Source organism: Klebsiella sp. Q11, from assembly GCF_964241505.1.
GTDB lineage: Bacteria > Pseudomonadota > Gammaproteobacteria > Enterobacterales > Enterobacteriaceae > Klebsiella > Klebsiella michiganensis.
Genome location: NZ_CAXSXW010000008.1, coordinates 233314 through 290984 on the forward strand (window position 1 = coordinate 233314; position 57671 = coordinate 290984).

Annotated in this window: 46 protein-coding genes, 1 pseudogene and 1 riboswitch (2 of these 48 only partly in view); of the genes and pseudogenes, 28 read left to right on the plus strand and 19 right to left on the minus strand. The window is 59.4% G+C overall.

From position 1 onward, the window contains the following. Positions 1-1194 carry the 5' portion of a D-lactate dehydrogenase gene (dld, locus tag ACESQ2_RS15460; protein ID WP_373170822.1) on the minus strand. Its footprint begins 549 nt before the window's first position, so the window shows 1194 of its 1743 coding nt (coding positions 1-1194); its start codon is at positions 1192-1194; the stop codon falls past the left edge of the window. A 194-nt stretch (positions 1195-1388) separates the two neighbouring features. On the opposite strand from dld, the gene bglX reads away from it, so the two are divergent. From bglX to ACESQ2_RS15485, 5 genes are all read left to right on the plus strand, one after another. Further along, positions 1389-3686: a beta-glucosidase BglX gene (bglX, locus tag ACESQ2_RS15465; protein WP_143439918.1), complete on the plus strand. Its 2298-nt coding sequence runs from the start codon at positions 1389-1391 to the stop codon at positions 3684-3686. 166 nt (positions 3687-3852) lie between these two features. After that, positions 3853-4770 carry an ABC transporter substrate-binding protein gene (locus ACESQ2_RS15470; protein ID WP_049102896.1) on the plus strand — a complete coding sequence of 306 codons (918 nt, stop codon included), beginning with the start codon at positions 3853-3855 and terminating at the stop codon, positions 4768-4770. A 7-nt stretch (positions 4771-4777) separates the two neighbouring features. Beyond that, positions 4778-5935 (plus strand): ABC transporter permease, encoded by a 1158-nt coding sequence (locus tag ACESQ2_RS15475; RefSeq protein WP_025106765.1) that lies wholly within the window; start codon positions 4778-4780, stop codon positions 5933-5935. After that, a complete protein-coding gene (locus ACESQ2_RS15480; RefSeq protein ID WP_025106766.1) occupies positions 5928-6875 on the plus strand; it encodes an ABC transporter ATP-binding protein in 948 nt (315 codons plus the stop codon). Before ACESQ2_RS15475 ends, ACESQ2_RS15480 begins: the two co-directional genes overlap by 8 nt. Next, the gene (locus tag ACESQ2_RS15485) at positions 6859-7596 is read left to right on the plus strand and encodes an ABC transporter permease (RefSeq protein WP_014230132.1); all 738 of its coding nucleotides are present in this window, start codon (positions 6859-6861) and stop codon (positions 7594-7596) included. The genes ACESQ2_RS15480 and ACESQ2_RS15485 overlap by 17 nt, the downstream gene beginning before the upstream one ends. Here ACESQ2_RS15485 and ACESQ2_RS15490 read toward each other — a convergent pair. Both ACESQ2_RS15490 and ACESQ2_RS15495 read right to left on the minus strand, forming a co-directional pair. Next, positions 7571-7684: a protein YohO gene (locus tag ACESQ2_RS15490; RefSeq protein ID WP_004103838.1), complete on the minus strand. Its 114-nt coding sequence runs from the start codon at positions 7682-7684 to the stop codon at positions 7571-7573. The genes ACESQ2_RS15485 and ACESQ2_RS15490 overlap by 26 nt on opposite strands. 528 nt (positions 7685-8212) lie before the next feature. Continuing rightward, positions 8213-8971 (minus strand): MerR family transcriptional regulator, encoded by a 759-nt coding sequence (locus ACESQ2_RS15495; RefSeq protein WP_373170826.1) that lies wholly within the window; start codon positions 8969-8971, stop codon positions 8213-8215. A 210-nt stretch (positions 8972-9181) separates the two neighbouring features. Here ACESQ2_RS15495 and ACESQ2_RS15500 point away from each other — a divergent pair, with 210 nt between their 5' ends. Genes ACESQ2_RS15500 through ACESQ2_RS15510 form a run of 3 tightly spaced genes read left to right on the plus strand, consistent with a single transcriptional unit; the run spans position 9182 to position 12104 of the window. After that, the gene (locus ACESQ2_RS15500; RefSeq protein ID WP_004852614.1) at positions 9182-10870 is read left to right on the plus strand and encodes a sensor histidine kinase; all 1689 of its coding nucleotides are present in this window, start codon (positions 9182-9184) and stop codon (positions 10868-10870) included. Continuing rightward, the gene (gene btsR / locus ACESQ2_RS15505) at positions 10864-11583 is read left to right on the plus strand and encodes a two-component system response regulator BtsR (protein WP_046877547.1); all 720 of its coding nucleotides are present in this window, start codon (positions 10864-10866) and stop codon (positions 11581-11583) included. The genes ACESQ2_RS15500 and btsR overlap by 7 nt, the downstream gene beginning before the upstream one ends. Positions 11584-11636: 53 nt before the next feature. Then, positions 11637-12104, plus strand: coding sequence for a DUF1456 family protein (locus ACESQ2_RS15510; protein WP_373170828.1), 468 nt, complete (start codon positions 11637-11639; stop codon positions 12102-12104). A 103-nt stretch (positions 12105-12207) separates the two neighbouring features. Here the strand turns inward: ACESQ2_RS15510 and ACESQ2_RS15515 are convergent, their stop codons facing one another. Then, on the minus strand, positions 12208-12675 hold the full coding sequence (locus ACESQ2_RS15515; protein ID WP_014230129.1) for a YehR family lipoprotein: 468 nt from the start codon (positions 12673-12675) through the stop codon (positions 12208-12210). A gap of 201 nt (positions 12676-12876) precedes the next feature. Continuing rightward, positions 12877-14910, minus strand: coding sequence for a methionine--tRNA ligase (gene metG / locus ACESQ2_RS15520; RefSeq protein ID WP_032693702.1), 2034 nt, complete (start codon positions 14908-14910; stop codon positions 12877-12879). Between the two features lie 151 nt (positions 14911-15061). Here metG and apbC point away from each other — a divergent pair, with 151 nt between their 5' ends. Together apbC and ACESQ2_RS15530 are read left to right on the plus strand one after the other, a co-directional pair. Beyond that, a complete protein-coding gene (gene apbC, locus ACESQ2_RS15525; RefSeq protein WP_004103811.1) occupies positions 15062-16171 on the plus strand; it encodes an iron-sulfur cluster carrier protein ApbC in 1110 nt (369 codons plus the stop codon). A gap of 349 nt (positions 16172-16520) precedes the next feature. Next, entirely contained in the window at positions 16521-16850 is a 330-nt protein-coding gene (locus ACESQ2_RS15530) for a hypothetical protein (protein WP_004852607.1), read from the plus strand. 54 nt (positions 16851-16904) lie between these two features. Here the strand turns inward: ACESQ2_RS15530 and ACESQ2_RS15535 are convergent, their stop codons facing one another. Continuing rightward, positions 16905-17222, minus strand: coding sequence for an RcnB family protein (locus ACESQ2_RS15535; protein WP_004852605.1), 318 nt, complete (start codon positions 17220-17222; stop codon positions 16905-16907). Between the two features lie 169 nt (positions 17223-17391). Here ACESQ2_RS15535 and ACESQ2_RS15540 point away from each other — a divergent pair, with 169 nt between their 5' ends. Beyond that, on the plus strand, positions 17392-18312 hold the full coding sequence (locus ACESQ2_RS15540; RefSeq protein ID WP_014230127.1) for a LysR family transcriptional regulator: 921 nt from the start codon (positions 17392-17394) through the stop codon (positions 18310-18312). Positions 18313-18572: 260 nt separating this feature from the next. Here the strand turns inward: ACESQ2_RS15540 and ACESQ2_RS15545 are convergent, their stop codons facing one another. After that, positions 18573-19916, minus strand: coding sequence for an NCS2 family permease (locus ACESQ2_RS15545; RefSeq protein WP_046877546.1), 1344 nt, complete (start codon positions 19914-19916; stop codon positions 18573-18575). A gap of 2 nt (positions 19917-19918) precedes the next feature. Continuing rightward, complete coding sequence (locus ACESQ2_RS15550) at positions 19919-21730, minus strand: adenine deaminase (protein WP_046877545.1); 1812 nt, start codon at positions 21728-21730, stop codon at positions 19919-19921. A 120-nt stretch (positions 21731-21850) separates the two neighbouring features. On the opposite strand from ACESQ2_RS15550, the gene ACESQ2_RS15555 reads away from it, so the two are divergent. Continuing rightward, entirely contained in the window at positions 21851-22765 is a 915-nt protein-coding gene (locus tag ACESQ2_RS15555; RefSeq protein WP_170911950.1) for a LysR family transcriptional regulator, read from the plus strand. 57 nt (positions 22766-22822) lie between these two features. Here ACESQ2_RS15555 and ACESQ2_RS15560 read toward each other — a convergent pair. Then, positions 22823-24798 (minus strand): annotated as a pseudogene (locus ACESQ2_RS15560) (alkyl/aryl-sulfatase). Positions 24799-25030: 232 nt separating this feature from the next. Beyond that, positions 25031-25127, plus strand: a riboswitch (TPP riboswitch). A 34-nt stretch (positions 25128-25161) separates the two neighbouring features. Here ACESQ2_RS15560 and thiM point away from each other — a divergent pair. From thiM to fbaB, 3 genes are all read left to right on the plus strand, one after another. Continuing rightward, the gene (gene thiM / locus ACESQ2_RS15565) at positions 25162-25935 is read left to right on the plus strand and encodes a hydroxyethylthiazole kinase (protein WP_048260769.1); all 774 of its coding nucleotides are present in this window, start codon (positions 25162-25164) and stop codon (positions 25933-25935) included. Next, positions 25932-26732 carry a bifunctional hydroxymethylpyrimidine kinase/phosphomethylpyrimidine kinase gene (gene thiD / locus ACESQ2_RS15570; protein WP_373170830.1) on the plus strand — a complete coding sequence of 267 codons (801 nt, stop codon included), beginning with the start codon at positions 25932-25934 and terminating at the stop codon, positions 26730-26732. The genes thiM and thiD overlap by 4 nt, the downstream gene beginning before the upstream one ends. Positions 26733-26880: 148 nt before the next feature. After that, positions 26881-27933, plus strand: coding sequence for a class I fructose-bisphosphate aldolase (fbaB, locus tag ACESQ2_RS15575; protein WP_004852587.1), 1053 nt, complete (start codon positions 26881-26883; stop codon positions 27931-27933). Between the two features lie 94 nt (positions 27934-28027). Here the strand turns inward: fbaB and ACESQ2_RS15580 are convergent, their stop codons facing one another. Both ACESQ2_RS15580 and ACESQ2_RS15585 read right to left on the minus strand, forming a co-directional pair. Further along, on the minus strand, positions 28028-29635 hold the full coding sequence (locus ACESQ2_RS15580) for an FGGY-family carbohydrate kinase (RefSeq protein WP_046877539.1): 1608 nt from the start codon (positions 29633-29635) through the stop codon (positions 28028-28030). A 30-nt stretch (positions 29636-29665) separates the two neighbouring features. Next, positions 29666-30415 (minus strand): SDR family oxidoreductase, encoded by a 750-nt coding sequence (locus tag ACESQ2_RS15585; protein WP_004852583.1) that lies wholly within the window; start codon positions 30413-30415, stop codon positions 29666-29668. 258 nt (positions 30416-30673) lie between these two features. Here ACESQ2_RS15585 and ACESQ2_RS15590 point away from each other — a divergent pair, with 258 nt between their 5' ends. Beyond that, on the plus strand, positions 30674-31675 hold the full coding sequence (locus tag ACESQ2_RS15590) for a substrate-binding domain-containing protein (protein ID WP_025107794.1): 1002 nt from the start codon (positions 30674-30676) through the stop codon (positions 31673-31675). A gap of 14 nt (positions 31676-31689) precedes the next feature. Here the strand turns inward: ACESQ2_RS15590 and ACESQ2_RS15595 are convergent, their stop codons facing one another. After that, complete coding sequence (locus ACESQ2_RS15595; RefSeq protein ID WP_014839020.1) at positions 31690-32631, minus strand: sugar-binding transcriptional regulator; 942 nt, start codon at positions 32629-32631, stop codon at positions 31690-31692. Positions 32632-32837: 206 nt separating this feature from the next. On the opposite strand from ACESQ2_RS15595, the gene dalD reads away from it, so the two are divergent. The 12 genes from dalD to ACESQ2_RS15655 all read left to right on the plus strand — a co-directional run bounded on the left by dalD (position 32838) and on the right by ACESQ2_RS15655 (position 46161). After that, complete coding sequence (gene dalD, locus ACESQ2_RS15600) at positions 32838-34205, plus strand: D-arabinitol 4-dehydrogenase (protein WP_373170831.1); 1368 nt, start codon at positions 32838-32840, stop codon at positions 34203-34205. Between the two features lie 9 nt (positions 34206-34214). After that, positions 34215-35678 carry a xylulokinase gene (gene xylB, locus ACESQ2_RS15605; RefSeq protein ID WP_025107792.1) on the plus strand — a complete coding sequence of 488 codons (1464 nt, stop codon included), beginning with the start codon at positions 34215-34217 and terminating at the stop codon, positions 35676-35678. A 69-nt stretch (positions 35679-35747) separates the two neighbouring features. After that, a complete protein-coding gene (gene dalT, locus ACESQ2_RS15610; RefSeq protein ID WP_088167791.1) occupies positions 35748-37025 on the plus strand; it encodes a D-arabinitol transporter in 1278 nt (425 codons plus the stop codon). Positions 37026-37073: 48 nt separating this feature from the next. After that, positions 37074-37736 carry an HAD family phosphatase gene (locus tag ACESQ2_RS15615; RefSeq protein ID WP_014230111.1) on the plus strand — a complete coding sequence of 221 codons (663 nt, stop codon included), beginning with the start codon at positions 37074-37076 and terminating at the stop codon, positions 37734-37736. Positions 37737-38035: 299 nt separating this feature from the next. Next, positions 38036-39190, plus strand: a complete 1155-nt coding sequence (locus ACESQ2_RS15620) for a mandelate racemase family protein (RefSeq protein WP_046877535.1) — start codon at positions 38036-38038, stop codon at positions 39188-39190. Positions 39191-39309: 119 nt separating this feature from the next. Further along, positions 39310-40932, plus strand: coding sequence for an ABC transporter substrate-binding protein (locus ACESQ2_RS15625; protein ID WP_014230109.1), 1623 nt, complete (start codon positions 39310-39312; stop codon positions 40930-40932). After that, on the plus strand, positions 40929-41966 hold the full coding sequence (locus tag ACESQ2_RS15630; RefSeq protein WP_014839013.1) for an ABC transporter permease: 1038 nt from the start codon (positions 40929-40931) through the stop codon (positions 41964-41966). Before ACESQ2_RS15625 ends, ACESQ2_RS15630 begins: the two co-directional genes overlap by 4 nt. Further along, on the plus strand, positions 41963-42868 hold the full coding sequence (locus tag ACESQ2_RS15635) for an ABC transporter permease (protein WP_025107786.1): 906 nt from the start codon (positions 41963-41965) through the stop codon (positions 42866-42868). Before ACESQ2_RS15630 ends, ACESQ2_RS15635 begins: the two co-directional genes overlap by 4 nt. After that, positions 42840-43703 carry an ABC transporter ATP-binding protein gene (locus ACESQ2_RS15640; RefSeq protein WP_046877550.1) on the plus strand — a complete coding sequence of 288 codons (864 nt, stop codon included), beginning with the start codon at positions 42840-42842 and terminating at the stop codon, positions 43701-43703. The genes ACESQ2_RS15635 and ACESQ2_RS15640 overlap by 29 nt, the downstream gene beginning before the upstream one ends. A gap of 10 nt (positions 43704-43713) precedes the next feature. Continuing rightward, entirely contained in the window at positions 43714-44487 is a 774-nt protein-coding gene (locus tag ACESQ2_RS15645) for an ABC transporter ATP-binding protein (protein ID WP_046877534.1), read from the plus strand. Between the two features lie 416 nt (positions 44488-44903). Further along, positions 44904-45704: a winged helix-turn-helix domain-containing protein gene (locus ACESQ2_RS15650; RefSeq protein WP_016946929.1), complete on the plus strand. Its 801-nt coding sequence runs from the start codon at positions 44904-44906 to the stop codon at positions 45702-45704. Then, positions 45691-46161 carry a hypothetical protein gene (locus ACESQ2_RS15655; protein ID WP_016946930.1) on the plus strand — a complete coding sequence of 157 codons (471 nt, stop codon included), beginning with the start codon at positions 45691-45693 and terminating at the stop codon, positions 46159-46161. Before ACESQ2_RS15650 ends, ACESQ2_RS15655 begins: the two co-directional genes overlap by 14 nt. On the opposite strand, the gene yegS is transcribed toward ACESQ2_RS15655, so the two are convergent. From yegS to ACESQ2_RS15690, 7 genes are all read right to left on the minus strand, one after another. Continuing rightward, positions 46162-47055: a lipid kinase YegS gene (gene yegS, locus ACESQ2_RS15660; RefSeq protein ID WP_009654032.1), complete on the minus strand. Its 894-nt coding sequence runs from the start codon at positions 47053-47055 to the stop codon at positions 46162-46164. 244 nt (positions 47056-47299) lie between these two features. Then, on the minus strand, positions 47300-48661 hold the full coding sequence (yegQ, locus tag ACESQ2_RS15665) for a tRNA 5-hydroxyuridine modification protein YegQ (protein ID WP_025107782.1): 1362 nt from the start codon (positions 48659-48661) through the stop codon (positions 47300-47302). A gap of 318 nt (positions 48662-48979) precedes the next feature. Continuing rightward, positions 48980-49702 carry a two-component system response regulator BaeR gene (baeR, locus tag ACESQ2_RS15670; RefSeq protein ID WP_373170836.1) on the minus strand — a complete coding sequence of 241 codons (723 nt, stop codon included), beginning with the start codon at positions 49700-49702 and terminating at the stop codon, positions 48980-48982. Continuing rightward, complete coding sequence (gene baeS / locus ACESQ2_RS15675; RefSeq protein WP_016946933.1) at positions 49699-51234, minus strand: two-component system sensor histidine kinase BaeS; 1536 nt, start codon at positions 51232-51234, stop codon at positions 49699-49701. The genes baeR and baeS overlap by 4 nt, the downstream gene beginning before the upstream one ends. Then, positions 51231-52646 (minus strand): MFS transporter, encoded by a 1416-nt coding sequence (locus ACESQ2_RS15680; protein ID WP_014230099.1) that lies wholly within the window; start codon positions 52644-52646, stop codon positions 51231-51233. Before ACESQ2_RS15680 ends, baeS begins: the two co-directional genes overlap by 4 nt. Before the next feature lies 1 nt (position 52647). Continuing rightward, entirely contained in the window at positions 52648-55725 is a 3078-nt protein-coding gene (gene mdtC, locus ACESQ2_RS15685; protein ID WP_202018969.1) for a multidrug efflux RND transporter permease subunit MdtC, read from the minus strand. Beyond that, positions 55726-57671, minus strand: the 3' portion of a protein-coding gene (locus tag ACESQ2_RS15690; RefSeq protein WP_122117351.1) for an MdtB/MuxB family multidrug efflux RND transporter permease subunit. 1177 nt of this gene lie beyond the right edge of the window; 1946 of the gene's 3123 nt are visible here — the last part of the coding sequence; the start codon falls outside the window, past its right edge — the gene reads right to left on this strand; it ends in the stop codon at positions 55726-55728.

Sequence of the window (57671 nt, forward strand, 5' to 3'; positions counted from 1 at the left end):
GTCGCCCGCCATTTTCAGCAGCAGATGGTGTTCGTATTTATCGCGCCAGGTTTTCATTCGCTCCGGCAGATGCGACGGGAAGACGTGACCCAGCTTTTGCATAAAGCGGTCGGTGAAGTGCGGCTTAAACAGCGACACTTTCTCCAGCATCGCGTCGGTGCGGCCCTTCATGGTAAAGAAGAACGGCATTTTATCGGTGCCGAGCTTGTCGATCATCAGGAAGGTGTCTTTCCCGTACTGCTCGGCGATGTCGTAAATATCGCGGTGCATATACTCGCCCGCCACCGGCAGATGGTTGAACTCGGCGAGAATATGGCGGCGAATTTCGGTCAGCACGTCCGGGCGGTTGGTGCCGATGTAGAACACCTGCTGGCGTTTTTCCGCCGGGAAGGTATCGAGGCGCACGGCGAACACCGCCAGCTTGCCGGCGCAGCCCGAGGATTCAAACAGGCGGTCCGGGTCGGCGTTGTAGCGCGCCGGGGTATCGGCATTCACGTCGCGCACGCGGGTGACGTAATCATGATCGTGGGCGTGGCGGCCGTCGTAGCGCACATCTTCATCTTTAACCCGTTCGTCGTCGAGGCGGCTGAGGATTTGCTCCGGCGTGGTGCCGAGGTCAATGCCGAGGTGGTTCACCAGCGTCAGCTTGCCGTTTTCATCAATTTGCGCGTACAGCGACATTTCGGTATACGCCGGGCCGCGCTGTACCAGCGAGCCGCCGGAGTTGTTGCAGATCCCGCCGACCACCGATGCCCCGATGCAGGATGAACCAATGACCGAGTGCGGTTCGCGACCCAGCGGCTTCAGCGCTTTTTCCAGCGAATAGAGCGTCGTGCCGGGATAAGCCAGCACCTGCTCGCCTTTATCCAGCAGATGCAGTTTATCCAGGCGCAGGGTGCTGATAATGACGATATCGCGGTCATAATCGTTACCGTTCGGCGTTGAGCCTTCGGTCAGGCCGGTGTTGGCCGCCTGCATCAGAATGATTTTATCGGCGTTGACGCAGGCGTTCAGTACGCGCCACAGCTCCAGCAGGGTACCGGGAAAGACCACCGCCAGCGCGTCGCCCTGGCCGGAGCGAAAGCCTTTACGGTAGCGCTGGGTTTTAGCCGGGTCGGTGAGCAGATGGGACGAGCCGACCAGACGGGCGAGTTCAGCCAGAAAAGCGTTGTTATAGGTTGTTGCAGATGACATGTTCCACTCCTTGTGGTGGTACAAAATTATCAAAAATAAGAATAGCGCTTTGTATGACAATTTGATGCATCAATGTTTCTAAAAATCAGAGAACAACGCGCGCTTTATTCAGGCGTCTCGTTTATGTTTATGGCAGGCTTCGATTTTTGCTATCTTTTCGCCGATCTGGTCGACTGGAACAATGAGGGATAAAAATGAAATGGCTTTGTACTGTAGGCGTCGCTGTGAGCCTGGCGCTGCAACCGGCGCTGGCGGATGAATTGTTCGGCAATCATCCCCTAACGCCGCAGGCGCGGGATGCGTTTGTGACGGAACTGCTGACGAAAATGACGGTGGATGAAAAAATCGGTCAGCTGCGCTTAATTAGCGTCGGCCCGGATAACCCGAAAGAGGCCATCCGCGAGATGATCAAAGAAGGCCAGGTGGGGGCGATTTTTAACACCGTGACCCGCCATGATATCCGCATTATGCAGGATCAGGTGATGGAACTCAGCCGCCTGAAAATCCCGCTCTTTTTCGCCTATGACGTGCTCCACGGCCAGCGTACCGTCTTTCCGATTAGCCTTGGCCTGGCCTCCTCTTTTAACCTCGACGCGGTGAACACCGTCGGGCGGGTGTCGGCTTACGAAGCGGCCGATGATGGCCTGAACATGACCTGGGCGCCGATGGTCGACGTCTCCCGCGACCCGCGCTGGGGCCGCGCTTCGGAAGGGTTCGGGGAAGATACCTACCTGACCACCGAGATGGGCAGGGCGATGGTGGCGTCGATGCAGGGGAAAAGCCCGGCCGATCGCTACTCGGTGATGACCAGCGTCAAGCACTTTGCCGCCTACGGCGCGGTCGAAGGCGGCAAAGAGTACAACACCGTCGATATGAGCCCGCAGCGCCTGTTCAACGATTATATGCCGCCGTATAAAGCGGGGCTGGATGCGGGCAGCGGCGCGGTTATGGTGGCGCTCAACTCGCTCAACGGTACCCCGGCGACCTCCGACGCCTGGCTGCTTAAGGACGTGCTGCGCGACCAGTGGGGCTTTAAAGGCATCACCGTCTCCGACCATGGCGCTATCAAAGAGCTGATCAAACACGGCGTGGCGTCGGACCCGGAAGACGCGGTGCGCGTGGCGCTGAAGTCCGGCATCAATATGAGCATGAGCGACGAGTACTACAGCAAGTATCTGCCGGGACTGGTGAAGTCCGGTAAGGTGACGATGGCGGAGCTGGATGACGCGACCCGCCACGTGCTGAACGTGAAATATGATATGGGCCTGTTTAACGACCCGTATAGCCACCTGGGGCCGAAAGATTCCGATCCGCAGGATACCAACGCCGAAAGCCGCCTGCATCGCAAAGAAGCGCGCGAAGTGGCGCGCGAAAGCCTGGTGCTGCTGAAAAACCGCCTCGATACGCTGCCGTTGAAAAAATCGGGCACTATCGCGGTAATCGGCGCGCTGGCCGACAGCAAGCGCGACATGATGGGCAGCTGGTCGGCGGCGGGCGTGGCCGATCAGTCGGTCACCGTGCTGACCGGTTTGCAGAATGCGCTGGGCGACAAAGGTAAGATTATCTATGCCAAAGGCGCTAACGTCACTGACGATAAAGGCATCGTCGACTTCCTCAATCTGTACGAGAAAGCGGTGCAGGTTGACTCGCGCTCGCCGCAGGAGATGATTGACGAAGCCGTGGCGGCGGCGAAGCAGTCCGACGTGGTGGTTGCCGTGGTGGGCGAGGCGCAGGGCATGGCCCACGAAGCCTCCAGCCGCACCGACATCACCCTGCCGCCGAGCCAGCGCGCTCTGATTAGCGCGCTGAAAGCGACCGGTAAACCGCTGGTGCTGGTGCTAATGAACGGTCGTCCGCTGGCGCTGGTGAAAGAGGATCAGCAGGCTGATGCGATCCTCGAAACCTGGTTTGCCGGTACCGAAGGCGGCAACGCCATTGCCGATGTGCTGTTCGGCGACTACAACCCGTCTGGCAAGCTGCCCATGTCCTTCCCGCGCTCGGTCGGGCAGATCCCGACCTACTACAGCCATCTCAACACCGGTCGCCCGTACAATGCGGATAAGCCAAACAAGTACACCTCGCGCTACTTTGATGAAGCCAACGGCCCGCTCTATCCGTTTGGCTACGGCCTGAGCTACACCACCTTTAGCGTTTCCGACGTGAAAATGTCGGCGCCGACCCTGCAGCGCGACGGCAGCGTGACCGCCAGCGTGCAGGTAACCAATACCGGCAAGCGCGAAGGGGCGACGGTGATTCAGCTTTATCTGCAGGACGTTACCGCCTCCATGAGCCGTCCGGTGAAAATGCTGCGCGGCTTTAAAAAGGTGACCCTCAAGCCGGGCGAGACGCAAACCGTCAGCTTCCCGATTGACGTTGAAGCGCTGAAGTTCTGGAACCAGCAGATGAAGTACGACGCCGAGCCGGGTAAATTCAACGTCTTTATCGGCGTCGACTCCGCCCGCGTGAAGCAGAGCGAGTTTGAACTGCTGTAATGGTGATTTGTCGCCCGGGTGAGGCTGCGGCCGCCATCCGGGAACACGCATTCCTTACCCCAAAGGCCGATTTATCGGCCTTTTCTTTTTCCGCTCCGCCCCAAATGAACTACGCTTTTTGCTTAAGCTCCTGTTAATGGAGCGCAAATTAAAGAGGGACGCGAGGATGATTAAGGCAAGTATGTGGTCCGGCACGCTGGCGCTGGCGGCCCTGATAAGCCTGCCGCTGCAGGCGGCGGAGCCGGTTAAGGTCGGCTCAAAAATTGACACCGAAGGGGCGCTGCTCGGCAATATTATTTTGCAGGTTCTGGAAAACCACGGGGTGAAAACCGTCAATAAAATCCAGCTCGGCACCACCCCGGTGGTGCGCGGGGCGATAACCGCCGGTGAGCTGGACATTTACCCGGAATATACCGGCAACGGCGCGTTCTTCTTCAAAGAGGAGAACGACCCGGCGTGGAAAAACGCGCAGCAGGGATACGAAAAAGTTAAAAAGCTGGATGCGGAAAAGAATAAGCTCGTCTGGCTTACCCCGGCTCCGGCCAACAACACCTGGACTATCGCCGTCCGTCAGGATCTGGCGGAGAAAAACCACCTCGCCTCATTAAGCGACCTTGCCGGCTATCTGAAAAAGGGCGGTGACTTTAAGCTGGCCGCCTCGGCGGAATTTATTGAACGGCCGGACGCGCTGCCGGCGTTTGAAAAAGCCTACGACTTCACACTCAAGCAAAATCAGCTGCTGTCGCTGGCGGGCGGCGATACGGCGGTCACCATCAAAGCGGCGGCGCAGCAAACCTCCGGCGTGAATGCGGCGATGGCCTACGGTACCGATGGCCCGGTCGCCGCGCTGGGTCTGCAAACCCTGAGCGACCCGAAGGGCGTGCAGCCGATTTATGCGCCCACGCCGGTCGTACGTGAAGCGGTGTTAAAAGCGTATCCGCAGATAGCCGACTGGCTACAGCCGGTCTTCGCCAGCCTGGATGAAAAGACGCTGCAAAAGCTGAACGCCAGTATTGCGGTTGAGGGCCTGGATGCGAAGAAAGTCGCCGCCGACTATCTGCAACAGAAAGGGCTGCTGAAGTAGGGCGCGCGTGACCACTCGTTGCTGTAACCGGGTTGCGCTGCTGCTGGCATTCCTCCTGCTGCTGGCGATGGCGCTGCCGTTTATCAACTATGCGCCTAACCGGCTGTTATCCGGCGAGGGGCGCTGGCTATGGCAGGTCTGGCCGTGGCTGGCGGGCGTACAGGGGGCGGCAGGGCTGCTGATAGCGCTGCTGAGCTGGCGTCCCGGGCGTCTCCCGCTGCTGGTTATCTTCCTGCTGGCGGATCTGCTGCTGCCTTTATTGCTGTGGGGAGCCGGCAGTGCGGCGGTACAGCTGGCTCAGAGCGGTTCTCCGCTGGCCCGCACCTCGCCGGGAAGCGGCCTGTGGCTGGCGCTGGCCCTGTGCCTGCTTATCGCCAGCGATGCCGTTCGTCGCCTGACGACCCGAGCCCTGTGGCGCTGGCTGCTGAACGCGCAGGTCTGGCTGCTGCCCGCGCTGCTGCTGGGGCTCGGCGCGCTCGATGGCCTCTCTTTGCTGAAAGAGTATTTCAATCGCCGCGAGGTGTTTGACGATGCGCTGTCCCAGCATGTGACGCTGCTGTTGGGGACCCTGCTGCCGGGGCTGCTGATTGGCTTGCCCGTTGGCGTCTGGCTCTGGCGCTACCCCCGCTGGCAATCGCCGGTTTTTGCCGTTCTCAACGTGATTCAGACCGTTCCCTCCGTCGCGCTTTTTGGCCTGCTTATCGCGCCGCTGGCCGGACTGGCGCGCCAGTTTCCGTCGCTGGCGCAGCTCGGCGTTTCCGGCACCGGCATCACGCCGGCGCTGATTGCGCTGGTGCTGTATGCGCTATTGCCGCTGGTGCGCGGGGTGACGATCGGCCTTCAGCAGGTGCCGCGCGAAGCGCTGGAGAGCGCGACGGCGATGGGGATGAGCGGCGTGCAGCGCTTTCGTCAGGTACAGCTACCGCTGGCGTTGCCGGTGTTGTTGCGCAGCCTGCGGGTGGTCAGCGTACAAACCGTGGGTATGGCGGTGGTGGCGGCCCTGATTGGCGCGGGCGGCTTCGGCGCGCTGGTTTTCCAGGGGCTGCTCAGCAGCGCGCTGGATCTGGTGCTGCTGGGGGTTATCCCGACCATCGCGCTGGCGGTGGTGGTGGATGCGTTATTCGCGCTGTGGGGCGCATTACTGAAAGGAGAGGCCCGTGATTGAGTTCGACGGCGTCAATAAAGCCTTTGCCGGAGAGCCTGCGGTGAAAAACCTCAATCTGCATCTGCGCGAGGGGGCATTTTCGGTGCTGATTGGCACCTCCGGCTCGGGGAAGTCGACCACGCTGAAGATGATTAATCGCCTGGTGGAGCACGACAGCGGGACGATCCGTTTCGCCGGGCAGGATATTCGCCAGCAGCCGGTGCTCGAACTGCGCCGCAGAATGGGCTACGCCATCCAGTCCATCGGCCTGTTCCCCCACTGGACGGTGGCGCAGAACATTGCCACCGTCCCGCAGCTGCAAAAGTGGTCGCGGCAGAAGACCCAGGCGCGGGTCGATGAGCTGATGGCCTTGCTGGGGCTGGAGCCGGGCCTGCGCGAACGCTACCCGCATCAGCTTTCCGGCGGCCAGCAGCAGCGCGTCGGCGTGGCGCGCGCGCTGGCCGCCAACCCGGAAGTGCTGCTGATGGATGAACCCTTCGGCGCGCTCGATCCGGTGACGCGCGAAGCCTTGCAGCAGGAGATGATCCGCATTCATCGCCTGCTGGGACGCACTATTGTGCTGGTGACTCACGATATCGATGAGGCACTGCGGCTGGCGGACCATCTGGTGTTGATGGACGGCGGCGAAGTGGTACAGCAGGGTGAGCCGATGCAGATGCTGCTGGAGCCAAAAAATGCGTTTGTGGAGACGTTCTTTGGCCGTAGCGAACTGGGCGTGCGCCTGCTGTCGCTACGCGGCGTGAGTGATTATCTGCGCCGCGATGAGCGCCTGGCGGGGGACGCGTTGAACGTGACGATGACCCTGCGCGAGGCGCTGTCGCAGTTCGTTGCTCATCGCCGCGAGGTGCTGCCGGTGGTCGATGAGCAGGGAGAGGCCTGCGGGACGCTGCATTTTGCCGACCTGCTGCGCGAGGAGGCCCGGCGTGAAGGTGCTGCGTGATCCGCTGCTGTGGCTCAGCGCCATGTTTATCGCGCTGCTGCTGGCGTTGCCCTACAGCGCGCCGCTGTTCAGCGCGCTGTTTCCCGAACTGCCGCGTCCGGTTTATCAGCAGGAGAGTTTTGTTTCTCTTACCCTGGCGCACTTTTGGCTGGTGGCGCTCTCCAGCCTCGCGGCTACGGTGGTGGGCGTCGTCGCCGGGATTGCGGTCACCCGTCCGGCGGGGCATGAGTTTCGCCCGCTGGTGGAGACGATTGCCGCAATGGGGCAGACGTTTCCGCCGGTCGCGGTGCTGGCGATTGCGGTTCCGGTGATGGGGTTTGGCTGGCAGCCCGCGCTTATTGCGCTGGTGCTGTACGGCATCTTACCGGTTTTGCAGGGCACGCTGGCCGGGATTGGGGCGGTACCGTCCGGTGTGTTAGCTATCGCTCAGGGAATGGGGATGACCGGCTGGCAGAGGCTGATAAAAGTTGAGCTGCCGCTGGCGGCGCCGGTGATGCTGGCCGGAATTCGTACCTCGACCATCGTCAATATCGGTACGGCGACCATTGCTTCAACCGTCGGCGCGAATACGCTCGGCACGCCGATTGTTATCGGCCTCAGCGGATTTAATACCGCTTATGTGATTCAGGGGGCACTGCTGGTGGCGCTGGCGGCGATTATCGTCGACCGGGGGTTTGAACGGCTGAACCGGCGAATCAGCCGACACCACCGCGAACAATAAATGAATAACCGGCCAGCATCACGCCGCCGATGCCGCTGATGGCCATAAATAAGAACAGGGTAATCACCGCAATTTTCGCTGGCTTCATAATAGGCTCCTGATGTTAACGCAGGGATTATACGGTGAAGCGCAGGTGTTAATAAAACATTAATTGCTTTTTAGCTACGACAACCCCCCCGGCTTGCGCTGCGCTTAGCCGGGCTACGGTTCATCACCGTCTGCGGGCCGGTAGCCCGGGTAAGGCGTTTACGCCGCAACCCGGGGAATGTGCCGCGACGTGGCATTGCTGCGGCTTCTACCCGGCTTGCGCTGCGCTTAGCCGGGCTACGGTTCATCACCGTCTACGGGCCGGTAGCCCGGGTAAGGCGTTTACGCCGCAACCCGGGGAATATGCCGTGACGTGGCATTGCTGCTGCTTCTACCCGGCTTGCGCTGCGCTTAGCCGGGCTTCGGTTCATCACCGTCTGCGGGCCCGTAGCCCGGGTAAGGCGTTTACGCCGCAACCCGGGGAATGTGCCGCGATGTGGCATTGCTGCGGTTTCTACCCGGCTTGCGCTGCGCTTAGCCGGGCTACCGGGCCACAGATTGCAGATAACCCGTAGCCCGGACAGGCGCGTCAGGCGCCGCCTCCGGGAGACGTGGCGGTGGCGTGATTCAGCCAGATAATCTGCCCCTGCTGCTCCCAGAGGCGCATTTGATTGACCTGGGCGCTACAGGGCACTTCTCCACACCAGACCATCAGCGTACTCTCCGGGAAAAGCTCCGGTCGGAGCTGGTTCAGCGAATGGGCGAGAATGTCCACCCGCCAGCCCTGTTCGCTGGCTATCCAGCCCTCCAGCCATAGCCGAGTGATATCGTTCACATTCCAGCCGATAATCAGCGCATGGCTGCCGGGATATTTTGCCGTGGATGAAAGAGTGCGGGCGATATGATTAATCAGAATACCATCAAGGATGCCCCGCAGCGCCAGCAGCGTGGGCTGCGGGCTAAGCAGGCGCTGGCGTAATGGATTAATCAGATTCTTCACCAGAATTTGCGCTGACTCGCTGTGGTTGCGCTCCTTAAGCCACATACGCAGGCGATGGTAGCTACCGTTTTGCAGATAACCGAGCAAAATTTCCTGCTGCTTGCGCCAGCCGTCGGCCATCTCCTGTTCATTATCCATCAGCAGCGTTTTCACTTTCCCCACCTGCACGCCGGAGTCAATCCAGCGTTTAATTTCGCGAATCCGGTCTATCTCATATTCGTTGAACAGGCGGTGGCCGCCGTCGGTACGCTGGGGTTTCAGTAATCCGTAGCGCCGCTGCCAGGCGCGTAACGTCACGGGATTGATATCGCAAAGCTGGGCCACTTCGCCGATTGTATAAAGCGCCATTTTCTCCTCCCGCTGTGTTCTCCTCCATTAACTGTAGAAGCTGTTTGCCGAAGCGGGAATTTTTGTCTGTTTTTTGTACAGATTTGAGCCGGCGAGACGCGAAGAAATGTGATCCTGAACATGAATTATCATTTTCATGTATTGCTTCAAAGAAAGTTATAAGCAAGCAGTGTATGTTACGCGCTTTCAAATGAAGTGTGGTCTGCGGGTATGTACGAGTTTGATCTGGTGTTGCTGCTGCTTCAGCAGATGTGCGTGTTTTTGGTTATTGCGTGGCTGATGAGCAAAACGCGGCTGTTCATCCCGTTAATGCAGGTTACCGTCCGGCTGCCGCATAAGCTCCTGTGCTACGTAACCTTCTCCATTTTCTGCATCCTCGGTACCTACTTCGGGCTGCATATCGAAGACTCGATCGCCAATACGCGCGCCATCGGCGCGGTGATGGGGGGCCTGCTGGGCGGGCCGGTGGTTGGCGGCCTGGTGGGGCTGACCGGCGGGCTTCACCGCTACTCGCTGGGCGGCATGACCGCGCTGAGCTGTATGGTATCCACCATCGTAGAAGGGCTACTCGGCGGGCTGGTACACAGTATTCTGGTCAAACGCGGGCGGCCGGACAAAGTCTTCAGCCCGCTCACCGCCGGCGCGATCACCTTTTTCGCCGAGATGGTGCAGATGCTGATTATTCTGCTTATCGCTCGCCCGTTCGAAGATGCCCTGCATCTGGTACAAAGCATCGCCGCGCCCATGATGGTCACCAACACCGTCGGGGCGGCGCTATTTATGCGCATCCTGCTGGATAAGCGAGCGATGTTTGAAAAATATACCTCGGCCTTCTCGGCTACGGCGCTGAAGGTCGCCGCTTCGACGGAGGGGATCCTGCGCCAGGGGTTCAACGAAGAGAACAGCATGAAGGTCGCGCAGGTGCTGATCCAGGAGCTGGATATCGGCGCGGTGGCGATAACCGATCGCGACAAGCTGCTGGCGTTTACCGGGATCGGCGACGATCACCACCTCCCGGGCAAACCCATCTCTTCGCTCTATACCCAAAAGGCGATCGATACCGGCGAAGTCGTTTACGCCGACGGCAACGAGGTGCCTTACCGCTGCTCGATTCATCCGAACTGCAAGCTGGGCTCGACGCTGGTCATCCCGCTGCGCGGCGAAAATCAGCGGGTCATCGGTACCATTAAACTCTATGAAGCGAAAAACCGCCTGTTTAGCTCCATCAACCGCACGCTGGGGGAGGGAATTGCGCAGCTGCTGTCGGCGCAGATCCTGGCCGGACAGTATGAGCGGCAAAAGGCGCTGCTGACGCAGTCGGAAATCAAGCTGCTGCACGCCCAGGTAAACCCGCACTTCCTGTTCAACGCGCTGAATACGCTAAAAGCGGTGATTCGCCGCGATAGCGACCAGGCCGGGCAGCTGGTGCAGTATCTGTCGACCTTTTTCCGCAAAAACCTGAAGCGGCCAGCGGAGATCGTGACCCTGGCCGATGAGATTGAACATGTGAACGCCTATTTGCAGATTGAGAAAGCGCGTTTTCAGACCAATTTGCAGATTCATATGCTGGTGCCCGAGGCGCTGGGGCAGCATCAGCTACCGGCGTTTACCCTGCAGCCAATCGTCGAAAACGCGATTAAACACGGGACTTCGCAGCACCTTGGGGTGGGCGAAATCACCATCCGCGCCAGTCAGCAAGAGCGCTGGCTGCAGCTGGATATTGAAGATAATGCCGGGCTGTATCAGGACAAACCCAGCGCCAGCGGGCTGGGCATGAACCTGGTCGACCGCAGACTGCGGGCGCGCTTTGGCACCGACTGCGGGATCACCGTAACCTGCGAGCCGGAATGTTTTACCCGCGTCACGCTGAGACTGCCTCTGGAGGAAAGCGCATGTTAAAAGTATTAATTGTCGACGACGAGCCGCTGGCGCGTGAAAACCTGCGTATTTTGCTGGAGACCCAGCCTGATATTGAGATCGTTGGCGAATGCGGGAATGCCGTCGAGGCGATTGGCGCGGTACATAAGCTGCGCCCGGACGTGCTGTTTCTGGATATCCAGATGCCGCGCATCAGCGGTCTGGAGATGGTCGGCATGCTCGATCCGCAGCATCGGCCCTATATCGTCTTCCTTACCGCGTTTGACGAGTACGCGGTGAAGGCCTTTGAAGAGCACGCGTTTGATTATTTACTGAAGCCGATTGAGTCCGCCCGGCTGGAAAAAACGCTGTTTCGCCTGCGCCAGGAGCGCAGCCTGCAGGATATGACCGTGCTCGACGATACCCAGCAGGCGCTAAAGTATATTCCCTGCACCGGACACAGCCGGATCTGGCTGCTGCAGATGGAAGATGTGGCCTTCGTCAGCAGCCGGATGAGCGGGATTTATGTGACCGACCGCGAAGGGAAAGAGGGCTTTACCGAGCTCACCCTGCGCACGCTCGAGAGCCGAACGCCGCTGCTGCGCTGCCATCGGCAGTATCTGGTTAACATGTCCCATCTCATGGAGATCCGCTTTGAGGAGAACGGCCAGGCGGAGCTGCTGATGCGCGCTGGCCAAACGGTGCCGGTCAGCCGCCGCTACCTGAAGAGCCTGAAAGAGGCGATTGGGCTGTAAAACGGCGGAATCGTGATAGACTTAGCGGCAGATTTTTTCATCATGAAGGCAATATGATCAGTAACGATATTCTCCGTAGCCTGCGCTACACCCTGAAAACCAATAACAGCGGCCTGGTTCGTATTTTTGCCCTGGCGGATGCGCCGGTCAGCGCGGAACAGCTGGTTCCCTGGCTGAAAAAAGAAGACGAAGAGGGGTTTGTGCGCTGCCCGGATATCGTGCTGTCGAATTTCCTCAACGGCCTGATTTACGACAAACGCGGTAAAGATGCGTCCGCGCCGCCGCTGGCGGTCGAACGCCGGGTGAATAATAACATCGTGCTGAAAAAGCTGCGTATTGCCTTCTCCCTGAAGACGGATGATATTCTCGCTATCCTCACCCAGCAGAAATTCCGCGTCTCCATGCCGGAAATCACCGCCATGATGCGCGCCCCGGATCATAAAAACTTCCGCGAATGCGGCGACCAGTTTCTGCGCTACTTCCTGCGCGGACTGACCGAGCGCGAACAAGCGAAATCCTGATATGCCTCCCCGGCTTGCGGCGTAAACGCCTGAGCCGGGCTACTAAATGCACGGCTCCGTAGCCCGGCTCAGCGCAGCGCAAGCCGGGAGTACTCCGCACCAGTCAGGGCTGTTTCACTTCTTTAAAACCCTGCGATTTCAGCAATTTCTCCGACTCGCTTAGCGAAATGAACTTTTGTGAACAGTCGGAAAAACTGGCCCCCGGCAAGTGACACAGCTCGCTGATTTTAGCCTGATTAAAGTCGATGGAGAGGTGTTCCTGCGCGACGTTCTCTTTATAGTCGACGCTGTGGGTAACGCCTTTGATTTTGCTGTAGGCCGCGCCGATAGGGTCGATGACCTTGCGCGCCTGCTCTTCGTTACTTACCCCGAGTGATTGATAGGGGATAGTATTCTCCGCGTCCTGGCGGGTGACGACATCGCCTTTGTAGTGATAGATGTAGGTCAGATCAACGCCGTTGATCGTGTTGTTAAACGTTTTGACCTCATCTTTGTTGTTATCGCAGCCAACAAGCGCGGCCATCAATAGCGTGGCGCCCAGAGCGGCGGTCATCCTGCGGTTAAATTTCATTATCATTCCTTGTTAATCAATCATCATCTCTAATTGTATACAGAATTGGGCGATGGTGCCGGGCGTATCCTCGGAAGTCGCCGTTTCGCGCCTATGCCAGCGTTTTCTTCTTTCTGCGCCAGCACCCGGCGGGCGATGTCGTCGACAATATCGTGGCGCTCTAAAAAAAAAAGCGCTGCCGGAGCAGCGCTTTATACAGCCTTACTTGACCTGCTGGCCCGGCTGAGCGCCGCTGTCCGGGCTGAGCAGGAAGATATCTTTCCCGCCAGGACCTGCGGCCATCACCATGCCTTCAGAGATGCCGAAGCGCATTTTGCGTGGCGCCAGGTTAGCGACCATCACCGTCAGGCGGCCAATCAGCGCCTGCGGATCCGGATAGGCGGAGCGGATGCCGGAGAAGACGTTACGCTTCTCGCCGCCGAGATCCAGCGTCAGGCGCAGCAGCTTATCGGAACCGTCGACGAACTCGGCGTTTTCAATCAGCGCGATGCGCATATCCACTTTGGCGAAATCGTCAAAGGTGATAGTTTCCTGAATCGGATCGTCCGCCAGCGGGCCGGTGACCGGCGCTGACAGCGCCTTCACTTCTTCTTTCGACGCTTCGACCAGCGCCTCAACCTGCTTCATTTCGATGCGGTTATACAGCGCTTTAAAGGCGTTAACCTTGTGACCGAGCAGCGGCTGCTGGATAGCATCCCAGCTCAGTTCGCCGTTGAGGAACGCTTCGGCGCGGGCGGCCAGCTGCGGCAGAACCGGCTTCAGCCAGGTCATCAGCACGCGGAACATATTCAGGCCCATGGTGCAGATGGCCTGCAGATCGGCGTCGCGGCCTTCCTGTTTGGCGACCACCCACGGCGCCTGCTCGTCAACGTAGCGGTTTGCCACGTCGGCCAGCGCCATGATTTCGCGGATGGCTTTCCCGAACTCGCGGCTGTCCCACGCATCGCCAATGCTTGCTGCCGCATCGGTGAAGGTTTTATACAGCTGAGGATCGGCCAGCTCGGCGGACAGCATACCGTCGAAACGCTTGTTGATGAAACCGGCGTTACGCGAGGCAAGGTTAACCACCTTGTTGACGATATCGGCGTTGACGCGCTGCACGAAGTCTTCCAGGTTCAGGTCGATATCATCGATACGCGACGAGAGCTTGGCGGTGTAGTAGTAGCGCAGGCTGTCGGCGTCAAAATGATTCAGCCAGGTGCTGGCCTTAATAAAGGTACCGCGCGACTTGGACATCTTGGCGCCGTTGACCGTCACGTAGCCGTGAACGAACAGGTTGGTCGGTTTGCGGAAGCTGCTGCCTTCCAGCATCGCCGGCCAGAACAGGCTGTGGAAGTAAACGATGTCTTTGCCGATAAAGTGGTACAGCTCGGCAGTAGAGTCTTTCTTCCAGTACTCTTCGAAGCTGGTGGCGTCGCCGCGCTTGTCGCACAGGTTCTTAAAGGAGCCCATGTAACCGATCGGCGCATCCAGCCAGACGTAGAAGTATTTACCCGGCGCGTTCGGGATTTCGAAGCCGAAGTACGGAGCATCGCGGGAGATATCCCACTGCTGCAGGCCGGACTCGAACCACTCCTGCATTTTATTCGCCACCTGCTCCTGCAGCGCGCCGCTGCGGGTCCACGCCTGAAGCATTTCGCTGAACGACGGCAGGTCGAAGAAGAAGTGCTCGGACTCGCGCATCACCGGCGTCGCGCCGGAGACGACCGATTTCGGCTCGATAAGCTCGGTCGGGCTGTAGGTCGCGCCGCATACTTCGCAGTTATCGCCGTATTGATCCGGTGATTTACACTTCGGACAGGTGCCTTTCACAAAGCGGTCCGGCAGGAACATGCCTTTTTCCGGATCGTAAAGCTGAGAGATGGTGCGGTTTTTGATAAAACCGTTCTCTTTCAGGCGCGTGTAGATGAGCTCCGACAGCTCGCGGTTTTCATCGCTGTGCGTGGAGTGGTAGTTGTCGTAGCTGATGTCGAAGCCAGCAAAATCGGTCTGATGCTCCTGACTCATTTCGCCAATCATCTGCTCCGGAGTAATTCCGAGCTGCTGCGCTTTCAGCATGATCGGGGTGCCGTGGGCGTCGTCGGCGCAGATGAAGTTGACTTCGTGGCCGCGCATTCGCTGGTAACGGACCCAGACATCAGCCTGGATGTGCTCCAGCATGTGGCCGAGGTGGATTGAGCCGTTTGCGTACGGCAGCGCGCACGTTACCAGAATTTTCTTCGCGACTTGAGTCATAGTGGGCATTACATCTTCTATTGTAAAAAGGGGTTTTGATGTTACCGCAAAGGCAATAATTTGGTAAGCCCAAAGCTTATGGTGGGGGAATTATTCCCTTTAAGGTAAACTTAACGCACAAGATTCAACTCACAATAACAAAGGAGTCGGGATGAGTTCGCAATCCCAGGCCAAATCCCCCGAGCGTCTGCGCGCGATGGTCGCCGGGACCCTGGCTAATTTCCAGCACCCAACCCTGAAACATAACCTCACTACGCTGAAGGCGCTGCATCACGTCGCCTGGCTGGACGAGACCGTGCACATTGAAATTCAGATGCCGTTCGTCTGGAACAGCGCGTTTGAAGCGCTGAAGGAGCAGTGCAGCGCCGAGCTGCTGCGCATTACCGGCGCCAAAGCCATTGACTGGAAGCTGACGCACAGCATCGCCACGCTTCAGCGGGTAAAAAATCAGCCGGGCATCAACGGCGTGAAAAACATTATCGCCATCAGCTCCGGCAAGGGCGGGGTGGGTAAATCGTCGACGGCGGTCAACCTCGCGCTGGCGCTGGCGGCGGAAGGGGCGAAAGTCGGCATTCTGGATGCCGATATTTACGGGCCGTCGATTCCGACCATGCTCGGCGCGGAAGATCAGCGTCCGACTTCGCCGGACGGCACCCATATGGCGCCGATTATGAAATTCGGTCTCGCTACCAACTCCATCGGTTATCTGGTGACCGACGACAACGCCATGGTGTGGCGCGGCCCGATGGCCAGCAAGGCGCTGATGCAGATGTTGCAGGAAACGCTGTGGCCGGATCTCGATTATCTGGTACTGGATATGCCGCCGGGCACCGGTGATATTCAGCTGACGCTGGCGCAAAACATTCCGGTCACCGGCGCGGTCGTCGTCACCACGCCGCAGGATATTGCCCTGATCGACGCCAAAAAAGGCATCGTGATGTTTGAAAAAGTCGAGGTACCGGTGCTGGGTATCGTGGAAAACATGAGCATGCATATCTGCAGCAACTGCGGACACCACGAGCCGATTTTCGGTACCGGCGGCGCGCAGAAGCTGGCGGAGAAATATCATACTCAGCTGCTGGGCCAGCTGCCGCTGCATATTACCCTGCGCGAAGACCTCGACAAAGGGACGCCGACGGTGGTTGCGCGTCCGGAAAGCGAGTTTACCGAGACCTACCGCCAGCTGGCCGACCGCGTCGCGGCGCAGCTGTACTGGCAGGGGGAAGTCATTCCCGGAGAGATAGCCTTCCGCGCGGTCTAATCTCCTCACTATCCTGAGCCGCCCGGCGTTTTTCGCCGTGCGGTTTTTTATTTTTTCCGTCCCCGGTTTTCTACCGAGGAGATAATCACCGCGCGAATAATATCGCTGTTAAATATTATTTATTTTTATTCACATTTAGCGATATTGAGATTAATCAATAAAACATATTGCTAACATTGTTTTCCTCTGGCGGTTGTGCGAGCTTTAATAGCAAAGAAGTAACGATTTTAATTCGCCGTGATGAGATTTAATTTTGGCTTTTTATTTGGCGAAACGTGGATGTTATCAGTAATACGTATATAAAAACGATGGAAGGAAAGTATAGCCGTACACATTTCCGGAGTGCATGATGAATAATATTGCTCTAATCGTTAAGTTACGAGAACTACTGGTTATTTTTATGCATACGCGCTCGCTGCCGGAGAAAGCAGCAGACGCGTTGCGTTATTGCCAGGAGCATCTCCCGATAGCTGAGATTCCGATTGGCGCTTATGGTGAGTACAGTGATATTTTTGAACAGATTGTTTTTTTATCGGATGACAAGAGTCGTACGGCCCCGGATGATTTACTGCGTAGCGGTGGCGATCTGATATTAAGTATTTTAATGCTCTATGAGCAGGTTGCTTCATATATTGCCGTCGAGGAATTTATGCAAAAACAGAACCGCTTTAACGAATAGCGCTTTGCCACAAAAAAACGCCAGCGGCAGGGAGAGCGCGCTGGCGTTCAGCTTTTAGCGATGGTAGAAAATCTCGCCATCATAAATTTTGAGGATTTTCCCCTCGGTTTCGGTAATCAGCACGTAGCTTCCGCCCATATAGGTCCAGCGGGTCCCGGCATCCGGCGCAGGCAAATTGCGCTGCTGCCACTGCTTGATGTTGTATTCTGGCGTGAGGTACAGCGGCGGGACGGTATCGCCGATGTGAAATTGTTTGAAGTCCGCGGTGACCCCATCCAGCTCATATTTCTGTATACCTTCGCCGGTCGCCGCCCACGCGCCGCTGGCGCAGGCCAACAGTACGCCCAGAAGCATCATTTTTGTTTTACGCATAATTTCCCCATTATTATCCTGGACACAAAATCGCAGCCTCGTATGATTCCTGATACGTCAAGGGATTGGCAAGCGTTGGTTTGGTTAAAAGTGTAAGCAAACGGTGATGCAGCGCCGTTTTTCATCGGCGCGCGCTTGTTTTGAGAATAATCCGGGTTGAGGAGTGTGTATGTTCCGGCTGGAAGATCTGGCATTGTTTGTCCGCGCTGCGGCGTTAAGCAGCTTCAGCGATGCGGCGCGAGAGGCCGGGCTGCAGCCCGCGCAGGTGAGCGCGGCGATCAAGCGTCTGGAAACGACGCTGAATATTCGTCTTTTTGCCCGTTCTACGCGGAGTTTACGCCTGACGCCGGAAGGCGAAACCTGGCTGCCCTATGCCACGCAGATGCTTGATACGCTGCACGCGGGGCTGCAAAAAATCAGCACGCCGGATGACGAAGTACGCGGTACGTTACAAATTGCCGTGCCGTCCGACCTGGGGCGCAACTTGCTTCTGCGCGTGTTTCGCGCTTTTCGCCAGCGCCATCCCGCGCTGCGCCTGCGGATACTGTTTTCCGATCATCGGACCGACGTATTTAAAGATCCGGTAGACGTGGCGTTTCGCTACGGCGATAACGACGATGCCTCGTTTATTTCCCTGCCCGTCGCGCCGGAGAACCGCCGGATGTTGGTGGCCTCGCCCGGCTGGATAGCCGAACACGGCGAACCGAAGACGCTGGAAGATTTGGCCCGGCACAATGCGCTGACCTACGTGCTGCGCGGCAGGGCGTTCGATCGCTGGCCGCTGAGCCTGGACGGGAAGGTCCATTACGTGCAGGTTGCCGGCACTATCGTGAGCGATGATGCGGAGGTGATTCGCCGCCTGGCGGTTGCCGGGGAGGGGATCGCGTTCAAATCTGAACTCGACGTCGGGGATGATATCCGTGAAGGGCGGCTCCAGGTGCTGTTGCCGGAGTATCAGGGCGACGTGGTGCCGCTGAATATGATTTGCCCGCACCGCAAGCAGCTTTCGCCTGCGGTACGGTTGCTGTATGAGGCGGTGAAAGAGGCGTGCGAAGCGGTTCATTCCCGCGCGCCCTCTGCGGGCCGCTAGCGCCGCCTCCGGGACGGTGTCAGGGTGAAGCATCGGCGTGGCTTTTCCCCGGCTCGCGCTGCGCTTAGCCGGGCTACGGGTTCACAGCAATCTGCGGGCCGGTAGCCCGGACAGGTGCGCCAGCGCCGCCTCCGGGAACGGTGTCGGGGGGACGGATCGGCGTGGCTTTTTCCCGGTTCGCGCTGCGCTTAGCCGGGCTACGGATTGGTAGCCCGGACAGGCGCGCCAGCGCCGCCACGGGAGAACGATCGATGCGAAGCTTAATGCTTCACCAGCGTGGCAAAGTAGTAGACCAGCGGAATCGCAAGGATCCACAGCCCGATGGGGATTTCCCGCCATTTGCCGGCAATCGTTTTAATCACCACATAAAACAGCAGCCCGCCGGCAATCCCGGTCCCGAAGCTATTGGCAATCAGCGTAATCATCACCATCATCAGCACCGGCAGGCCGTCGGTGAAGTTTGCCAGGTCCACTTTGCGCAGGCCGCTGAACATATTCAGGCCAATGAGGATCAGCGCAGGCGCGGTCGCCTCTTTCGGAATCATCAGCGCCACCGGGGTAAACAGCAGCATCAGGAGGAACATCACCGCCGCCGACAGCGCGGTCAGCCCGGTTTTACCGCCGGCTTCCGCTGCCGCCGAGGATTCAATCAGCGCGGTCGCCGCCGGAATGCCCAGCCAGGGGCCAACGGCCGCGGCGATCGAATCAACCATAAACGGGCGATTGATATGCGGCATATTGCCTTCTTCATCCAGCAGACCCGCTTCGCCGCCTACCGCCAGCGTGGTGCCCATCGTGGAAAAGAACTCTGAGGCGAAAAAGACGAACAGGAACGGCAGGAAGGCGATATTCAGCGCGCCCAGCATATCGATTTGCCCCAGCACCGGCGTCAGCGAATGCGGCATATCGATAAAGCTGCCCGGGAGTCTGGTGACGCCCATCGGAATGCCGACCAGGGTGGCAAAGAGAATCGCCCACAGAATTGAGCCGGGGATTTTTCTCGCCTGCAGGGCGATGGCCAGAAACAGCCCGCAGAGCGCCACCAGCGCCTCTGGTGAGAGAAAATCGCCGAGCATCAGGGCGTTGGTTTTGGCGTTAGCCAGCACCAGCCCGGCGTTACGGAAACCCAGCACCGCGACAAACAGCCCAATGGAGGCCGTCAGGCCGAGCTTGATCGACTGCGGCACCGAACGGGTCACCACTTCACGCAGGCCGAACCTGGTTAGCAGGAAAAACAGAATCCCCGACCAGCAGGCGATCCCAAGACCAATCTGCCAGCCAATGCCTTCGCTGCCCGCCAGCGTGACGCCGACCAGCACCGAGCCGCCGATGCCCGGCCCGACGATAAACGGCAGGTTGGCATAAAACGCCATCAGCAGCGTGCCGCCGACGAACACCAGAATCGTGCCGGTGGTTGCCGCGCCTTTATCCATCCCGCCAACCGCCAGCAGGCCGGGGATAACCACCAGCAGGTAGGCGGCGGCGAGAAAGCCGGTGATGCCCGCGAGGCATTCGGTGCGCAGCGTGCTGCCGCGGGAATACAAGGCAAAACGGCGCTCCAGCCAGCTTCCTTGCGTGGATGAATGAAGGGTATTGTCGGCCATGCTCAGGCTCCCTGATGATTATTGTTGTGTTCTGTGTGTTCCGGGATTTCCCGGCAGTCTATCAGCGGCTCGACGATCTGGCGGGTGCTGCCGTCGGTCAAACCTAAATCGGTCAAATGCGGCCCGGCGTTACAGGCAAGGCAGGTGCCTTCGATAGCCTTAAATACGCGATAGGGCGGCTCCCAGTCGGCGACCTCCGCGCTCAGGTCGCGAAGCTGGCGGAACTGTCTGGCCAGCTCCGGAGCGGGCAAGTCGGAAAGCATTCCGGCAATCGGCATCGCCACGTGGGCAAGGATTTTTCCCTGCTGAGACAGCGCCATACCGCCGCCGGAGGCGATCAGGCGGTTTGCCGCCAGCGCCATCTCGTCGGCATCGCGGCCGAGCACCACCAGGTTGTGGGAATCGTGGGAGTAGCTGGTGGCGATGGCGCCGCGCAGCTCGCCCCAGCCTTCCAGCAGCGCAATTTGCGGCGTCGCCTGGTGACGACCGTGGCGGTGCTTAACCCAAACCAGGCTAAACCCGTCCGGGATTTGCACCCGGCCATCGCGGACCTGCACCTCAACCTCTCCCCACTGGGTAAAGCGCGCGCCGCGAATATGCCGCAGGCGGGCGACGCCGTGGCGAATCGCGCCGACGCGGAGGATAAAATCGTCAGGGCTGAGCGGCGGCATCTGCAGGGTATCGCGCGGCGGGGTAATACCCGGCGCCGGCGGAATCGACTCAAGCAGGGCGCCCTCGCGGGCAATCAGCTTCCCGGCGACGTACACCTCCCGCGCGTCGAGCTTTTCTAATGAATCAAAAACCACCAGATCGGCGCGGCGTCCGGCGGCAATCAGCCCCAGATCGTTACGCTGCAGACGGATCGCCGCGTTTAAGGTGGCGAAGCGCAGGACGTCGGTGGCCGGCAGTCCGTGCTCAATCAGCAGGTTGAGCAGGGCGATAATGCCGCCTTTTTCCAGCAGCATATCCGGCGGCACATCGTCGGTGCAGACGGTGATTTGCGAGGAGAGATGCGGCAGCGTTTTCAGCGCGTTAACGATATCCGGCAGCAGGTAAGGGTGCGAGCCGCGAATTTCGATAGTCAGCCCGGCGCGCAGTTTTTCCAGCGCATCATCCGCCGAGGTGAGCTCGTGATCGGAGGTGACCCCGGCGGCAAGGTAGGCCTGCAGATCCGCGCCGCGCAAACCGCGGGCGTGGCCTTCGATCAGCTTGCCGCTATTGAGACCGGCCTGGATAATCTCCTGCATCCGCTCGCTGCCGTGCAGCACGCCGTGCATATCCATCACTTCGGCGACGCCGCAAACTTCCGGCCAGGCCAGCATGGTTTCCATCTCCGCGCCGGCAAAATCGGCGCCGGACATCTCCAGTCCCGGCGTCGACGGCACGCTGGAAGGCGCCGCGACCATCACCTGCAGCGGCAGATGGCGGCTGGCGGCGACGGCGTAGCGCACGCCTTCGACGCCCAGCACGTTGGCCAGCTCGTGCGGGTCCCAGAATACCGCCGTGGTACCCTGAGCCAGGACGATTTCGGCATAGCGTTCAGGCGGCAGGTGGGAGCTTTCAAGGTGGACGTGCGTGTCCATCAGCCCCGGCGACAGGAAATATCCCGCCAGCGAGCGGCGTTCGTGGGCATCGGAGCGGCTGCCGCGCGGGTGCACGCTGGCGATGGTTTCGCCGACGATCCCGACGTCGGCCTCGCGGATCTCTCCGGTGGCCATATCGACAATCTGCGCGTCGGTTAATAAGAGATCGAACGGGGATTCGCCGCGTGCGGCCTGCACGGCGCGGCGGCGGGTTTCAGCACTGCTGGACATAACAACTCCGGCACAAGGATAATGGGGATACTCTAGGGGCAGAGCAAACGTTTGCCCAGATGAATAAATTTATCGCCCGATAACCTCGGGTTATTCTGCATGCTCACCATTGATGAAAACATGATGACTGAACCCTGGCAGCGTCTGCCCGCGCTCTCCCTTAAGCAGATCCAGTACTTTGTGACCCTGGCCCAGCTACGCCACTTCACCGACACCGCCAACCGGCTGGCTATCAGCCAGCCGGCGCTAAGCAGCGCGCTGCGGCAAATCGAGACGGTGCTCGGCGGCAAGCTGGTCAACCGCACCGCCTCGGCGGTGACCTTAACCGATCTGGGTGCGGCGATTTTGCCCCACGCCCGGCGGGTGCTGAGCGTGGCGCAGCTGGCGTTTCAGGATATGCAGCAGATAGTCGAGGCCGGCGGCGACGGTACGGTGCGTATCGGGCTGGTGCCCTCGGTGAGCTCGCTGCTGTTTCCGCTGCTGCCGCAAACGCTGGCCCAGGCGTTTCCGCGCCTGAGGGTGGAGTTTCACGATCAGACCAACGACGCCCTGTTTTGCGAGCTGCGGTCGGGAAAGATAGATTTTGCCGTTGGCGCAATAGACAGTTCGTTACCGCCTGAGCTGCAGGTTTATCCTCTGCGCGACGATCCGTTTGTGGCGGTGCTGCACTGTGACGATCCGCTGGCCGGGCAGCCGCATCTGCCGTGGAAGCTGCTCGCGGGGCGCGATATCGCGGTGTTCTCAAAGGGCAATATTCAGCGTCTGGTCGGCGCGCTGGCGGAGAGCCATCGCCTCACGCTGAATACGCGTTATCAGGTTGACTATATTGAAACGCTTTACGGCCTGGTGCGTTCCCGGCTGGCGGTGGCGATTCTGCCTGAGCTGTATACTACCCACCTTCAGGATCCGGCGTTAAAGGTGGCGCAGCTTCAGCAGCCCGCGCTGACGCGAACCGTGGCGCTGATGCGCGGGCCGCAGCCTTTGCCGCCGCTGATTGAGGAATGTTTCGCATTATTGCTAAGTTCGCTGCGCTGACCGGCGCGCGTCGACTCCGGGAGGGGAATCCCGCAGCTGGCCGCCGCGGGAGCTTATTTACGGCGTCACGATATTGAACCAGAACTCAAATTTATCCATATAGCCCAGCATCTCGTCCAGCTTCGCGCCGTCGCCGGTCACTTTGACTTCACCCTTATCCTCCGCCTGTTTTAGCGTTTCCTCTTTCAGGATGATTTTGTTCAGCGTGGCGCGATCCAGCGCGATGGTAGCGTCGGCGTCTTTGGCTTCGGCATCGGCGGTGTGGTTGAGCACGCCGTTTTCCAGCTCTAGCTTATATTTACCGCCATCGTTACCAAGGTCGATATTGAATACCGCTTTGGCGGTTCCGGCTTTTTCGCCGTTGATATGGACCGCAAGATAGTCGAAAAACATTTCCGGGGTCATGGCCCGCACGGTATCCGGGCTGGCGGTATTCGGCGTCGGGCCTTTCACGACGCCGTTGCGTAGCTCCTGCGCGCCGGTCAGGTAGAAATTACGCCACGGTCCTGATTCCGCCTGATAGCCCAGCTGCTCCAGGGCATCGGCTTCCAGATTGCGCGCCTCCAGATTACCGGGATCGGCGAAGACAATTTTGCTGACTACCTGAGCTACCCAGCGATAGTTGCCCTGGTTGTAATCTTCTTTGGCTTTCTTGAGGATAGCGTCGGCGCCGCCCATATAATCAACGAACTTCTTCGCCGCTTCTTCCGGCGGCAGCTCGTCCAGCGTAGCCGGGTTGCCATCGAACCAGCCGAGATAGAGGACGTAGGTAGCCTTCACGTCATGGCTGACGGAGCCGTAGTAGCCGCGGTTGGCCCAGGTATTGGCCAGGCTGTCCGGCAGCTTGAATTTGGCGGCGATCTCATCGCGGGTCAGGCCCTCGTTGGCCATGCGCAGAGTCTGGTCATTAATGTACCGATACAGGTCGCGCTGGCTTTTCAGCAGGTTAACCACGTTCTCATTACCCCAGGTCGGCCAGTGGTGCTGGGCCATAATGATTTCAGCCTTGTCGCCCCAGCGCACAATGGCGGCGTTGATATATTTCGACCACGGTAGCGGTTCACGAATTTTCGCCCCGCGCAGCGAGTAGGTGTTATGCAGGGTATGGGTGACATCTTCGGCGGATTCAATGAGCTTCTTCTCTTCGATATACCACAGCATTTCCGACGGTGCTTCCGAGCCCGGCGCCAGCATAAAATCGTAGGTCAGGCCGTCGATGGTCTCTTTCTGGCCATCTTTCTCGATGATATTGGTGGGAGCAATCAGCGTGACGGTGCCGGCAGAGGTCGTGGTGCCGAGACCTGCGCCAACCTGGCCGGTGGCATCCGGTTTGAGCAGGTTGCCGTACATATAGCTGGCGCGACGGCTCATCACGTTACCGGCCATAATATTTTCAGCAACGGCTGCTTCCATAAAACCGGAGGGCGCGTAGATTTTGACTTTGCCGGATTTGACATCGGCTTCATCGACCACGCCGCGCACGCCGCCGTAATGGTCAACGTGGCTGTGGGTGTAGATCACCGCAACGACCGGCTTATTGCCGCGATTTTTGTAATACAGATCAATTCCGACCTTTGCGGTCTCCGCTGATACCAGTGGATCCACAACCGTGATGCCCTCTTTACCTTCAATGATGGTCATATTGGAGAGATCGAGGTTGCGGATCTGGTACACGCCTTCGGTCACTTCAAACAGGCCGCTGATATTGATGAGCTGGGATTGACGCCAGAGGCTGGGATTGACCGTATCCGGCGCTTTTCCCCCTCTTTGATAAAGGCGTACTGCTGCGGGTTCCAGATAACGTTGCCCTGTTCACCTTTAATCACTTCCGTAGGAAGCGCGGCAATAAAACCTTTATGCGCGTTGGTAAAGTCGGTGTTGTCGGAGAAGGGGAGCTGTTTATACAGCGCGTCGTTTGCCTGTTTGGTCGCCGCAGCGGCTTCTTTCGGTGACGTTTCGGCCCAACTGGTCACAGGGAGAGTCGAGATAATTCCTGCCAGAGCCAGACTTTTCATAATCGGTGTTAATTTCATCGGAATCCTCATGGGTTTACGCTGATTCACTCGTTAATTTCGATATGACGTCGGGTTACATCCTGTAACGCCTCCTAAACTATAAACACGTATCTGCAAAAGTGTTTATTTTGTTAATTATTTGATTGCTTATTGTTAATTTTGAATGGCCACGCGCTTGTATACCTACGCCGGGCCGGCTTGCGTTGTCCCGCGACTTACCGTAACCTGCCCGCTGAGAACGTTTTTATCTCTCAATGACTCGGGGTGCCCTTCCTTGTGAAGGCTGAGAAAAACCCGTACCACCTGATCTGGATAATGCCAGCGTAGGGAAGTCAGAGACCGCAGGGTCGTCGCTTCTTCATCGCCTGGCGGGAGCAAACGATGTCTGACCTGCTGAACCCCGCGCATATTGCCCATCTGCGGCACCTTTTTCACCGCCATTCTCCTCTTGTTCACTGCATGACCAACGACGTGGTGCAGACCTTTACCGCCAACGTCCTGTTAGCGATTGGCGCATCCCCGGCGATGGTTATCGACCCGGACGAAGCCAGCCAGTTTGCCGCCATTGCCGATGCGCTGCTGATTAATGTCGGTACGCTGACGGTTGAACGCGCGGCGGCGATGCGTGCGGCGGCGCACAGCGCGCAGCAGGCGGGTAAACCGTGGGCGCTGGACCCGGTGGCGGTCGGCGCTCTGACCTTACGGACAGAATTTTGCCGGGAGCTGCTGGCGCTGCAGCCTGCCGCCGTTCGCGGTAATGCGTCGGAAATTATGGCCCTGGCCGGAATGAGCGGCGGCGGGCGCGGCGTCGATACGACCGATACCGCCGCCGCAGCGCTGCCCGCGGCCCAGGCGCTGGCCCGCCAGCTGAATACCGTTGTAGCGGTAACCGGCGAGGTCGATTATGTGACCGACGGCCAGCGTACGCGCGCGGTCACCGGCGGCGATCCGCTGATGACCCGGGTAGTCGGCACCGGCTGCGCGCTATCGGCGGTGGTTGCCGCCGCTGCGGCGATGCCCGGCGATCGGCTGGAAAACGTGGCCGCGGCCTGCGGTCTGATGAAGCTCGCGGGGGGGAAAGCGGCGCTGCAGGGCGGCCCCGGCAGCTTTACTCCCGCCTTCCTCGATGCGCTCTATGCGGGAGGCGATCTGTGAAACGAATTAATGCGCTAACCATCGCCGGCACCGACCCGAGCGGCGGCGCGGGGATCCAGGCGGATCTCAAAACCTTCTCGGCGCTGGGCGCTTACGGCTGCTCGGTCATCACCGCGCTGGTGGCGCAAAACACCCGCGGCGTCCAGTCGGTGTACCGGATAGAGCCTGATTTTGTCGCCGCACAGCTCGATTCCGTTTTCAGCGATGTGCGCATCGATACCACCAAAATCGGGATGCTGGCGGAAACCGATATCGTCGAGGCGGTGGCGGAACGGCTGGCGCGTTATCAGATTAAAAATGTGGTGCTGGATACCGTCATGCTGGCGAAAAGCGGCGATCCGCTGCTCTCAACGTCGGCGGTAGAGACGCTGCGCCAGCGCCTGCTGCCGCAGGTCTCGCTGATCACCCCGAACCTGCCGGAAGCGGCGGCGCTGCTGGATGCGCCGCATGCCAGAACGGAACAGGAGATGCTGGAGCAGGGCAGAGCGCTGTTGGGAATGGGCTGCGGGGCGGTATTAATGAAGGGCGGCCATCTGGATGACGCTGAAAGCCCGGACTGGCTCTTTACCCGCGACGGGGAGCTGCGCTTTACCGCGCCAAGAGTGCAGACCAAAAATACCCACGGCACCGGCTGTACGCTGTCGGCGGCGCTGGCGGCCCTGCGTCCGCGTTACGAGGATTGGGGGCGAACCGTGGCGGAAGCCAAGGGCTGGCTCTCGGCGGCGCTGGCGCAGGCGGATTCGCTGGAAGTGGGGCACGGTATCGGTCCGGTGCACCATTTTCACGCATGGTGGTAAACGGCAAGACAACGTGTCAGCAGACTATGCTGAAAAAATAGGCTCCCGGCTGGAAAATCTGCTGAGTCGGTACCAGGCTTAACCTGCCCAAAATAATTGGGTTGGGAAAACGCATGCCGGTTTCGACCGGCACTTACGGGAGATCGCTATGACTGATATTACGCAGTTGCTTGGCAAAGATGCCGACACGCTTTTACAGCACCGCTGTATGACGATTCCAGCCGACCAGCTCTATTTGCCGGGGTCGGATTACGTCGATCGGGTGATGGTTGATAACAACCGTCCGCCGGCGGTGCTGCGTAATATGCAAACCCTGTATAACACTGGCCGCCTGGCGGGAACCGGCTATCTGTCGATCCTGCCGGTCGACCAGGGCGTAGAGCATTCTGCTGGCGCCTCTTTTGCCGCCAACCCGCTGTACTTTGATCCGAAAAATATCGTCGAACTGGCCATTGAGGCCGGTTGTAACTGCGTGGCCTCCACCTATGGCGTGCTGGCCTCGGTGTCGCGCCGCTATGCGCACCGCATCCCCTTCCTGGTCAAGCTGAACCATAACGAAACGCTGAGCTACCCGACCGAATACGATCAGACGCTGTACGCCAGCGTTGAGCAGGCGTTCAATATGGGGGCCGTGGCGGTCGGGGCGACGATCTATTTCGGTTCCGAACAGTCTCGTCGTCAAATCGAAGAAATCTCCGCTGCGTTTGAGCGCGCGCACGAACTGGGCCTGGTGACCGTGCTGTGGGCCTATCTGCGTAATTCGGCGTTTAAGAAAGATGGCGTCGACTACCACGTTTCCGCTGACTTAACCGGCCAGGCTAACCATCTGGCGGCGACCATCGGCGCGGATATCGTGAAGCAGAAAATGGCGGAAAATAACGGCGGCTATAAAGCGGTGAACTTCGGCTATACCGATGACCGGGTTTACAGCAAGCTCACCAGCGATAATCCGATCGATCTGGTGCGTTACCAGCTGGCGAACTGCTATATGGGCCGCGCCGGGCTGATTAACTCCGGCGGCGCCGCGGGCGGGGAAACCGATCTCTCCGATGCCGTGCGCACCGCGGTTATCAATAAGCGCGCGGGCGGCATGGGGCTGATTCTGGGCCGTAAGGCGTTTAAAAAATCGATGGCCGACGGCGTGAAGCTGATCAATGCCGTGCAGGATGTCTATCTGGACGGCAAAGTCACCATCGCTTAAGCATTCGCGTGGCGGCGCTACGCCTGGCCGGGCTACGGTTTCGTGCGGTCTGGTAGCCCGGGTAGGGCGTTTACGCCGCAGCCCGGGATCTTGCTTACTCGCGAATCAGCCGCGCCGTGTGCTGTAGCGTTTTATACGCTTCATAGCGCCGCTGATGATCGGCGCTATACTGGGCAACGCAGCGGTAGGTTTTATCCACCCGGGTAAACTGCTTCATCGCTTCCGGCAGGGACGGGGCGATCTGGCCGGCCACCGCGCCGAGAATCGCCGAACCTAACAGCACCGGTTCGCTGGATTCGGTACTCACCACGCTCACTCCGCAGGCGTCCGCCAGCAGCTGGCGCACCAGCGGATGCTGCCCGGCTCCGCCGCTGATGACGATATGCTCGCTGTGGATGCCGCACGCTTTCTGGGCGTCAATAATCTGCCGCAGGCCGTAGCCGATACCGCACAATCCGGCGACGTAGAGCGCCATCAGGTTGTCCAGATCCCGCTCCATCCCCAGCCCGGCGATAATCGCTTTCGCATGCGGGTCGGCCAGCGGCGCCCGATTACCTAAAAATTCAGGCACCACGTGCAGCCCGGCGGCGAGTTTGACCGCGGCAGAAGGACGTTCCACTTTCGCCAGCACGCTATCGGCAAGATAAACCGGCAGCGGGACGCCGCGCGCCCTGGCCAGCGCCTTAGCCTCGGCGGCGGCGGGATGGAAGCTCAGCAGCTGGTCGATGGCCGCTCCGGCCGCGCTCTGCCCGCCTTCGCTCAGCCAGAACCCCGGCACCATCGCCGAGTAATATGGCCCCCAGACGCCGGGCACGAACACCGCTTCCTGAGTGGTGGTCATGGTGCAGGAGGAGGTGCCGAAGACGTAGGCCATATTGTTAACCGCGCCGTTAAGCACGCCGACGGTGCCGATACCGCCCGCGTGGGCATCGATCATCCCGACCGCCACCGGAGTACCGACCGGCAGGCCCATCTCCTCTGCCGCCGTGGCGCAAAGGCCGTCGCCGCAGGGGGTTCCCGGATCGACAATCCGCTGGCCGATGCGGACAAAATCTTCATCCGCCAGCTCTTCGAGGCCAATCTGGCGGAAGTAGCTGGCATCCCAGCGTTGTTCATGCGCCAGGTAGGTCCATTTACAGGTCACGGTACAGACCGAGCGGGCTAAATCGCCGGTTGAGCGCCAGGTGAGATAATCGGCGAGGTCGAAGAAGTGGCGCGCCTGCTGATAAATGTGCGGGCGGTTCTCCTTCAGCCAGAGAATTTTCGGCGTTTCCATCTCCGGCGAGATTTTACCGCCGACGTACTGCAGCACCGCGTGGCCCGTGGCGTTGATCTTTTCCGCCTGCCCGGTGGCGCGGTGATCCATCCAGACGATAATGTTGCGCTCCGCATCTTCCGAAGGCCCGACCGCCAGCGGGGCGTCGTTATCGCCAATCACCACCAGCGAGCAGGTGGCATCGAAGCCGATCCCGGCAATCGATGACGGCGCGACCCCGGCGCTGGCCACCGCCGTTTTAATGCAGTAGCACACCGCCTGCCAGATCTCGCGGCTCGACTGTTCGACCACGCTTCCGGCGCTGCGAAACAGGGTAATTTCCCGGGTCGCGTGGGCGAGAAGCTCGCCCCGCAGATTGAACACCCCGGCGCGAACGCTGCCCGAACCGACATCGACGCCAATAATATGTTGCGTATCGATTTGCATAACATCCTCTCACACAGTCTGGTTGAACGGTCAGAGATCCACGCTGTTCGGTAGGATCACAATGTCGCGCACGGTGACGTTTTTCGAGCGCGTCACCATAAACAGCACCGACTCGGCCACCTCAATCGGCTGCATCAGGCTGCCGTTGGCCAGCGCTTCGTCCATTTTGGCTTTCGGCCAGTCGTCCAGCAGGGCGGTGACCACCGGGCCCGGCAGCACGGCGCCGACGCGCACGCCGTACTGCGAAACCTGGCGGCGAGTAGTATGAACAAACGCCTGGACGGCAAATTTCGACGCGGTATAGATAGGCTCCCAGATCACCGGCACCACCCCCGCGATAGAGCTGGTGAAGATAATGTCCCCGGACTTTTGCGCGATAAGATGCGGCAGGACGCTACGCACGCAGCGGAAGGCGGCGTTGGTGTTGAGGTGCAGCACGCGGTCCCACACGTCCGGATCGCCCTCGGCCACCGGCCCGCCGATGTAAGCTCCGGCGTTGGCGTGGAAAATATCGAGACGCCCGGTAAGCTGCAAAATACCCTGCAGAATATTATCGACCTGATCCGCCTGCATCAGGTCAACCTGCAGGGCGAAGGCGTTTTCGCCGAGTTCGGCGACAAGTTTGTTGAGCTTCTCGCCTTCACGGTCGATAAGCACCACTTTTGCGCCAGCGCCCAGCAGGGTTCTGGCGCATTCGAGGCCGATACCGGACGCCGCGCCGGTAATGGCGGCGACTTTACCGCTAAGGGAAGTATTCATAGAGGAGACAGAGTGGTTCATTTTATAATCCTTTACAGAGTCTGGTTGGAACTATCGAACGCGAGGGCATCGCGTTCGACGCTGGAGACGAAAACTTGTTAAGGTATTGAATATGAGCGTCATTTTTTTGATGTTCGCTGGCGTATTCACGCTGAATGCGTTAATACTTCGGGAAGTAAAATGGAAGCTCAATCGATGAAGCTCATGTTGCGCTAGCTTCATCGATTGAGCAAGTGGGGAAATTAACAGCGAAATGATTTTGTGACGCAAGTTGGGAAAATGAAGAAAATCACGATTTACGACCTGGCGGAACTGTCCGGCGTTTCGGCGAGCGCGGTGAGCGCTATCCTCAACGGCAACTGGAAAAAGCGCCGCATCAGCGCGAAGCTTGCCGAAAAGGTGACGCGGATTGCCGAGGAGCAGGGCTATGCGATTAACCGCCAGGCCAGCATGCTGCGCAGCAAAAAATCGCGCGTCATCGGTATGATTATCCCCAAATACGATAACCGCTATTTCGGTTCGGTGGCGGAGCGCTTTGAGGAGATGGCCCGCGAGCGCGGCCTGCTGCCGATTATCACCTGTACGCGCCGGAGGCCGGAGCTGGAGATCGAAGCGGTAAAAGCGATGCTCTCCTGGCAGGTTGACTGGGTGGTGGCCACCGGGGCAACCAATCCGGACAAAATTACCGCCCTGTGCCAGCAGGCAGGCGTGCCCACGGTCAATCTCGACCTGCCGGGCTCTGTCGCCCCGTCGGTGATATCGGATAACTACGGCGGCGCGAAGGCGCTGACCCACAAAATCCTCGCCAACAGCGCTCGCCGCCGGGGAGCGCTGGCGCCGCTGACCTTTATCGGCGGGCGCAGCAGCGACCATAACACCCGCGAGCGTTTACGCGGCTTCCACGATGCGCATCGGGAGCAGGGGCTGGTTGTGCCGCAGGAAAATATCCTGGCGCCCGGCTATTCAAAAGGCAAAGTTGAGGCCTGCCTGCAGGAGCGGTTTGCTACCGCGAAGACCCCATTGCCGGGGCTATTTGTCAACTCGACAATATCGCTGGAAGGGGTGGTGCGTTGGCTGTCGCAGGCGGGACTTACCGGCAGCGAGCAGCCGCCGATGGGCTGCTTCGACTGGGACCCGTTTGTCTATCTGCTGGGGCACGATATCGACATGGTGCAGCAGGACGTGCCGGCGATGCTGGAAGCGGTGTTCACGATTATTGACGCCGGCGAGGCCGGGCAGCAGCGGATTGAAATCCCGCCGCTGTTGATGAGCAGCCGCTGATCCGGCTGCCGCCGTTAGCGCGTCAGCAGCCAGCGGGCGGTGTGCTCGTCGGTCACCAGGCCGTTGATCCAGCCGCCTTTAAGCGCCGCCAGAATCGCCGGGCGTTTGTACTCGCCGCACGCCACCGCGATGCGCGGGCACTGGTTCTGGCGGATATCGTAGCTGGTGATCATTCTGTTGATTTCGCTCTCCACCACGCCACCTTCGGCATCGATAAAGCGTCCCATGATCTCGCCGATGCCGCCGCGTGCGGTCAGCTCATCCATCTGCGCCTGATTGATAAAGCCATCTTTGAAGATGGGGCTTTGGGTACCTAATGGCCCAATGCCGACAAAAATAACGTCCGCCCGGCGGGCGACGGCGGAAACGCTGCGAAACAGCCGGCTGGTACACCACATGTCGTACTCGTCCTGGGTCTGCGCGTAGCGCGGCGCGGGCCACTGATAGTACTTGGCCTTAATTTTGCTGGTCAGCAGCAGCGGGACGTCATCGTAATAGTTACATTGACCGTCGGCGTCCATGGCGCTGATCAGGGCGACGCAGCGGGTGTTCAGACTGTCGAAGTCGATGCGCTGCAGCGCTTTTTTCAGGGTCAGGCCGGAACCCAGGCCGATGATTTTCTCTTTATCATCCTGCAGATAGCGGGCCATCAGCTGATAGCAGCCGAAGGAGACGCTATCCAGGGTGCTTTCTTCGTTAAAGGCGGGGACGATATTGCACTCGATAAGCCGGTACTTCTCCTGCAGCAGCTGCGCATAGTCGAGGCAGTTCGCTACCGGGTGGTGCAGGCTAATCGACACAATCCCTTCTTCTTTCGCGGCGGCGATCAGCCGCTGTACCACCGGCCGCGACGTGCCAAGCTGGCTGGCGATCTCGCTCTGATTCTGCCCGGCGATGTAGTACATCCACGCGGCGCGGACCTTTTGATCCAGCCGGATATCATCTTCTTTGCTCATGCTTTCCTGCCCTAAGTGTCGGGCCGCGGCGATAATTTCGCCCGGCGAATACCCGCATTCTCGCCGTGGTCGGGAAAACTGGCAAGCTTTTGCTCTTTTCTGGTCATTTGTAATTTTATTGGGTAATTGTTCTTTTGTGATCCGTGGCTCTTATTTTGGTCAATTGATCATTTACAGTGAGGCCATCAACTCAAGGAGAGCAGAACATGAACAATCAATTCACATGGCTTCACATTGGTCTGGGTTCTTTTCATCGCGCGCATCAGGCGTGGTATCTGCATCGTCTGATCGCTTCCGGAGATAAACGCTGGCACATCGCGGCGGGGAATATCCGCAACGACGCCGAACAGGTGGTTCAGGCGCTGGCGGCGCAGGGCGGGCGCTACGTGCTGGAAACCGTCAGCCCGGAAGGGGAACGTGAATATGAAGAGATCACCTCCATTCAGAAACTGCTGCCGTGGCAGGCCGGGCTGCAGCCGCTGATTAACGAAGGGGCAAACCCGCAGACCAAAGTCATCGCCTTCACCGTGACGGAAGGTGGCTACTACCTGAATACCCGCCATAAGCTGGAAACCAGCAACCCCGATTTGCAGGCCGATCTGGCAGGGGAGTGCAAAACGATTTACGGCACTATCGCGCGGATTCTGGAAAAGCGTATGGCGGACAACGCCGGGCCGCTGACTCTGCTGAACTGCGATAACGTGCGCCATAACGGCGAACGCTTCCACGACGGTATGGTTGAGTTCCTGCAGCTAACCGGCAAGCAGGCGGTGATTGACTGGATGGCCGCCAACACCACCTGTCCGAACACCATGGTCGACCGCATCACCCCGCGCCCGGCGGCGGACCTGCCCGCGCGCATCAAAGCGCAGACCGGCATTGACGATAAAGCGCCGGTGATGGGCGAGACCTTTATCCAGTGGGTGGTGGAAAACAACTTCCGCGATGAACGCCCGAACCTGGAAGCGGTCGGGGTTGAGATGGTGGCGTCGGTGATTCCTTACGAAGAGGCGAAAATTCGCATTCTGAACTCGTCGCACAGCTGCATTGCGTGGGCGGGAACGTTAATTGGCCAGCAGTACATTCATGAAAGCACGCTAACGGATTTCATCTACGCCATTGCCGACCGCTACGTTACGGAAGATGTGATCCCATGCCTCGGCGATAATGGCATTGACCTGCCGGCCTATCGCGACGTGGTGCTCAAACGCTTTACCAACCCATATATCCAGGACACCAACCAGCGCGTCGCCGCCGATGGCTTCTCGAAAATTCCGGCGATGATCGCCCCAACCCTGCAGGAGTGCTACCAGTGCGGCGTTCGCCCGCAAGCCACCGCCATGCTGCCCGCGCTGTTCTTCGTCTTTATGGAGCAGTGGCACAAGGGCACCCTGCCGTATGAGTACCAGGACGGCATCCTCGACGCCGAGGGGGTGCATCAGATGTTTGAAGCCAACGATCCGCTGGCCCTTTACGCCCGCGATAAAGCGCTGTTTGGCGAACTGGCCGAAAACGCCGATTTCCTCGCGCTGATGCGCGAAAAAGTGGCGGCCGTTTATACGCTGATTAACTAAGAGGTGGCTATGTATCTGGGTATCGATCTCGGCACATCGGAAGTCAAAGCGCTGGTCATTGATGAGAACAATGAGGTTATCGCCAGCCATAGCGCGCCGCTGAGCATTCAGCGGCCCCATCCGCACTGGTCAGAACAGTCGCCGCAGTCATGGTGGGAGGCGACGGAGTATCTGATGACCACGCTGCGGGAAAAATGCGCCCAGCACTGGCCGGCCATTAAGGCCATTGGCCTTTCCGGGCAGATGCACGGCGCGGTTCTGCTGGATGCCGAGGGGGAGGTGATTCGCCCGGCAATCCTGTGGAACGACACCCGCTGCGCCGCGGAGTGCGCGGAGCTGGAAGAGATGGCGCCGGAGCTGCATCAGGTGGCGGGAAACCTGGCGATGCCCGGCTTTACCGCGCCGAAGCTGCTGTGGGTGCGTCGCCATGAGCCGGAAAACTTTCAGCGCACCGCTACGGTGCTGCTGCCGAAGGATTATCTGCGCTACCGGATGACCGGTAAAAAAGTCTCCGATATGTCCGACGCCGCCGGGACGCTGTGGCTGGACGTGGCGAAGCGCGACTGGTCCGACGCTCTGCTGGATAAATGCGGCCTGGCGCGTAGCCAGATGCCGACCCTGGTCGAAGGCTGCGAGGTTTCCGCCACCCTTGACCCGCAGGTGGCCGAACGCTGGGGGCTGAACGCCTCGGTAGCGGTAGCCGGAGGCGGCGGCGATAACGCGGTCAGCGCCATAGGCGTCGGCGCGGTTTCGCCCGGGGATGCGTTCATTTCGCTTGGCACCTCCGGGGTGCTGTTTGTGGTGACCGACGCCTATCGTCCGGCTCCGCAGTCGGCGGTCCATGCGTTTTGTCACGTGCTGCCGAATCTGTGGCATCAGATGAGCGTGATGCTCAGCGCCGCCAGCTGTTTGCAGTGGTTCTGCCGCCTGACCGGCACTACGGAAGTGGCGCTGCTGGAGGAGATTGCCGAACTTAGCGAAGAGGAGAAGTCCCACGCGCCGTTCTTCTTACCCTATCTCTCCGGCGAACGTACGCCACACAACGATCCTGACGCGCGCGGCATGTTCTGGGGCATGACCCACTCCAGCCTGCGCGCCCAGCTCGGCTACGCGGTGCTGGAAGGGGTGAGCTTCGGCATCAGCGACGGTCTGCAGGTACTGAAAGAGAGCGGTACGCAGATCGAACAATGTTCGCTGGTTGGCGGCGGCGCCCGCAGCCCGTTCTGGGCGCAGCTGTTGGCCGATATCCTCGATATGCCGGTGGTGACCCACAAAGGCGGTGAGACCGGCGGCGCGCTGGGCGCGGCGCGGCTGGCCTGCCTGGCGGCGGGCAAACCGATTACCGAAGTCTGTGAAAAACCGGAGATCTGGCAGACCTGGCGCGCGGACCCGGTACGCCATCAAACCCTGATGCGGCGCTATGCGCAGTTTAAGGCCCTGTATTTAAACGATCTGAACTATCGGCAGCATTAATTTTTATCACCATAACCGCTCCGGTGAACTGACCGGAGCGGCCTCCTGTACCCTAAAAACGAGGTCATTATGTCCATCAATAATAAACAGTGGCTCGGTTTACCCCTGAACCTGCTCTGGGGATACATCGCCATTGCCGTATTTATGACCGGCGACGGTTTTGAACTGGCATTCCTGTCGCACTACATCAAAGAGCTCGGGTTCTCCCCGGCGCAGGCATCGTTCGCCTTTACCCTCTACGGCCTGGCCGCCGCGCTGTCGGCGTGGATCTCCGGCGTGGTGGCGGAAATCATCACGCCGCTGAAGACCATGATGATTGGCTTCGTGCTGTGGTGCGTGTTCCACGTGCTGTTCCTCGTTTTCGGCCTTGGTCACGCGAACTATGCCCTGATCCTGGTTTTCTACGGCATCCGCGGCTTCGCGTATCCGCTGTTCCTTTACTCGTTTATCGTCGCCATTATCCACAACGTGAAAAGCGATAACGCCAGCTCGGCGATCGGCTGGTTCTGGGCAGTTTACTCGATCGGCATCGGCGTGTTCGGCAGCTATATTCCGAGCTTTACCATCCCGCATATCGGCGAGCTGGGGACTTTGTGGCTGGCGCTGGCTTTCTGCGTCACCGGCGGCATCATTGCGCTGGCTTCCCTGCGCCATATTAAAACGCCGCACCATATGCAGAACCTGACCACCCGCGAGAAGTTTGCCGAACTGGGCCGCGCGGCGACGCTGCTCTATACCAACCGCAATATTCTGCTGTCGAGCATGGTGCGAATTATCAACACCCTGTCGCTGTTCGGCTTTGCGGTGATTATGCCGATGATGTTCGTCGATGAGCTGGGCTTTACTACCTCGGAATGGCTGCAGGTGTGGGCGGTCTTCTTCTTCACCACCATTTTTTCGAACGTGCTGTGGGGCATTCTGGGTGAAAAACTGGGCTGGATGAAGGTGGTGCGCTGGTTCGGCTGCATCGGCATGGCGCTCTCCAGCCTGGCGTTTTATTACATTCCGCAGCACTTCGGACATAACTTCGCGATGGCGCTGCTTCCGGCTATCGCTCTGGGGATCTTTGTCGCCGCGTTCGTACCGCTGGCGGCCGTTTTCCCGGCGCTGGAGCCGCAGCACAAAGGCGCGGCCATTTCGGTATATAACCTGTCGGCGGGGATGTCGAACTTTCTCGCGCCGGCCATTGCGGTGATTTTGCTCCCGTTCTTCAGCACCATCGGGGTGGTGATCGCCTATACCGCGCTGTACGTGGCGGCTTTTTTCCTCTGTGCGTTTATTCGCGTCGAGCAGCCGGGTTTTACCCACAAGGAAGCGCCGGCCAGCGAGCAGGTGGAGTTCTCTTAAGGTGATGCGGCCGGCATGCCAGGCATGCCGGCCTTAATGAGGTGGATGATGAGTATTCAGGCAGTGATTTTTGACATGGATGGCGTAATTATTGATTCCGAAGCCCTGTGGCGGCAGGCGCAAATCGACGCCCTCGCGCAGTGGGGGGCAACGGCGAGCGTCGAGGAGTGCGAAACCCTGACCAAAGGCAAACGCCTCGACGATATTGCCCGCACCTGGTGCCGCTATTGCCAGCTTGAGCTTGCCCCGCAGCGGCTTGAGGCCGCGATATTGCAGCGTATTACCGGCCTGATCGCCGCCGAAGGCGAGCCGATGCGCGGCGTGCATGAGGCGTTACGCTATTTTCGCCATGCCGGTTATAAAATTGCCCTCGCCACCTCCTCGTCCCGGCAGGTTATCGCCGCCGTGCTGAACAAGCTCTCGCTCTGGCACTATTTTGATGTGATTTGCAGCGCGGACGATGAAGCGCAGGGCAAGCCGCATCCGGCGGTGTATCTGACGACGTTGGATAAGCTGAATCTCGACGCCAGCCGGTGCCTGGTGATCGAAGACAGCTTCAACGGCTTTAGCGCCGCCCGGGCGGCGGGGATTGCCACGATAGTGATTGCCGAAGATAGCCAGCACGCGCGTTTTCAGGGCGCCGCTGGCCGCTATCGGGCGCTGCCTGAACTGCTGGAAGCCCTTACCGCCGAGGCGGAGGCGGTCGAATAACTCACCCTTTCGTGAGCGCAGAAAATCCCGGGATGTACACGGTCGGTTACTCTCTTTTCTGCGCTCACGCCCCCCTTTTTCACCATGCCGATCCGCCTCACATTTCGCTTATCTTTTGTGAAAACAGTCACGCCTTGTTGTGCCAATGCCCAAATTTATTGCCTTGCTTAGCGGTGTTTGTCCGAGGCACTGCTGCGTAATTGTGCTTAGATTAGATATTGAAACGTATTTTCAATAATGTGAAACCACTTTGCCGATTTGCTTCTATCGATCGGATTTGGCCGTGATAAGGACCGAGCATGAAAATTGAATCTGTAAATGTCACCGTTTTCCAGTATCCCACGCGTCGGGTTTCCGACAGCGCCGGGCACTCCCATCCGGGGGCTGAAAGCATGGCCAAAATGGCGATGCTGACCATCACCGCCGATGATGGCGCGCAGGGCTTTTCGTTTGCGCCTCCGGAAGTGGTGCGCCCGTTCGTGGTGAATACCTTTTTCCGCAAGGTGCTGGTGGGGCAGGACCCGTTTAACCGCGAGCGTATCTGGCAGGATCTTAACCACTGGCAGCGCGGCAGCGCTCACCAGCTGACCGAGCGCGCGCTGTCGTTTGTTGAACAGGCGCTGTGGGACCTGATAGGCCGCAGCCTTAAGATGCCGGTTTACAAGCTGCTCGGCGGCTATCGCGACATCGTCCCGGCCTACGGCAGCACGATGTGCGGCGACGATCTGCCGGGCGGTCTGTCGACCCCGGAGGAGTATGCCGCCTTTGCCGAAAAGCTGGTCGCCCGCGGCTACAAGGCCATCAAGCTGCACACCTGGATGCCGCCAATCTCTTTTGCGCCCAATCCCAAAATGGACATTAAAGCCTGCGCGGCGGTGCGCGAAGCGGTGGGGCCGGATATTGACCTGATGATTGACGGCTATCACTGGTACAGCCGCGCCGAGGCGCTGTGGATCGGCAAAGAGCTGGAAAAACTCAACTTCGCCTGGTTTGAGGAGCCGATGGAGGAGGATTCGATGTCCTCCTACGCGTGGCTGGCGGAAAACCTGTCGATCCCCATCGTCGGGCCGGAGAGCTTCGGCGGTAAGCACCGCATGCGCGCCGAATGGGTGAAAGCCGGAGCCTGCGACATTCTGCGCGCCGGCGCTAACGGCGTGGGCGGTATTACCCCGACCATGAAGGTCGCGGCGCTGGCGGAATCTTTCGGCATGGATTGCGAAGTCCACGGCAACGGCGCGGCAAGCCTGGCGGTGGTCGGGGCGATCCGCAACTGCCGCTGGTACGAGCGCGGCCTGCTGCATCCGTTCCTCGACTACGATGAACCGGCGGCTTATCTCAACAGCCTTGTTGACCCGATGGATGACCAGGGCTTTGTGCATCTGTCACAACGTCCGGGCCTCGGCGAAGACATTAATTTTGCGTATATCGAAGCCAATACCGTTAGCCACGACTGATTCAAAAAAATAAATGCCCGATGGCGCTGCGCTTATCGGGTCTGCGGCCCGGTAGACCGGATAAGGCGAAAATGCCGTCATCCGGCAACATGTACCCTACAGTACAGGCAAACAGAGATATGAAAAAAACCTCCCGACTGGCAGCGTGCTTGCTCGCGCTCGCCGTGTCGATGGGGAGCGGGGCGGCGATGGCGAAAACGCCGCCCGACCAGCTCATCATCGGTATGAATATGAATAACCTGCTCACCCTGGACCCGGCGGCGATGACCGGTAATGAAGTGGTGGGGATCGTGGTCAACCTCTACGACTCGCTGGTGGAGCTTGACCCTGAGCAGCTCACCAACGTTAAGCCCGCGCTGGCGAAATCCTGGGATATCAGCCCCGACGGCAAAACCCTGACCTTTCATCTGCGCGACGACGTGAAATTTCACTCCGGCAATCCGCTGACCGCCGCCGACGTGGTGTGGTCGATGCGGCGCATCCTGCACCTCAACCTGGCGCAGGCCTCGGTATGGAAATCCTACGGCTTCAGTCAGAAAAACATCGACGGCCAGGTCAGCGCGCCGGACAGCTTCACGGTGCAGATCGTGTTGCCCAAAGATAACGACCCGCAGCTGGTGATCTACTCGCTGGCGGCGCTGGGCAACCTCGGAGTGCTCGACAGCAAAACGGTGCAAAGCCACCAGCAGGATAACGACTGGGGTAACCGCTGGCTGACCACCCATGAAGCCGGTTCCGGGCCGTTCACGCTGGAAACCTGGCAGGCGAAAGATGTGCTGCGCATGAAGCGCAATCCTGACTACTGGCGCGGCGAGGCGAAAATGAGCCGCGTGGTGCTGCGCCATTTCCAGGAGTCGCAAACCCTGCGCCTGATGATCGAAAAAGGCGACCTCGATATTGCCAACAATATGGCGGTTTCCGACATCAACGCCCTGCGCAGCGACCCCCAGCTGACCGTCGACGCGGTGCAGCGCGGCACCATGTACTACGTGGCGATGAGCATGAAAGAGGCGCACTTCGCCCATCCGAAAGTGCGCGAAGCGGTGCGCTATCTGATTGACTACCAGGGCATCAATAAAGCGCTGATGCCGGGCTACGGGGTGCTGCACCAGCGGCCGATTAAGGCGGGCATGCCGTCAACGCTGCCCGACCCGGGCTATAAGCTGGACGTGGCGCGGGCGAAAAAGCTGCTGGCGGAAGCAGGCTATCCCAACGGCTTTGATACCACGCTGCGGGTCCTCTCGGATCAGCCGTTCCTGAACATTGCTATCGCCGTGCAGTCGACGCTGATGCAGGCGGGGATTAACGCCAAAATTATCACCGGCACCGGTAACCAGATCTACGGCGCGATGCGCGAGCGTAAATTTGACCTGCTGGTAGGACGCGGCGGCAGCGGAATGGAGCCGCACCCGCACTCCAGCCTGCGCGCGCTGGTCTATAACCCGGATAACAGCGATGAGGCGCGCCTGACCAACTTCCAGGGCTGGCGCACCGGCTTTTACGACCCGCAGCTCAACGCGATGATTGACCGCGCCCTGCTGGAACGCGATCCGCAAAAACAGGTGGCCGACTACCAGGCCATCCAGACGCGCTACGACCAGCTGGTCCCGGCCCTTATTCCGCTTTCGCAGATGGTCGATTCCGTGGTGGTGCGTAACGAGGTGCGGCAGTATCAGCCGCACCCCTCTGCCACCACTTTTCTGCGTGACGTCGATAAAGTCCGCGAAGGAGAAAAAGGATGAGTATCGCAATCCTTGCGCCCGGCTCACGCGGCCGGCGCTTATCAAAACGACTGCTGCAGGTGGTGATTACGCTGTTCGGCCTGCTGCTGTTGACCTTCACTATTGGCCGCGTCATGCCCATCGACCCGGTGCTGGCGATTGTTGGCCCGGACGCTGACCAGAGTACCTACCAGCAGGTTTACCATCAGCTGGGGTTTGATAAATCGCTGACCACCCAGTTTGGCATCTATTTCGTCAACCTGCTGCACGGCGATCTGGGCAACGCGCTGCTGACCGGGAAACCGGTGGTGGACGACATTATCCGCGTCTTCCCGGCCACCATGGAGCTGGCGACGATGGCGATTCTCGTCGGCGCGGGCCTCGGTATTCCGCTGGGCGTGCTGGCGGCGGCGCGGCGCAATAGCGTCGCCGATTATGTCGTGCGCATTATCAGCCTGGCGGGCTACTCGACGCCGATTTTCTGGGTCGGGATGATGGGGCTTTTAGTCTTCTACGCCTGGCTCGGCTGGGTGGGCGGCGCCGGACGGGTGGACCTTGGCCTGGACGGTATGGTGCCGCGCCGCACGGGGCTGATGACCGTTGATGCGCTGCTGGCGGGCAACGGTCAGGTCTTCTGGAACGCTATTAATCACCTGATTCTGCCCGCCTCGCTGCTCGGCTTTCACTCGCTGGCCTACATCAGCCGCATGACCCGCAGCTTTATGCTGGCCCAGCTGTCGCAGGAGTTCATTATTACCGCGCGGGTGAAGGGGCTGACCGAGCGTCAGGTCATCTGGAACCATGCGTTTCGCAATATCCTCGTACAGCTGCTGACGGTGGTGGCGCTGGCCTACGGCGCGCTGCTGGAAGGCGCGGTGCTGATTGAAACCGTCTTCTCGTGGCCGGGTTTCGGCTCCTACCTCACCGGTAGCCTGCTGCTGGGCGATATGAATGCGGTAATGGGCTGCGTGCTGCTGGTGGGGGCGATCTTCGTGATGCTCAACCTGCTCTCCGACATGCTGTATCAATTCTTTGACCCGAGGACAAAATCATGACCGTTTCTCTGGATTCGCCGCTTTCGGGCGGCACGGGCGAAGGCCGTCAGCGGCTGCAACGCGCGGCGGCGCGGGCCGTCGGGTTTATCGGCAAAATGGCGCGCAACCCGCTAACGGCCATCGGCGGCGGAATTATCTTTCTGCTGCTGGTGGTGGCGATTTTCGCGCCGCTGATTGCGCCGTATAACCCGCTGGTGCAGGACCTCAACAGCGCGCTGGTCGCGCCGAACGCGCAGCACTGGTTCGGCACCGATGAGTTTGGCCGGGATATCTTTAGCCGCCTGGTGTACGGCTCGCGCATCACGCTCTATATCGTGCTGCTGGTCTCGGTGACCGTCGGTCCGCTCGGGCTGCTGCTCGGCGTCAGCGCCGGCTATTTTGGCGGTAAGGTCGATATGGTGCTGATGCGCGTCACCGATATTTTCATCTCCTTCCCGAGTCTGGTCCTGGCGCTGGCGTTTGTCGCCGCCTTAGGTCCGGGGCTGGAGCACGTGGTTATCGCCATCACGCTCACCGCCTGGCCGCCGATAGCCCGCCTGGCGCGCGCCGAAACGCTCTCTCTGCGCCAGGCCGATTTTATCTCCGCCGTACGTCTGCAGGGCGCATCATCGGCCCGCGTCCTCTGGCGCCATATCGTGCCGCTGTGTCTGCCCTCGGTCATTATCCGTATCACCATGAATATGGCCGGGATCATTCTGACCGCGGCCGGTCTGGGCTTTCTCGGGCTCGGCGCGCAGCCGCCGGAGCCGGAGTGGGGGGCGATGATCTCCAGCGGGCGCACTTACATGATGGAGTGCTGGTGGGTGGTTACGATTCCGGGGCTGGCGATTCTGATCAACAGCTTAGCGTTTAACTTCTTAGGAGATGGCCTACGTGACATCCTCGATCCCCGCAGCGAATAATGCTCCGCTGCTCGACGTGCGCGATCTGTGCGTCGACTTTGTTAACGGCAGCGCGGTGACCCATGCCGTGCGCGGCGTCTCCTTCCAGCTGGGGCGCGAAAAGCTGGCCATTGTCGGCGAGTCCGGTTCAGGTAAATCCACCGTTGGGCGCGCCCTGCTGCAGCTGCATCCGAAAAAGGCCCGCGTCAGCGCCAGCCGGATGCAGTTTGCCAACCTCGATCTGCTGCAACTTACTGAAGCGCAGATGCGCGGCGTGCGCGGCAAACGTATCTCCATGATTATGCAGGACCCGAAATATTCGCTTAATCCGGTGGTCTGCGTCGGTAAGCAAATTGCCGAGGCCTGGCTGACCCATCATCCCGGGCGCAAAGATGAGGCGAAGGCAAAGGCGCTGGAGATGCTGGAGGTGGTGCGTATTCGCCAGCCGGAGCGCGTTTATCAGCTTTATCCGCATGAGATATCCGGCGGACAGGGGCAGCGCATCATGATTGCCATGATGCTGATTACCGACCCGGAGCTGGTGATTGCCGATGAGCCGACCTCCGCGCTGGACGTGTCGGTGCGCCTGCAGGTGCTGGGCCTGCTGGATGATCTGGTTCAGTCGCGCGGGCTGGGGCTGATTTTTATTAGCCACGACATCAACCTGGTGCGCAGCTTTTGCGACCGCGTGCTGGTGATGTACGCCGGACGGGTGGTGGAGTCTATTGCCGCCTGCGACCTCGATAACGCCCGTCATCCCTATACTCAGGGGCTGATTAACTCGCTGCCGGATATGCAGCATCGTCGCCCGATACTGCCGGTGCTGCAGCGCCAGGCCAGCTGGTTAACGGAATAAGGAGTGGATGATGATTGAAGTTCAACGTCTCAACCTCGCGTTTGGCGAAGGGGAGAAGCGTAACCAGGTGCTGTACGACGTTAGTTTCCACGTTAAGCCCGGCGAGATCTACGGTCTGGTGGGGGAGTCCGGCTCCGGCAAAACCACGGTGCTGAAGTGCCTGGCGGGGCTGTTTACCCACTGGCAGGGGGAGTTAACCATTGACGGGCAGCGCTTAGGGCATGAGATTAGCCGCGAGCGCTGCCGTCAGGTGCAGATGGTATTTCAGGACCCGTACGGATCGCTGCATCCCCGTCACACCATTGGCGATATCCTTGAAGAGCCGCTGCAGATTCATCGCATTCACGATCGCGACCGGCGGATTCATGCGCTGCTGGACAAAGTGGGCCTCAATCGTGCGTTTCGCGAACGCTATCCGCATCAGCTTTCCGGTGGTCAGCGGCAGCGCGTGGCGATTGCCAGAGCGCTGATCCTTGAGCCGCAGGTGCTGCTGCTGGATGAGCCGACGTCGGCGCTGGATGTGTCGGTGCAGGCCGAGATCCTCAACCTGCTGGCAGAATTGCAGCGGGAGGCTAAACTCACTTACCTGATGGTGACCCACGATTTGGGCGTCATTGCCCATTTATGCCAGAAGGTGGCGGTAATGCAGTACGGGAAAATCCTTGAAACCCTGACGGTCGATGCGCTGGTCAACGGCGAGGCGCAAACGGCCTATACGCAGATGCTGGTAAACGCCAGCCGGCAATATACGCGCGAAATGGCGCGCGAGGTGGCGGCATACTAAGCGATATGGCGCATTGTCTCGCGGGCAATGCGCCCTGTTTTTGGATAAAACTTTGAAATGATATGTATTAATAGTTATAAATATCGTCTATTAATGTAAAAGTGGTGTTTAGATCTAAAATGAAAGTATCTGTTGTATGAATGAAAATATGTGGAATCATAACTTGTATTTATTATTCACTTTGAAATAAATAACCAGATTCGCTTCAAATCTCAAAATATTCCATGCTGTAAATTCATTTAAACCTTGCTAATTGCAAGGAAAAACTGCGTATTACGCCTCCAGATCCGCTGAGTAATAGAGTAAACTCGCCTGCGAATAATCTTAAGTTATCAGCTGCGTCATAAAGGATTACCGTATTTAGAGTAGGGTACCCATGCCGCTTATCCACTTGATTACTATTCTCAGGGAACAGGATGGAAAAAACATATACGATTAATGGAATAATTACATTTATTCCTCAACGTGGTGCTCTAATACTCATTGCTGACGAGACGAAAACGGTTTCATTAAATATGCCGGCCAGCCGTTGTTTATTGCTGCTTATTCAGCAGGATGGCAAAACCGTTGCCCGCGAAACCTTTTTCGAGGAAGTGTGGATAAAGCATGGCTCCCAGGTAACCAGCAACGGTTTCTACCAGAATATTTCTCTGCTGCGCCGGGCATTTAAAGAGCTGGGCATGGAGGGCGATATTATTATTACGCTGCCGAGGGTTGGCGTCAGGCTGGATGCGACAATATCGGTGACGGAGTCTCAGTCGTGCGAGATGGAGAAGGCGCCGGAGCCAGAGTTGCCAGTAGATGGGCCCGTGCACGAGGAGGTCGCGGCTGCGAGTGTGCCTGAAAAAAAGCGGTTAAGGCCGCGATGCTCTCTGTTATGGGGGCTTGCGGCGCTGCTGAGCTGTCTGGTCGGCGGTTTTGTTGCGTGGCAAACAGAATTCGACTCTTATTTGCAAACTTATTCGCCCATAATTGCTAAACTTTCGCAACAATGTCATTTCTTTGCCAATAATGATGTGGTTGATCACGTTCGTCATGTCAATTTTATCAAGCGCAGCAAATTTGAATGTGAAGAATACTCGTGGATTTATTTGACGCTTTATCCCGGGCAAGCGCGGGTGTCGGTGATTCGCTGCCGTCAGCCATTTAGTCAATGGCGTGATAATCAATGCCTCACCAAATATTACATTAAGGAGGTAGCCAATGCGCCCGCGTGAAATTAAATGGTTAATCGCTATCGTATTTATCGGGGTGCTTAGCGGAATAATGATAAAATCCTGGCAATACTGGCAGCGCAATCATTTCCAGTGCAGCGGCGAGATGCGGCTAATTAACGCAGGCTACCAGGGCGATATTTCCTTACGCTACGTATTTGATAGTAATCGCGGGCTGGCGATGGTCCGGGGGGAAATTACGCCGCCGCAGGGCGCTGCGTTTACCATTAATCAGAACATCTGGTTTAGCTTTACCCGCGACGGCCAGCACTACTTCCTGCGTTCGGAAACCGTCTCAGCCAGCATCGGCGAGACCGAGCAGGAGGAGCATGTAAAGCGTATCCTGCCAGCGTTTTTCCTCCAGCCGCAGGTGCCGTTTTACCTTAACATCCAGCGGCTCAACGAACGTACCCGGCTGCTGTATACCAGCCGGGCGCCGTCTTTGCTTTGCGAAACCTGATTAACGTAGCAGCGGGCAGTCCGGCGGCAGCCGGCAGCGTAGCGCGGCCGGTAACAGCTCCATACGGAAGGTTTTGCCGGTTAGCGGTTCACCATCGAGATTAAACGTCATCTCGTGGGGAGCGGTGATCTCGAACCACGATGAGACGCCGTCGATAATATTCGGCGAGGTTTCCGGATTGGCCAGGGTGCTGAACAATGCGGGGATTAGCTCTTCGCCGGTGAAAATGCGCAGATGCAGCAGGCCGTCGTTGATTAATGCTTCCGGGCACAGCTGCTGGCCGCCGCCGGCCTGGCGCCCGTTGCCGATGCCGATGACCAGCGCGTCGCCATGCCAGTGAAAGTTCTCGCCGCGGATTTCGCAGCGGTCAGGCTTAAGCGTATCCATGCGCATCAGGCCGTGGATTAAATAAGAGACGCCGCCCAGCGCGGCCTTGAGCTTCTCCGGGGTTTCGGTCGTGATTCGGGTGCCAAAACCGCCGGTGGCCATATTAATAAAACCGGTCTTATCGTTAACCCGTGCAACATCTATCGCCACATCGCGGCCAACGATGGCCAGCTTCAGGGCGCTGGCCAGATCCTGAGGGATGCCGACGCTGGTGGCGAAGTCGTTCGCCGTGCCCAGCGGTAAAATCCCCAGCGCCAGATTGCCGTCGCGCTCCACCAGCGCCGTCGCCACCTCATTGATGGTGCCATCGCCGCCGCCGGCAATCACCGTTTCGACGTTCAGCGTCAGGGCTTCATCGATAAACCGAACGGCATCGCCCTTTTCCCAGGTGACGCGGACGTGAATATCGATACCTTCGTCGCGTAACAGTTTAACCGCCTCTCGCAGGGACGGTTCATTGGCGCCTTTACCATTCAGAATCAGTAAGCTGGCTGGAAACGTGGACATTATCAGGGGACCTTTGTTGCTCAATGATGCATAAAGTGTACCGCATGCGGGAAGGGAAGGCCGGGAGAGTGATAAAAAAATAAGCCCGCGTAAGGGAGATTACGCAGGCTAAGGAGGTGGTTCCTGGTACAGCTAGCATTTATGGGTTATGTTTTTCAGCGAAATGGATGATATCTGCTTTGAACGAACCGGTATGTGATCCGTTTCTAATATCTTTACATCGTGAAAAAATAACCCAAATTAACTAGTTACTGTGCGGGTTTCTGGTCGTCTGACCAGTAAAATTACGCATCAGCAGCGCATACTGCAGCGCCATATCTTCCGGAACAGGCAACCATACTGTGTGACCATCGCCCGGCGCGACCGGCATGCGTTCGCCTTTGCCGTTTTCCATATGCTCGAGGGTAAAGTTAACGTTGCCCTGCGGGGTCATCAGCTCAAGGCTGTCGCCGACGGAAAATTTGTTTTTCACCGCCACCGCCGCCAGCTGGCCGTTGCGCTCGCCGGTAAATTCGCCGACAAACTGCTGGCGTTCGGAAACGGAGTAGCCGTGCTCGTAGTTCTGGTAGTCATCGTGCGTGTGGCGACGGAGGAAGCCTTCGGTATAGCCACGGTGCGCGAGGTTTTCCAGGGTATCCAGCAGGGAGGTGTCGAACGGTTTGCCAGCGGCAGCATCGTCAATGGCCTTGCGGTAGACCTGAGCGGTACGGGCGCAATAGTAATGTGATTTGGTGCGGCCTTCGATTTTCAGCGAGTGGACGCCCATCTGGGTCAGGCGCTCAACGTGGGCAATCGCGCGCAGATCCTTCGAGTTCATGATGTAGGTGCCGTGTTCGTCTTCGAAAGCGGTCATGTATTCGCCCGGACGTTTGGCCTCTTCAATCATAAACACCTGGTCAGTCGGCGCGCCGATGCCCAGCGTCGGCTCGACGTTCTGCACCGGGATCGGTTCGTGCTTATGCACGATATTACCGACGTCGTCTTCTTTACCTTCCTGCACGTTATACTCCCAGCGGCAGGCGTTGGTGCAGGTCCCCTGGTTTGGGTCGCGTTTGTTGATATAGCCAGAGAGCAGGCAGCGGCCGGAGTAGGCCATGCACAGCGCGCCGTGAACGAAAATTTCGATCTCCATTTCCGGCACCTGGCTGCGAATTTCGGCGATTTCATCCAGCGACAGCTCGCGGGAGAGAATAACGCGGGTGAGCCCCATTTGCTGCCAGAACTTGACCGTCGCCCAGTTGACGGCGTTGGCCTGTACCGACAGGTGAATATCCATATGCGGGAAATTTTCGCGCACCAGCATGATCAAACCCGGGTCGGACATGATCAGCGCGTCCGGCCCCATTTCCACCACCGGCTTCAGATCGCGAATAAACGTTTTCAGCTTAGCGTTATGCGGGGCAATGTTGACCACCACATAGAATTTTTTACCCAGCGCGTGGGCTTCGTTGATGCCGAGCTGCAGATTTTCGTGATTGAATTCGTTATTACGTACGCGCAGGGAGTAGCGCGGTTGGCCCGCGTAAACGGCATCTGCGCCATAAGCGAAAGCGTAACGCATATTTTTCAGCGTTCCCGCCGGGGAAAGGAGTTCCGGTTTAAACATGATTTTCTCGTTCTGATGACAGGTCAGATTCGCCGCACCCGGTACGGCGAGTTGGGGAGTGCCCCCACATTAAGGGCGGGCATTGTAGCGCCGTGGGGGAGGGGAGTAAATATCGGTCGGGTATCTTTGGCGATAAGCGGACGGCAAATCAGTTCCGGCTATGCATCAAGCGGCCGCTATCTGCCGGTTTCAGCCGCTGCTTTTTCCCCGGAGGCGGCGCTTGACGCGCCTGCCCGGGCGACCCGGCCCGCAGACGGCGGTGAGCCAGTAGCCCGGCTAAGCGCAGCGCGAGCCGGGGAAAAGTCGGGCAGGGGCTAATTATGCCAGCCGGCAGGCGTCGGCTTCCCAGCGGTACCCTACGCCGTAAACGGCGCGGATAAACGACTGCTCGGCGTCCAGCGACTCCAGCTTACGCCGCAGGTTTTTGATATGGCTATCGATCGTTCGGTCGGTCACCACGCGGTAATCATCGTATAGATGATTCAGCAGCTGTTCGCGCGAGAAGACTTTACCCGGTTCCTGGGAGAGGTTTTTCAGCAGGCGGAACTCGGCGGGCGTGAGGTCCAGCAGCTTGTCGCGCCAGGAAGCCTGAAAACGACCTTCGTCGACAATCAGCGGGCTTTCCGCATCCAGCGTCTGCAGATCGCGCTGCGGTTTGCAGCGGCGAAGAATGGTCTTCACGCGGGCCACCACCTCACGCGGGCTGTAGGGCTTACAGATATAGTCATCGGCGCCGATTTCTAACCCCAGCAGGCGGTCGATCTCCTCGATTTTGGCGGTGACCATCACCACCGGAACCTCAGAGAAACGGCGGATTTCCCGGCACAGGGTCAGGCCGTCGGTACCGGGCAGCATCAGATCCAGCAGGATCAGATGCGGCGGCGTCTGGCGAACGTACGGGAGAACCCGATCGCCGTGATTAATCAGCGTCGGCGCATAGCCCGCCGCCTGAAGGTAATCGATCAGCAGCTGACCCAGCTTGGGCTCATCTTCCACGATAAGAATGCGTGGCGTGTTTTCATCAACAGGTAATTCAGTCATACGTCTCTCGATAAATTACGTTCCAGAGGTAGTTCTACTTTAATGCTAACCCCGCCCAAAGGCGAATGGCCGGCACGCAAAGTACCGCCGTGGGCCGCGACAATGTTAAGGCAAATCGCCAGCCCTAAACCAGAGCCGCCGCTGGCACGATTGCGCGACCCCTCAGTACGATAAAAACGCTCAACCAACCGCTCCAGCTGTTCATCGGTGACGCCGGGGGCGCTATCGGCAAAATCGAGAACCAGCATATCCCCGCTCTGGCTGGCGCTAATCTGCAGGCCGCCGCCGCTATCGGTATAGCGCAGGCTGTTTTCCAGCAGGTTATTAAACAGCTGCATCAGGCGATCCCGGTCGCCGAAAATCGTCGCGCTTTCCGGCAGCGAAACGCCGATCGACAGCCCGCGGCTGGCGAAGCGCTCGCGAAACGCGCCGGCGGCGACCTCCAGCAGATTGATGATATCCACCGAGGTTTTCTGGTAGGAGAGGGCGCCTTCATCGGACATCGACAGCTGGTGTAAGTCATCGACCAGTTTGGTGAGGGTGGCGACTTCCGCCTGCAGGGAGGCGATGGAGTCCGGGGTAAATTTGCGGATCCCATCCTGAATCGCCTCCAGCTCCCCGCGCAGCACCGCCAGCGGCGTGCGCAGCTCGTGGGAAATATCGGCCATCAGGTCCCGGCGCATCTGCTGGTTGCGTTCCAGAGTGCTGGCCAGCTGGTTAAAATCTTTGGCCAGACGCCCCAGCTCATCGCTGCTGGTGGCGGCGACGCGGGTGGAGAAATCGCCGGCCGCCAGACGGTGCGTCCCCTCAACCAGGCGTTTAACCGGCGCGAGCAGGCCGCGCGCCAGCGGGAAGGTGGCCAGCGCCGCCAGCAGCGTGGCGAGGGCGACAATCAGCCAGCTGGTACGTTTCTGCTGGCGGTCAAAGTTGATATCGGTGTTGCGCGTCAGGCGTTCAACCGGCGAGGCGATGACCGCGCCAACCTCAACGCCGTCGACCATAATACTGCGCCGGGTACCGTCCTTCGGCACGCGTTCGCGCGGGCCCACCAGTACGCGTCCTTTTTGATCGACCACCCAGAACATGGTGCGCCAGCCGTGCGGAGGCATATCGGGGCCGGGACCGCGGTCGCCACGATCGCCGCGTGGACCGTCGAGCGGCCGGTCCGGCGCGGCGTCCGGCGGCATCTCTTCCGGGCCGGGGCCACCGTGCGGCTCATCCATCGGACCGTGGCCCATACCGCGGCCCGGCGGCGAGCGGTCATCGTTGTCGCGTTCAAAGGTTTTCAGCAACTGGAAAATAAAGCGGTCGTTGTTGCGCAGGAACGTCCAGCTGCCGTGCTGGGCATACTGCTCGCTCAGGGCATCGCCGAGCATGGTCAGGCGCTGTTCGTTGCCGCGCTTGATATAGTCAATAAAGCCGCGTTCAAAGCTGATACGCACCGCCCAGTGCATACTGATCAGCAGCACGATGCAGGTGGCGAGGATCGCGATAAACAGCTTGCCGGTAATGCCGGGACGCCAGAACTTCAAGACTCACTCCTTTTACGGCGACGAATCACGGTATTGGTCGTGGTGTCATCCGGTACGCGGGAAAAAAGCAGCGCCGGCAGCGCGATAATCACCGCCATGCTTAAGTAGGTATAGAGAAAGACCTGATGAGCGATCGCCGCATCGGCACTGATATGCTGCTGGCCGTAGAGACCGAGCAGCATCCCGGCGATAGTGACGCCGATACTCATCGACAGCTGCATGACCATCGACAGCAAGCTGTTGCCGCTGCTGGCCAGATCGTCGGGCAGATCTTTCAGGGTCAGCGTATTCATTGAAGAAAAGCGGCTGGAGTTAATCATCCCCTGCAGGAACAGCACCACCGGCAGCAGCCAGTACCAGCCCGCGAGCGCAACGGCCATAAACAGCAAGCTGACCAGCGCGAGGCCAATCGTCGAGGTCACCAGTACCCGGCGATAGCCGAAGCGGTTGACCACCTGGACCACAATGCGCTTCATCCCCATGCTGCCGAGCACCATCGGGATCATCATCAGCCCGGCGTGGAACGGCGTAAAGCCGAGGCCGATCTGTAAAAACACCGGCGTCATAAACGGCAGCATGCCGCTGCCGATACGCCCGGCGAAGCTGCCGCCAAGGCCGAGAGAAAAGGTGCGGTTGGTAAACAGCTTCAGGCTAAACAGCGCGTTGCGGTTGCCGCGCGCGTGCCACAGATAGCACAGCATTGACGCCGCGCCGATGGCCACCAGCGCCGTCAGCCACAGGGGGGAGAGCCCGAGCCCTTTTTTACCGTCGAGCGCCAGGGTCAGCGTCGCCATGCCGGCGGCCAGCAGAATAAAGCCGAAGATATCAAAGCGCCGGGTTTGCAGGGTGTAGTTGGGCATCAGGCACAGCGTGGCGATGGCGCCGACGATGCCGACCGGAATGTTGATCAGGAAGATCCAGTGCCAGGAGGCGTACTCCACCAGCATCCCGCCGAGCGCCGGGCCGAGCAGCGGACCCACCTGGCCGGGCAGGGTGACGAAGGTCATCGCCGCCATGTATTGACTGCGCGGGACGATTTTCATCACCGTCAGGCGGCCAACCGGCACCATCATCGCACCGCCGACGCCCTGCAGCACGCGGGCGAGTATCAGCTGATCGAGCGTGGCGGCCTGCGCGCAGAACAGGGAGCCGGCGGTAAACAGCACGATGGCGCTAAAAAAGATATTCCGCACCCCGACCCGATCCGCCAGCCAGCCGCTGGCGGGCAGCATCACCGCCACCGTCAGCACATAGGAGACAATAACCATATGCATATGCAGCGGGCTCTCCCCGAGGCTCTGCGCCATGGAGGGGAGGGCGGTGTTAACGATAGTGGTATCCAGCGCCTGCATAAAAAAGCCGAAGGCCACTATCCACAGCTGCCAGCGCACGCTGGAGGGAAGATCTGTCATGTTATTCGCTTACCGGTTGAGGGACTTTTCGCGAAAAACGCAGCCGCAGACGGTCGAAGAACAGATAGACCACCGGCGTGGTGTACAGGGTCAGCAGCTGACTCATCACCAGGCCGCCGACAATGGTAATCCCCAGCGGCTGGCGCAGCTCGGAGCCATCGCCGCCGGAGATAACCAGCGGCAGCGCGCCGAACAGCGCCGCCAGGGTGGTCATCATTATCGGCCGGAAGCGCAGCAGACAGGCCTGGAAGATCGCCTCTTCCGGCGGCAGGTTGCCGTTGCGCTGCGCCTCAAGGGCGAAATCGACCATCATGATGGCGTTTTTCTTCACGATGCCAATTAATAGCATAATCCCGATAAGCGCGATTAGGCTGAACGGGGCATCGAAAAGCTCCAGCGCCAGCAGCGCGCCGACGCCCGCGGACGGAATGGTCGACAGAATGGTCAGCGGATGAACGTAGCTCTCATAGAGGATCCCCAGCACGATATAGACCGTGGCAATGGCTGCCAGAATCAGGATCACCTGCGAGTTCATGGTCTCCTGGAACACCTGCGCGGTCCCGGCGAACGACCCGCGGACGCTGGACGGTACGCCAATCTGGGTCATCGCCCGGTTGATGGCGTCGCTGGCTTCCGACAGAGACTTGCCGGTAGGCAGGTTAAAGGAGATGGTCGACGCCGCCGACAGCCCCTGGTGGTTCACCGACAGCGGCGCGTTAGCCGGCTGCCATTTGGCGAAATAGGAGAGCGGAATCGGCTTGTCTTCGCTGTTGATCACAAACATCTTATCGAGGGCGCTGACGTCCTGGGTGTAGACCGGGTCGACCTGCATCACCACTTTATACTGGTTCAGCGGCTGGTAGATGGTTGAGATCTGCCGCTGACCGAAGGCGTTGTTCAGCAGATTGTTGGCGTCCTGCACGCTGATGCCGAGCCGCGACATGGTATCGCGATCGTAGATCAGATCCATCTCCGCGCCGTTATTCTGGCTGTCGGAGTTGACGTCCGCCAGCTCCGGCAGCGCCGCCAGCGTTTTGCGGATTTTCGGCTCCCATTCCCGCAGCGCCGCAAGGTCGTCCGACAGCAGCGTATACTGGTAGCTGGCGTTGGCCTGACGGCCGCCGACGCGGATATCCTGTACCGCCATCAGGAACAGGTTGGCCCCCGGCTCTTTGGCCAGCTTCTTCCGCAGCCGATCGATAATCTGCTGCGCCGTTTCATGGCGCTCATCGCGCGACTTGAGGGTGATAAACATCATTCCGCTGTTGACCCGCGAGCCGCCGGTAAAACCGGTGACGTTGTCCACCGCCGGATCTTCACGAATGATCTTCATAAAGTCCTCCAGCTTGCCGCGCATCGCCTGGAACGAGATGCTCTGGTCCGCCTGGATACCGCCCATCAGCACCCCGGTGTCCTGCTCCGGGAAGAAGGTTTTGGGAATTGAGATATAGAGCCAGACGCTCAGCGCGATGGTGCCAAGCAGCACCAGTCCGGTTAAGCGGCTGTGCTTCAGCACCCACTTCAGCGATTTGCCGTATCCGCCCTGAATCGCCACCAGCAGGCGGCCAACCCCGCGCTTGCGCGTCGGCTCGTGGGGCTTGCCGCTTTTCAGCAGCCAGCCGCACATCATCGGCGTCAGGGTCAGAGAGACCGCCAGCGAAATGCCGATTGCCACCGACAGGGTAACGGCGAATTCGCGCAGCAGCCTTCCCGGCAGGCCGCCCATCAGCAGCAGCGGCAGGAACACCGCCACCAGCGACAGGCTCATCGACAGCACGGTAAAACCGACTTCCCGGCTCCCCTGCAGCGCCGCCTGCAGCGGCTTCATGCCGGCTTCCAGATGGCGGGAAATATTTTCCAGCACCACGATGGCGTCATCGACCACGAAACCGGTAGCGATGGTCAGCGCCATCAGCGACAGGTTGTTAAGGCTAAAGCCGCACAGGTACATGGCGGCAAAGGTGCCGATCAGCGAAACCGGAACCGCCACCGCCGGGATCAGCGTCGCGCGCCCCGAGCGGAGGAAGAGGAAGACCACGAGGATCACCAGCGCCACCGAGATGACCAGCGTTTGCTCCACTTCCTCCAGCGAGGCGCGGATGGTCGGCGAGCGGTCCTGGGCGATTTGCAGATCGACAGAGGCCGGGATGGTGCGCTGCAGCTCCGGCAGGCGGGCGCGAATGCTGTCCACCGTCTCAATGATATTGGCTTCCGGCAGCTTGCGGATCATCAGCAAAATCGCCGGTTTGGCGTTAGTCATCCCGGCGTTGCGCACGTCCTGCACCGAATCGGTGACGTTGGCGACGTCGCCGAGGCGCACCGCCGCGCCGTTGTTATAGTGCACGATCAGCGGCTGGTATTCGGCGGCGGTCTTCAGCTCGTCGTTGGTCGCCACCTGCCAGCGGTGGGTGGTATCTTCCAGCGCCCCCTGCGGTTTACGTACGTTGGCGTTGCTGATGGCGGTGCGCACCGCGTCCAGCGATACGCCCTGGTTAAACAGCGCCTGCGGGTTGAGGTCGACGCGCACCGCGGGCAGCGAACTGCCGCCGACGTCCACGTCGCCGACGCCGTCAATCTGGGCAATGGTCTGCGCCAGCTGGGTAGAGGCGAAGTCGTACAGTTCACCCTGGGACCAGGTATCCGAGGTGAGGGTGAGGATCATGATCGGCGCGTCTGACGGGTTGGCTTTGCGGTAGGTCGGACGGCTCGGCATGCCGCTCGGCAGCAGGCTTTGCGCGGCGTTAATCGCCGCCTGCACGTCGCGGGCCGCGCCGTTGATATCGCGGTCAAAGTTGAACTCAAGAATGATTCGCGTACTGCCGAGCGAGCTGGAGGAGGTCATCTCATTGACCCCGGCAATCCGCCCCAAAGAGCGCTCCAGCGGCGTCGCCACCGAAGAGGCCATGGTCTCCGGCGACGCGCCGGGCAGCGAGGCGCTGATCATGATGACCGGGAAATCCACCTGCGGCAGCGGCGCCACCGGCAGCAGGCGGAAACCGAGGATGCCGCACAGGGTAATGGCGAGCGAAATCAGAATCGTCGCCACCGGACGGTAAATGAAGAGGGCGAAAAACTTCACCTACGCCTCCTCCTCACGCCGCGGGAACCGGCTCTTCATATACAGCGACAGCCGGTCGAACAGCAGATAGATAACCGGAGTCGTGAACAGCGTCAGCACCTGGCTGAGCATCAGACCGCCGACCATGCCAATCCCCAGCGGACGCCGCAGCTCCGCGCCGACGCCGGTACTGAGCATCAGCGGCAGCGCGCCCAGCAGGGCGGCGAGGGTGGTCATCAGGATCGGGCGGAAGCGCAGCAGGCAGGCCTGGTAGATCGCCTCGCGCGGCGGCATGCCCTGCTCGCGTTCGGCGGCCAGCGCGAAGTCGATCATCATGATGGCGTTTTTCTTGACGATACCGATCAGCAGAATGATGCCGATAATCGCGATAACGTCCAGTTCGCTCCCCGCCAGCCATAGCGCCAGCAGCGCGCCGACGCCCGCCGTCGGCAGGGTGGAGAGAATCGTTATCGGATGAATAAAGCTTTCATACAGCACCCCGAGGACGATATACATCGCCACCACCGCGGCAACCACCAGCCAGACGGTGCTGCCGAGCGCCGACTGGAAGGCCAGAGAGCTGCCCTGGAACTGGGTACGGATATCGCTCGGGAACGCCAGCGCCTGTTCGGCGCCAAGAATCGCTTCGACCGCATCGCCCAGCGAATAGTTGTCCGGCACGTTAAACGAGATGGTGGTAACCGGGAACTGATCGAGATGGTTTATGGATAGCGGGGCAAAGCGCTCCTCGACGCTGGCGATGGATTTCAGCGGCACAATCCCGCCGTCGCTGCTGGTCAGGCGAATATTATCCAGCGCCGCCAGCCCCGGCGTGGCCTGGGTATCATGCTCCAGCACCACGCGGTACTGATTCGCCTGGGTATAAATGGTGGAGATTAAGCGCTGACCGAAGGCGTTATACAGCGCGTTATCGACGTCCGCCATGCTGATGCCGAGACGGCTGGCGCTATCGCGATCAACGTTGATATACGCCGCCAGGCCCTTATCCTGCCAGTCGCTGCTGACGTCGGAGAGCTGCGGCAGCGCCTGCAGTCGGCCCAGCAACTGCGGGACCCAGTTGCTGAGCGCGTCCAGCGAGTTGGCCTGCAGGGTGAACTGGTACTGGGTGCGGCTGACGGTGGTGTCAATGGTCAGATCCTGCGTCGGCTGGAGGTAAAGCTCAATGCCGGGAATGCCGCTCACCGCGTTCTGCAGGCGGCCGATCACCGTCTGCACGCGATCGTCGCGCTCGTCCAGCGGCTTAAGGTTGATTTGCAGGCGGGCGCTGTTGAGCGCCGGGTTGGTACCGTCGACGCCGACGTAGGAGGTAAGGCTTTCCACCGCCGGATCGTTAAGTATCGCCGCCGACACCTGCTGCTGGCGCTCGGCCATATTGGCGAACGACGCCGACTGCGGCGCCTGCAGCGTCCCCTGGATAATGCCGTTGTCCTGAATCGGGAAGAAGCCCTTCGGAATAAACACCCACAGCATAATCGACAGCACCAGCGTACCGAGGGCCACGCTCAGGGTCAGCCACGGATGATTCAGCACCCGGCTCAGCCAGCGGCCATAGACGGCGATCACCCGCTCAAAGAAACGCTCGCTGGCGCGCGAGAAGCGGTTCTGCTTGCGCAGCGACTCGTGGCTCAGCATGCGGGCGCACATCATCGGCGTCAGGGTCAGCGACACCACCGCGGAAATCAGGATCGCCACCGCCAGGGTAATGGCGAACTCGCGGAACAGACGGCCCACGATATCGCCCATAAACAGCAGCGGGATCAGCACCGCAATCAGCGAGAAGGTCAGCGAGATAATGGTAAAGCCAATCTCTCCGGCCCCTTTCAGGGCGGCGGCCAGCGGCTTTTCGCCTTTCTCGATATAGCGCGAGATGTTTTCAATCACCACGATGGCGTCATCGACCACAAAGCCGGTGGCGATGGTCAGGGCCATCAGCGTCAGGTTGTTAA

What these genes read in the sequence shown, in the direction of transcription:
- ACESQ2_RS15655 (WP_016946930.1), top strand. Translation starts at nt 45,691, where the DNA reads ATGCGCCCGCGTGAAATTAAATGGTTAATCGCTATCGTATTTATCGGG.
- ACESQ2_RS15535 (WP_004852605.1), bottom strand. Translation starts at nt 17,222, where the DNA reads ATGCGTAAAACAAAAATGATGCTTCTGGGCGTACTGTTGGCCTGCGCC.
- ACESQ2_RS15550 (WP_046877545.1), bottom strand. Translation starts at nt 21,730, where the DNA reads ATGTCCAGCAGTGCTGAAACCCGCCGCCGCGCCGTGCAGGCCGCACGC.
- ACESQ2_RS15495 (WP_373170826.1), bottom strand. Translation starts at nt 8,971, where the DNA reads ATGGCGCTTTATACAATCGGCGAAGTGGCCCAGCTTTGCGATATCAAT.
- ACESQ2_RS15510 (WP_373170828.1), top strand. Translation starts at nt 11,637, where the DNA reads ATGATCAGTAACGATATTCTCCGTAGCCTGCGCTACACCCTGAAAACC.
- ACESQ2_RS15615 (WP_014230111.1), top strand. Translation starts at nt 37,074, where the DNA reads ATGAGTATTCAGGCAGTGATTTTTGACATGGATGGCGTAATTATTGAT.
- ACESQ2_RS15630 (WP_014839013.1), top strand. Translation starts at nt 40,929, where the DNA reads ATGAGTATCGCAATCCTTGCGCCCGGCTCACGCGGCCGGCGCTTATCA.
- ACESQ2_RS15545 (WP_046877546.1), bottom strand. Translation starts at nt 19,916, where the DNA reads ATGGCCGACAATACCCTTCATTCATCCACGCAAGGAAGCTGGCTGGAG.
- apbC (WP_004103811.1), top strand. Translation starts at nt 15,062, where the DNA reads ATGAGTTCGCAATCCCAGGCCAAATCCCCCGAGCGTCTGCGCGCGATG.
- dalT (WP_088167791.1), top strand. Translation starts at nt 35,748, where the DNA reads ATGTCCATCAATAATAAACAGTGGCTCGGTTTACCCCTGAACCTGCTC.
- xylB (WP_025107792.1), top strand. Translation starts at nt 34,215, where the DNA reads ATGTATCTGGGTATCGATCTCGGCACATCGGAAGTCAAAGCGCTGGTC.
- ACESQ2_RS15530 (WP_004852607.1), top strand. Translation starts at nt 16,521, where the DNA reads ATGAATAATATTGCTCTAATCGTTAAGTTACGAGAACTACTGGTTATT.
- dalD (WP_373170831.1), top strand. Translation starts at nt 32,838, where the DNA reads ATGAACAATCAATTCACATGGCTTCACATTGGTCTGGGTTCTTTTCAT.
- yegQ (WP_025107782.1), bottom strand. Translation starts at nt 48,661, where the DNA reads ATGTTTAAACCGGAACTCCTTTCCCCGGCGGGAACGCTGAAAAATATG.
- ACESQ2_RS15470 (WP_049102896.1), top strand. Translation starts at nt 3,853, where the DNA reads ATGATTAAGGCAAGTATGTGGTCCGGCACGCTGGCGCTGGCGGCCCTG.
- ACESQ2_RS15650 (WP_016946929.1), top strand. Translation starts at nt 44,904, where the DNA reads ATGGAAAAAACATATACGATTAATGGAATAATTACATTTATTCCTCAA.
- ACESQ2_RS15595 (WP_014839020.1), bottom strand. Translation starts at nt 32,631, where the DNA reads ATGAGCAAAGAAGATGATATCCGGCTGGATCAAAAGGTCCGCGCCGCG.
- ACESQ2_RS15625 (WP_014230109.1), top strand. Translation starts at nt 39,310, where the DNA reads ATGAAAAAAACCTCCCGACTGGCAGCGTGCTTGCTCGCGCTCGCCGTG.
- ACESQ2_RS15555 (WP_170911950.1), top strand. Translation starts at nt 21,851, where the DNA reads ATGATGACTGAACCCTGGCAGCGTCTGCCCGCGCTCTCCCTTAAGCAG.
- ACESQ2_RS15490 (WP_004103838.1), bottom strand. Translation starts at nt 7,684, where the DNA reads ATGAAGCCAGCGAAAATTGCGGTGATTACCCTGTTCTTATTTATGGCC.
- ACESQ2_RS15580 (WP_046877539.1), bottom strand. Translation starts at nt 29,635, where the DNA reads ATGCAAATCGATACGCAACATATTATTGGCGTCGATGTCGGTTCGGGC.
- ACESQ2_RS15680 (WP_014230099.1), bottom strand. Translation starts at nt 52,646, where the DNA reads ATGACAGATCTTCCCTCCAGCGTGCGCTGGCAGCTGTGGATAGTGGCC.
- thiM (WP_048260769.1), top strand. Translation starts at nt 25,162, where the DNA reads ATGTCTGACCTGCTGAACCCCGCGCATATTGCCCATCTGCGGCACCTT.
- ACESQ2_RS15590 (WP_025107794.1), top strand. Translation starts at nt 30,674, where the DNA reads ATGAAGAAAATCACGATTTACGACCTGGCGGAACTGTCCGGCGTTTCG.
- ACESQ2_RS15620 (WP_046877535.1), top strand. Translation starts at nt 38,036, where the DNA reads ATGAAAATTGAATCTGTAAATGTCACCGTTTTCCAGTATCCCACGCGT.
- ACESQ2_RS15500 (WP_004852614.1), top strand. Translation starts at nt 9,182, where the DNA reads ATGTACGAGTTTGATCTGGTGTTGCTGCTGCTTCAGCAGATGTGCGTG.
- ACESQ2_RS15515 (WP_014230129.1), bottom strand. Translation starts at nt 12,675, where the DNA reads ATGAAATTTAACCGCAGGATGACCGCCGCTCTGGGCGCCACGCTATTG.
- bglX (WP_143439918.1), top strand. Translation starts at nt 1,389, where the DNA reads ATGAAATGGCTTTGTACTGTAGGCGTCGCTGTGAGCCTGGCGCTGCAA.
- btsR (WP_046877547.1), top strand. Translation starts at nt 10,864, where the DNA reads ATGTTAAAAGTATTAATTGTCGACGACGAGCCGCTGGCGCGTGAAAAC.
- yegS (WP_009654032.1), bottom strand. Translation starts at nt 47,055, where the DNA reads ATGTCCACGTTTCCAGCCAGCTTACTGATTCTGAATGGTAAAGGCGCC.
- ACESQ2_RS15585 (WP_004852583.1), bottom strand. Translation starts at nt 30,415, where the DNA reads ATGAACCACTCTGTCTCCTCTATGAATACTTCCCTTAGCGGTAAAGTC.
- ACESQ2_RS15645 (WP_046877534.1), top strand. Translation starts at nt 43,714, where the DNA reads ATGATTGAAGTTCAACGTCTCAACCTCGCGTTTGGCGAAGGGGAGAAG.
- baeR (WP_373170836.1), bottom strand. Translation starts at nt 49,702, where the DNA reads ATGACTGAATTACCTGTTGATGAAAACACGCCACGCATTCTTATCGTG.
- metG (WP_032693702.1), bottom strand. Translation starts at nt 14,910, where the DNA reads ATGACTCAAGTCGCGAAGAAAATTCTGGTAACGTGCGCGCTGCCGTAC.
- ACESQ2_RS15540 (WP_014230127.1), top strand. Translation starts at nt 17,392, where the DNA reads ATGTTCCGGCTGGAAGATCTGGCATTGTTTGTCCGCGCTGCGGCGTTA.
- ACESQ2_RS15635 (WP_025107786.1), top strand. Translation starts at nt 41,963, where the DNA reads ATGACCGTTTCTCTGGATTCGCCGCTTTCGGGCGGCACGGGCGAAGGC.
- fbaB (WP_004852587.1), top strand. Translation starts at nt 26,881, where the DNA reads ATGACTGATATTACGCAGTTGCTTGGCAAAGATGCCGACACGCTTTTA.